General features: G+C 73.9%; 42 protein-coding genes and 1 rRNA gene (1 of these 43 running past the window's edge). 30 read left to right on the top strand and 13 right to left on the bottom strand.

Annotation, left to right across the window (positions count from 1 at the left end; genetic code table 11):
* Positions 1-96: 96 nt before the first annotated feature.
* Both rrf and AC2TEW_RS26580 read left to right on the top strand, forming a co-directional pair.
* Positions 97-213: ribosomal RNA gene (gene rrf, locus AC2TEW_RS26575) — 5S ribosomal RNA — on the top strand.
* Between the two features lie 62 nt (positions 214-275).
* A complete protein-coding gene (locus AC2TEW_RS26580; protein ID WP_484625889.1) occupies positions 276-1,130 on the top strand; it encodes a phosphatase PAP2 family protein in 855 nt (284 codons plus the stop codon).
* A gap of 67 nt (positions 1,131-1,197) precedes the next feature.
* Here the strand turns inward: AC2TEW_RS26580 and AC2TEW_RS26585 are convergent, their stop codons facing one another.
* From AC2TEW_RS26585 to AC2TEW_RS26595, 3 genes are all read right to left on the bottom strand, one after another.
* Complete coding sequence (locus AC2TEW_RS26585; protein WP_484625890.1) at positions 1,198-2,118, bottom strand: SecDF P1 head subdomain-containing protein; 921 nt, start codon at positions 2,116-2,118, stop codon at positions 1,198-1,200.
* Positions 2,119-2,293: 175 nt separating this feature from the next.
* The gene (locus AC2TEW_RS26590) at positions 2,294-2,854 is read right to left on the bottom strand and encodes an acetate uptake transporter (RefSeq protein ID WP_484625891.1); all 561 of its coding nucleotides are present in this window, start codon (positions 2,852-2,854) and stop codon (positions 2,294-2,296) included.
* A gap of 348 nt (positions 2,855-3,202) precedes the next feature.
* A complete protein-coding gene (locus tag AC2TEW_RS26595; protein ID WP_484625892.1) occupies positions 3,203-5,779 on the bottom strand; it encodes a SpoIIE family protein phosphatase in 2,577 nt (858 codons plus the stop codon).
* 612 nt (positions 5,780-6,391) lie between these two features.
* Here AC2TEW_RS26595 and AC2TEW_RS26600 point away from each other — a divergent pair.
* The 9 genes from AC2TEW_RS26600 (at position 6,392) to AC2TEW_RS26640 (ending at position 19,621) form a co-directional block, all read left to right on the top strand.
* On the top strand, positions 6,392-10,894 hold the full coding sequence (locus tag AC2TEW_RS26600; RefSeq protein WP_484625978.1) for a HAMP domain-containing protein: 4,503 nt from the start codon (positions 6,392-6,394) through the stop codon (positions 10,892-10,894).
* A gap of 260 nt (positions 10,895-11,154) precedes the next feature.
* On the top strand, positions 11,155-11,790 hold the full coding sequence (locus AC2TEW_RS26605; RefSeq protein WP_484625979.1) for a response regulator: 636 nt from the start codon (positions 11,155-11,157) through the stop codon (positions 11,788-11,790).
* A gap of 160 nt (positions 11,791-11,950) precedes the next feature.
* The gene (locus tag AC2TEW_RS26610) at positions 11,951-14,629 is read left to right on the top strand and encodes a DNA translocase FtsK (RefSeq protein WP_484625893.1); all 2,679 of its coding nucleotides are present in this window, start codon (positions 11,951-11,953) and stop codon (positions 14,627-14,629) included.
* 253 nt (positions 14,630-14,882) lie between these two features.
* On the top strand, positions 14,883-15,773 hold the full coding sequence (locus AC2TEW_RS26615; protein ID WP_484625894.1) for a helix-turn-helix domain-containing protein: 891 nt from the start codon (positions 14,883-14,885) through the stop codon (positions 15,771-15,773).
* 86 nt (positions 15,774-15,859) lie between these two features.
* Positions 15,860-17,362 (top strand): 30S ribosomal protein S12 methylthiotransferase RimO, encoded by a 1,503-nt coding sequence (gene rimO / locus AC2TEW_RS26620; protein ID WP_484625895.1) that lies wholly within the window; start codon positions 15,860-15,862, stop codon positions 17,360-17,362.
* The gene (gene pgsA, locus AC2TEW_RS26625) at positions 17,359-18,000 is read left to right on the top strand and encodes a CDP-diacylglycerol--glycerol-3-phosphate 3-phosphatidyltransferase (protein ID WP_484625896.1); all 642 of its coding nucleotides are present in this window, start codon (positions 17,359-17,361) and stop codon (positions 17,998-18,000) included. Before rimO ends, pgsA begins: the two co-directional genes overlap by 4 nt.
* The gene (locus AC2TEW_RS26630; RefSeq protein WP_484625897.1) at positions 17,997-18,482 is read left to right on the top strand and encodes a CinA family protein; all 486 of its coding nucleotides are present in this window, start codon (positions 17,997-17,999) and stop codon (positions 18,480-18,482) included. Before pgsA ends, AC2TEW_RS26630 begins: the two co-directional genes overlap by 4 nt.
* A gap of 285 nt (positions 18,483-18,767) precedes the next feature.
* Positions 18,768-19,139, top strand: coding sequence for a helix-turn-helix domain-containing protein (locus AC2TEW_RS26635; RefSeq protein ID WP_033819038.1), 372 nt, complete (start codon positions 18,768-18,770; stop codon positions 19,137-19,139).
* A 140-nt stretch (positions 19,140-19,279) separates the two neighbouring features.
* Positions 19,280-19,621: a hypothetical protein gene (locus tag AC2TEW_RS26640; RefSeq protein ID WP_484625898.1), complete on the top strand. Its 342-nt coding sequence runs from the start codon at positions 19,280-19,282 to the stop codon at positions 19,619-19,621.
* A 343-nt stretch (positions 19,622-19,964) separates the two neighbouring features.
* Here the strand turns inward: AC2TEW_RS26640 and AC2TEW_RS26645 are convergent, their stop codons facing one another.
* A complete protein-coding gene (locus AC2TEW_RS26645; RefSeq protein WP_484625899.1) occupies positions 19,965-24,668 on the bottom strand; it encodes an ATP-dependent helicase in 4,704 nt (1,567 codons plus the stop codon).
* A gap of 217 nt (positions 24,669-24,885) precedes the next feature.
* Here AC2TEW_RS26645 and AC2TEW_RS26650 point away from each other — a divergent pair, with 217 nt between their 5' ends.
* From AC2TEW_RS26650 to rny, 7 genes are all read left to right on the top strand, one after another.
* Complete coding sequence (locus AC2TEW_RS26650; protein WP_484625900.1) at positions 24,886-26,520, top strand: S8 family peptidase; 1,635 nt, start codon at positions 24,886-24,888, stop codon at positions 26,518-26,520.
* Positions 26,521-26,652: 132 nt separating this feature from the next.
* Positions 26,653-27,252 carry a GNAT family N-acetyltransferase gene (locus AC2TEW_RS26655; RefSeq protein WP_484625901.1) on the top strand — a complete coding sequence of 200 codons (600 nt, stop codon included), beginning with the start codon at positions 26,653-26,655 and terminating at the stop codon, positions 27,250-27,252.
* Between the two features lie 32 nt (positions 27,253-27,284).
* A complete protein-coding gene (locus AC2TEW_RS26660; RefSeq protein ID WP_033819035.1) occupies positions 27,285-27,479 on the top strand; it encodes a DUF3046 domain-containing protein in 195 nt (64 codons plus the stop codon).
* Positions 27,480-27,636: 157 nt separating this feature from the next.
* Positions 27,637-28,977 carry an AI-2E family transporter gene (locus AC2TEW_RS26665; protein ID WP_484625902.1) on the top strand — a complete coding sequence of 447 codons (1,341 nt, stop codon included), beginning with the start codon at positions 27,637-27,639 and terminating at the stop codon, positions 28,975-28,977.
* 148 nt (positions 28,978-29,125) lie between these two features.
* The gene (gene recA / locus AC2TEW_RS26670; protein WP_484625903.1) at positions 29,126-30,232 is read left to right on the top strand and encodes a recombinase RecA; all 1,107 of its coding nucleotides are present in this window, start codon (positions 29,126-29,128) and stop codon (positions 30,230-30,232) included.
* A gap of 4 nt (positions 30,233-30,236) precedes the next feature.
* A complete protein-coding gene (locus tag AC2TEW_RS26675; protein ID WP_484625904.1) occupies positions 30,237-31,241 on the top strand; it encodes a regulatory protein RecX in 1,005 nt (334 codons plus the stop codon).
* 227 nt (positions 31,242-31,468) lie between these two features.
* Positions 31,469-32,863, top strand: coding sequence for a ribonuclease Y (rny, locus tag AC2TEW_RS26680; protein ID WP_484625905.1), 1,395 nt, complete (start codon positions 31,469-31,471; stop codon positions 32,861-32,863).
* A gap of 22 nt (positions 32,864-32,885) precedes the next feature.
* Here the strand turns inward: rny and AC2TEW_RS26685 are convergent, their stop codons facing one another.
* The 5 genes from AC2TEW_RS26685 to AC2TEW_RS26705 all read right to left on the bottom strand — a co-directional run bounded on the left by AC2TEW_RS26685 (position 32,886) and on the right by AC2TEW_RS26705 (position 38,087).
* Positions 32,886-34,562 (bottom strand): FAD-dependent monooxygenase, encoded by a 1,677-nt coding sequence (locus tag AC2TEW_RS26685; protein ID WP_484625906.1) that lies wholly within the window; start codon positions 34,560-34,562, stop codon positions 32,886-32,888.
* A gap of 110 nt (positions 34,563-34,672) precedes the next feature.
* Positions 34,673-35,509, bottom strand: a complete 837-nt coding sequence (locus AC2TEW_RS26690) for an amino acid ABC transporter permease (RefSeq protein WP_484625907.1) — start codon at positions 35,507-35,509, stop codon at positions 34,673-34,675.
* Positions 35,506-36,156, bottom strand: coding sequence for an amino acid ABC transporter permease (locus AC2TEW_RS26695; RefSeq protein ID WP_033819030.1), 651 nt, complete (start codon positions 36,154-36,156; stop codon positions 35,506-35,508). The genes AC2TEW_RS26690 and AC2TEW_RS26695 overlap by 4 nt, the downstream gene beginning before the upstream one ends.
* Before the next feature lie 123 nt (positions 36,157-36,279).
* Positions 36,280-37,182, bottom strand: a complete 903-nt coding sequence (locus AC2TEW_RS26700; protein WP_484625908.1) for a glutamate ABC transporter substrate-binding protein — start codon at positions 37,180-37,182, stop codon at positions 36,280-36,282.
* 131 nt (positions 37,183-37,313) lie between these two features.
* Positions 37,314-38,087 (bottom strand): amino acid ABC transporter ATP-binding protein, encoded by a 774-nt coding sequence (locus AC2TEW_RS26705; protein ID WP_484625909.1) that lies wholly within the window; start codon positions 38,085-38,087, stop codon positions 37,314-37,316.
* A 618-nt stretch (positions 38,088-38,705) separates the two neighbouring features.
* Here AC2TEW_RS26705 and AC2TEW_RS26710 point away from each other — a divergent pair.
* Together AC2TEW_RS26710 and AC2TEW_RS26715 are read left to right on the top strand one after the other, a co-directional pair.
* The gene (locus AC2TEW_RS26710; RefSeq protein ID WP_484625910.1) at positions 38,706-39,500 is read left to right on the top strand and encodes a response regulator transcription factor; all 795 of its coding nucleotides are present in this window, start codon (positions 38,706-38,708) and stop codon (positions 39,498-39,500) included.
* A 7-nt stretch (positions 39,501-39,507) separates the two neighbouring features.
* Positions 39,508-40,944 (top strand): sensor histidine kinase, encoded by a 1,437-nt coding sequence (locus AC2TEW_RS26715; RefSeq protein ID WP_484625911.1) that lies wholly within the window; start codon positions 39,508-39,510, stop codon positions 40,942-40,944.
* Positions 40,945-41,135: 191 nt separating this feature from the next.
* Here AC2TEW_RS26715 and AC2TEW_RS26720 read toward each other — a convergent pair whose 3' ends face one another.
* On the bottom strand, positions 41,136-42,164 hold the full coding sequence (locus tag AC2TEW_RS26720; RefSeq protein WP_484625912.1) for a TAXI family TRAP transporter solute-binding subunit: 1,029 nt from the start codon (positions 42,162-42,164) through the stop codon (positions 41,136-41,138).
* Between the two features lie 71 nt (positions 42,165-42,235).
* On the opposite strand from AC2TEW_RS26720, the gene miaB reads away from it, so the two are divergent.
* Together miaB and AC2TEW_RS26730 are read left to right on the top strand one after the other, a co-directional pair.
* The gene (gene miaB / locus AC2TEW_RS26725) at positions 42,236-43,726 is read left to right on the top strand and encodes a tRNA (N6-isopentenyl adenosine(37)-C2)-methylthiotransferase MiaB (RefSeq protein WP_484625913.1); all 1,491 of its coding nucleotides are present in this window, start codon (positions 42,236-42,238) and stop codon (positions 43,724-43,726) included.
* 58 nt (positions 43,727-43,784) lie between these two features.
* On the top strand, positions 43,785-44,483 hold the full coding sequence (locus AC2TEW_RS26730) for a class III extradiol ring-cleavage dioxygenase family protein (RefSeq protein ID WP_484625914.1): 699 nt from the start codon (positions 43,785-43,787) through the stop codon (positions 44,481-44,483).
* Between the two features lie 8 nt (positions 44,484-44,491).
* Here the strand turns inward: AC2TEW_RS26730 and AC2TEW_RS26735 are convergent, their stop codons facing one another.
* On the bottom strand, positions 44,492-44,710 hold the full coding sequence (locus tag AC2TEW_RS26735; RefSeq protein ID WP_484625915.1) for an antitoxin: 219 nt from the start codon (positions 44,708-44,710) through the stop codon (positions 44,492-44,494).
* A 147-nt stretch (positions 44,711-44,857) separates the two neighbouring features.
* Between AC2TEW_RS26735 and miaA the strand changes: the two genes are divergently transcribed.
* The 5 genes from miaA (at position 44,858) to hflX (ending at position 51,534) form a co-directional block, all read left to right on the top strand.
* Complete coding sequence (gene miaA, locus AC2TEW_RS26740; RefSeq protein WP_484625916.1) at positions 44,858-45,802, top strand: tRNA (adenosine(37)-N6)-dimethylallyltransferase MiaA; 945 nt, start codon at positions 44,858-44,860, stop codon at positions 45,800-45,802.
* A gap of 247 nt (positions 45,803-46,049) precedes the next feature.
* Positions 46,050-46,526 (top strand): DUF1129 domain-containing protein, encoded by a 477-nt coding sequence (locus AC2TEW_RS26745; protein WP_033819022.1) that lies wholly within the window; start codon positions 46,050-46,052, stop codon positions 46,524-46,526.
* A 73-nt stretch (positions 46,527-46,599) separates the two neighbouring features.
* Positions 46,600-47,502, top strand: a complete 903-nt coding sequence (gene dapF, locus AC2TEW_RS26750) for a diaminopimelate epimerase (RefSeq protein ID WP_484625917.1) — start codon at positions 46,600-46,602, stop codon at positions 47,500-47,502.
* Between the two features lie 170 nt (positions 47,503-47,672).
* Entirely contained in the window at positions 47,673-49,937 is a 2,265-nt protein-coding gene (locus tag AC2TEW_RS26755; protein ID WP_484625918.1) for a RelA/SpoT family protein, read from the top strand.
* A gap of 97 nt (positions 49,938-50,034) precedes the next feature.
* The gene (hflX, locus tag AC2TEW_RS26760; RefSeq protein WP_484625919.1) at positions 50,035-51,534 is read left to right on the top strand and encodes a GTPase HflX; all 1,500 of its coding nucleotides are present in this window, start codon (positions 50,035-50,037) and stop codon (positions 51,532-51,534) included.
* A 65-nt stretch (positions 51,535-51,599) separates the two neighbouring features.
* Here hflX and AC2TEW_RS26765 read toward each other — a convergent pair whose 3' ends face one another.
* Together AC2TEW_RS26765 and AC2TEW_RS26770 are read right to left on the bottom strand one after the other, a co-directional pair.
* Complete coding sequence (locus AC2TEW_RS26765) at positions 51,600-52,748, bottom strand: trypsin-like serine peptidase (protein WP_484625920.1); 1,149 nt, start codon at positions 52,746-52,748, stop codon at positions 51,600-51,602.
* 42 nt (positions 52,749-52,790) lie between these two features.
* Positions 52,791-53,930, bottom strand: a complete 1,140-nt coding sequence (locus AC2TEW_RS26770; protein WP_484625921.1) for a trypsin-like serine peptidase — start codon at positions 53,928-53,930, stop codon at positions 52,791-52,793.
* 260 nt (positions 53,931-54,190) lie between these two features.
* Here AC2TEW_RS26770 and AC2TEW_RS26775 point away from each other — a divergent pair, with 260 nt between their 5' ends.
* From AC2TEW_RS26775 to AC2TEW_RS26785, 3 genes are all read left to right on the top strand, one after another.
* A complete protein-coding gene (locus AC2TEW_RS26775) occupies positions 54,191-56,002 on the top strand; it encodes an IucA/IucC family protein (protein WP_484625922.1) in 1,812 nt (603 codons plus the stop codon).
* Positions 55,894-56,658, top strand: a complete 765-nt coding sequence (locus AC2TEW_RS26780; protein ID WP_484625980.1) for a GNAT family N-acetyltransferase — start codon at positions 55,894-55,896, stop codon at positions 56,656-56,658. Before AC2TEW_RS26775 ends, AC2TEW_RS26780 begins: the two co-directional genes overlap by 109 nt.
* A gap of 87 nt (positions 56,659-56,745) precedes the next feature.
* Positions 56,746-57,671: the 5' portion of a lysine N(6)-hydroxylase/L-ornithine N(5)-oxygenase family protein gene (locus AC2TEW_RS26785; RefSeq protein WP_484625923.1), read on the top strand. The gene runs 430 nt beyond the window's last position; only the first 926 of its 1,356 coding nucleotides appear in the window; the start codon lies at positions 56,746-56,748; its stop codon lies beyond the right edge, outside the window.

Below are 57,671 nucleotides of genomic sequence, written 5' to 3' on the forward strand. Positions count from 1 at the left end.
CTTGTCCTCAGTTGCTCGCGTCCACTGTGTTGTTCTGAAACAACGACCCCACACCGCAGGTCACGTGGTGTGGTGCGGTTGACAGTTTCATAGTGTTTCGGTGGTCATAGCGTGAGGGAAACGCCCGGTTACATTCCGAACCCGGAAGCTAAGCCTCATAGCGCCGATGGTACTGCAGGGGGGACCCTGTGGGAGAGTAGGACGCCGCCGAACAAATTTTAAAAAGATAGCCCCCCTCCCTCCGGGAGGGGGGCTATCTGCGTTAATCTTCGCCAATGCAGAACCTGACCCTCACCTGGCAGACCTCGGCCGCCGTGTCCGGGGTGCTGTTCGGCGCGGCCTACGCCGTCCGGCGGGCCGGCCGTGGGCCGACGGTGACGGCGGTGTTCCGGGAGGCGGGTACGCTGCTGGCGCTCTTCACGCTGTGGCAGCTGGTGGGGCACCTCTCGCTGATGAGCACCGACCATGCCCTGGCCCGGGCGGAGTGGATCCACCGGACCGAGCTGGCCTTCGGTCTACCGGACGAGGTGGCGTGGCAACGGGCCGTGGAGCCGCATCCCTGGCTGATGCAGGCCGCCAACTACTACTACGCCACCATGCACTTCGGCGTCATGCTGGTGCTGCTGCTGTGGCTCTTCCTACGGCACCGGGACAGGTACGCGTGGGTGCGGACGACCGTGGTGCTGACGACGGCCGCGTGTCTGCTGGGCCAGTTCATCCCGGTCGCCCCGCCCCGGATGCTGCCGGACCGCGGGTTCGTCGACGTCGCGGCCCAGTACGGGCAGTCGGTGTACGGGGGCGCGGTCGCGGGGGTGGTGCCGGCCCAGCTGTCGGCGATGCCGTCGGTCCATGTGGCCTGGTGCGTGATCGTGGCGGTGGCCGTCGTGGTGGTGGGCCGCGGGCCGTGGCGGTGGCTGGCGGTGCTGCACCCGGTGCTGACGGTCGCCGTCGTGGTGGTGACCGCCAACCACTTCTGGGCGGACGGCCTGGTCGCCGTTGCCCTGCTGCTGGTGGTGTACCTGGTCCAGCACGCGTGCTCCGGCTGGCGGCAGGGCCCGAACGGGCCGGCCGGTCGGGTCTCCGCCGGGGTGGACGGCAAGGTCCCGGAGTGGACGCGTTCGGGCCGCTGACCGACCCGTTCGGAACGGTCGGCAGAGCCGCCGGCAACAACCAGTAGTGACCAACCAGCAGCCTGGCTCAGCGGTCGGTCTCCTGCGGCGTGGACGGGCTGAACGCCACCGGCAGCATCCCGGTGGCCAGCGACGCCGCGAGCGTCTCGGCCTGCTCCTGGGTGAAGGTGCCGGAGATGACGGCTTGGCCGCCGGTGATGGTGGCCGCGACGTACGGGTGGGAGAGCACCTCGCCGTCGAGCACGATGGCGAACTGGTTGGCCGGGTCCTGTTCGGCGGCGAGCTGTTCGGTGCTGCGGGCGAACGCGTCCGTTCCCGAGGCGTTGAAGGTCAGCTGGACCTGCCAGCCGGACCCGGACTGCTTGTCGAAGGAGCTGCGGGCGTCGGCGATGTCGGTTCCCGGCACCGCGACCGGTGCCAGCGCGAACCGGTAGCGGGTGCCCTGTTCCGCCTCGTGCCCGCAGGCCACGGTCGGGGTGGAGGCGGAGGCCAGCGGGCGGGGGTCGTCGGCGGAGGCGGTTCCCGGGCAGGAGAGCGCGTCGAACTGCTGCAGCAGGTCGACGGGGACGGTGCCCAGCAGCAGGGCGCCCGGGCTGCCGTCGGTGCCCGAGGTACCGACCGGGGCGACGGCCAGCACCTGGCGGAGCTCCACGGCGGCCCGCCGGCCGAGCGGGGCGAGCCGGTCCCCGACATGACCCGCGGCGGAGAGGGTGACCGCGCCAGCGGTGACCTCGGCCCGGACGTCCCGCAGCCCGGCCTTTCCGGCCCGGGCGGTGAGCAGGTCGGCGGCCTGCCGCAACTGGTCGTCGTCGAGTGGGCGGGCGGGGGTGAGGACCACGGTGGTGTGCCCGGCGGGAGCGGCCTGCGAGCCGGTCCCGGTGCAGGCGGTGAGGGCCGGCCCGGTCAGCAGCGCGGTCAGTGTGAGCGCGGTGGTCGCGCGGCGGATGCCGTACCGCCGGACCCGGACCGATGTCGGGAGAGCCGTCATGGGCCGAGTCTCGCAGCAGGTCGGCGCGCCGGTACGGGCCGTGCTCCGGTGTGATGCAACTGTGACGCCGCGTCATCTCTGCCTACCGGCCGCCGGCGGCCGGCGACCCCGGGGCGTACGCCGGCGGGCCGGGCGCTCCCCGAGGGGTTCACCCGGCCCGCCGTGCCCCGGAGGGCTACTTGAGGGGCAGCAGGGCCCTGCCCCACCCGCTGTTGGCGAGCGTGGCGGTGGCCCAGTACCAGGCGCCGAGGCCCGACACGGCGGCGACCCAGCCGGCCGCCTTGCCGAGACCGTCGCTGGAGCCGAACGTCGCGATGGCGTTGAGGACCAGCGAGACGGTCAGCAGGCCGTAGACGACCCGGCCGAACAGTCCGCCCTGCCAGGCGGCCAGGGTCAGCGTGAGCGCCAGCGCGGCCCAGAGCAGCAGGAACAGCCCCGCGCCGTCCTTGCTCGCTCCGGCGCCCTCCGACCAGGCCGCCCAGAAGGCGCCGAGGCCGGTGAACGCGGTGCCGGTGAACCGGTCGCCGCCGCGGAACTGCCAGAGGCCGGCGATGAACAGAGTCAGCCCGCCCACCAGGTGGGCGACGGAGGCTGCGTCCTTGAGGCCGGCGCCACTGAAGATGCCGGTGGACAGCAGGCCGGTTGCGAGCAGGGTCAGACCGAGGGCCAGGTAACCGAGAGGACCCGCGTCGTCTCCTGCGGATCGGGCGTTCGCCCCGGAGGCTTCATTGCTCACCGGAGGCTCCTTTCACTTCTGGGCGCCGATGATCGGCAGATGTCCGGTGAAGGTGGGGGTGGTGCTGGAGGTGGGTGCGCGAGACCGCGCCGGAAGCCGCACGGAAGTGGCGTGCGGGCGGCCGCGGCCGAGTGATGAACCAGCAGGTCAGGTGCTGGTCGAGGGCCCCTCCGGGGGGAATCCCCCGGTGCTTGCGGTGTACCCGGCCGACGCGGCTTGTACCCTTGTGAATCTCACAATTTGTGCAGTCGTCAGCTGTAGGGCGGCGACGGTTGGACGGTTGCTGATCGAGTTCGATCGATCGGCCCGGCGGTGGACGTCCCGTCAGGCTCGGCGGTGGACGTCCCGTCAGGCTTGGCGCTGGGCCGGCACCGGCACCCGCAGGGTCAGGATGGCCATGTCGTCGGAGGGTGGCTCCGGCGCGAAGCGCTCGACCGCGCGCTGCACGCGGGCCGCCACCGCGCCCGCCGTCAGCCCGGTGCAGCCGGTCAGCACCTCCGCCAGGCCGTCGTCGCCGAGCATCCGGCTGCCCTCCCGGCGCTCGGTCACGCCGTCCGTCACACAGAGCAGGACCTCGCCCGGCTCCAGGACCAACTCCTCGGCCGTCAGGTCGAGTTCGTCCATCACACCGAGCAGCGGCTGCGGGGTGGCGGCGGCGTCCACCTGGCCGTCGGTGCGCAGCCGCAGCGGGAGCGGGTGTCCGGCGCAGACCAGGGAGAGCAGGGTGCTGCCGTCGGGGCGCGGGGTGAGCTCGCCGTAGAGCAGGGTCAGGAAGCGGGAGCGCGGGCCCTCGTCGAGGATGGCCGCGTTCAGCCGGTCGAGCACCTGGGGTGCGCTGAGGCCCTCGCGGGCCAGCAGCCGCAGCGAGTTGCGGGCGAGGCCGGTGACCGAGGCGGCCTCGGGGCCGGTGCCGCAGACGTCGCCGATGGCGAAGCCGTAGGTGCCCTCGCGGATCGGGAAGATGTCGTAGAAGTCGCCGCCGACCTCGTTGCCCTCGCCGGCCGCCTGGTAGAAGACCTCCACCTCGACGCCCGGGATCTTGGGCAACTCCGGCGGCAGCAGGGCGCGTTGGAAGGCCTGGCTGGTGGCGGTGCGCTCGGAGTAGAGCCGGGCGTTGTCCATCGCGAGGGCGGCCCGGCGGGAGAGGTCCTCGCCGAGTTCCAGGATCTCCTGGCGGAACCGGGTGCCCGCGGGGACGCCGAGGACCAGCAGGCCGATCACCCGGTTGCGGGCGGCCAGCGGCAGCACCACGGTCTCGCCGATCATGCCGTGCAGCTCGGGGTCGGCCGTCGCGCCGAGGGTGCGGGCGGTCTCGGTGGGCGCGGTCCAGTAGCGGGTGCTGCCGGGGGAGGATTCGGCGGCCGGTGCGGGGGTCTTGTCGAGCAGGGCGCGCAGCGGGTCGATCCGGTCCTCGTTCTCGTGCAGGACGTAGGCGAGGTCGGCGGCGCCGTTCTGCTCGCCGGCGGTGTAGACGGCGCACCAGGTGGCGAGGGTGGGGACGGCCATCTGGGCCATCAGCGCGAGGGTCTGCTCGTGCTCCAGGGTGCCGGCCAGCAGTTCGGAGGCCTCGACCAGGAAGGACAGCGAGCCGCGGCGGCGGCGTTCGAGTTCGCCGAGCCGGGCGCTCTCCAGGGCCAGCGCGATCCGGTCGGCGGCGAACTGCAGGCGCAGCGCGTCCTCGTTGTCGTAGCGGCCGGGGGTGGTGGCGGCGACGCCGAGCGAGCCGGTGAGCCGGCCTTCGACCTTGAGCGGCACGGTGATCAGTGAGCGCATGCCGGTGCCGGTGAGCAGCGGGGCGGCGCCGGGCCGGACCGAGAGGTCCTCGTGGACGGCGGGCAGCCGGTCGGAGTCGAAGCGGGTGGTGCCGGACTCGATCGGCATCCGGACGAACCGGCGGGCGGCGGCGGCGAGTCCGGTGGCGGCGCGGACCTCGAACTCGGTCTCGTCCTCGGTGGTGAGCAGCAGGTAGGCGGCGTCGGCGTCGAGCAGGTCGCGGGCGCGGTCGACGATGCGCTGGAGGAGTCCGCCGAGGTCGTCGGGGGCGACGGCGCCGACGAGCAGGTCGAGCGGTTCGACGGCGGGCGGGGTGTCGGCGCCGCCGCCGGGGGAGCGCAGGACGGCGCGGTCCTCCTCGCGGACCAGCAGGCACAGGGCGGACGGGGTGCCGTGGGAGTCGCGCAGCCGGACCTGGAGGGCGTACACGTCGAGCAGGGTGCCGTCGGGGCGGCGGATGTCGAAGCCGCCCTCCCAGCGGGCCATCCGCAGGGTGTCGGCCAGGCGCAGGCCGGTGCCGCCGGAGGGCGGCCAGCAGGCGTAGTCGGACCAGGGCCGGCCGATGACCTGGTCGGCGGTGTGCAGGAAGAGGGCTTCGGCGTCGGCGTTCCAGGCGCGGACCACAGCGTCGTCGTCGATCCGGACCACGGCGACGCGGACCGGGCCGTCGCTGTCGGGCAGTTCGCCGCCGGGGATGCTCGGGAGGGCGTAGCGGGTGCCGCGGAAGTGTTCGGGCAGGGCGAGGCGGAACCAGACGGTCTTGCGGCCGGCGGCGTACTCGACGCCCCAGGTCTCGGAGAGGGCGGAGCACATCAGCAGTCCGCGGCCGCCTTCGCCGTCGGGGTCGGCGTAGTGGTCGGAGGCGGGGACGGCGGCGGAGACGGGGACGTTGGCGAAGGCGGGCAGGCCGCGTTCGGGGTGACGGTCGGTCACCTCGATCCGCAGGGTGTCCTCCTCGCGCAGGCAGCAGACCTCGGCGGCGGTGCCGGCGTGCACGACGGCGTTGGTGACCAGTTCGCTGACCAGGACGACGGCGTCGTCGACGACCTCCGGCAGGCCCCAGCCGAGCAGGGCCTCACGGACGAAGCCGCGGGCGGCGGCGGCCGACCGGCCGACCGGTTCGAAGGTGGCGGCTGCGCGTGCGGTGACCACTGCCACGTCTCCTCTGCTCTGGTCCGGCCGTCGGCCCGGTGTCGGTGTCGGGCCGTTCGGTTCGTCGTCGTGCCGTCCGGCCGTGCGGCGCCGGTGCGTGCGCTGTCGTGGCCTCGGTGGTGGCGGTGGCCGGCGGGTGGTCGGTGCGCGCTCCGAGGTGCGGTGCAGCGGTCCAGCCTACTTTCCGCTCGGTACCCCGTGGGGGCGGGGAGCCGAATCAGGCACCGGAGGGTGATTCTGCCCACCACATTTGCGCAAGGACGGCAACGACCCTGTGCAACCGGCCGGACACCTGCCTCCGGGGCTGACAGACTGGGGAGTCCGCGGCGTCGGTTCGGCGGAGTACGGTCGAGGCGGTGCCGGTGGCGGTGCGCAGCCCCGCTGCGGTGTCCGAGAGGCGGGCCCGGTGCCCGCGAGTGCGGTACTGAGCAGTCACGATGTGGGAGGGCCCCGTTGAGTTCGGCGACCAAGGACGTTACCGGTACGACTTCGGCTGCCGAGCGCGGTGGCCGTGCCGCCACGGCGGCGCGCGGCGTCGCCGGGCGCCGGGCCAATCCGAACCGGGGGGCCGAGCCGGCGGAGCTGCGGCGGGTGCTGGCGGCGCTGACCGCGATGCGGGACGGCAACTTCCGGCGGCGGCTGACCTTCCCCGGTGACGGTGTGCTGGCGGAGATCGCGGCGGTGTTCAACGAGGTCGCCGAGCGCAACCAGCACCTCACCGGTGAGCTGGCGCGGGTGCGGCGGGCGGTGGGCCGGGAGGGGCGGCTGTCGGAGCGGCTGGAGATGGGGGTCGGCGAGGGCGCCTGGATGGCGGCGGTCGACAACTGCAACGCACTGATCGACGATCTGGCCCGGCCGATGGCGGAGGTGGGCCGGGTGCTCACCTCGATCGCGGAGGGCGACCTGGACCAGCGGATGGAGCTGCGGTCGGTCCACACCACCGGGGCGAGCTATCCGCTGCGCGGGGAGTTCCTGAAGGTCGGCCGGACGGTGAACGGTCTGGTGGACCAGTTGTCGGAGTTCACCGACGAGGTGACCCGGGTCGCCATCGAGGTGGGTACCGAGGGCAAGCTGGGCGGTCAGGCGCGGGTGCGCAGCGTCTCGGGCAGCTGGAAGGACCTGGCCGACTCGGTCAACACGATGGCCGGCCGGCTGACGGCGCAGGTGCGCAACATCGCCGAGGTGACCACGGCGGTGGCCAAGGGCGACCTGTCGCGCAAGGTCACGGTGGACGTGGCCGGCGAGATGCTGGAGCTGAAGAACACCGTGAACACCATGGTGGACCAGCTCAACTCGTTCGCCGCGCAGGTGACCCGGGTGGCGCGGGACGTGGGTACCGAGGGGCGGCTGGGCGGTCAGGCGCAGGTGCCGGGGGTCGCCGGGGTGTGGCGTGATCTCACCGATTCGGTGAACTTCATGGCCAACAACCTGACGGCGCAGGTGCGCAACATCGCCGAGGTGACGACGGCGGTGGCCAAGGGCGATCTGTCGCGCAAGATCGAGGTCGATGCCCGGGGCGAGATCCTGGAGTTGAAGAACACCATCAACACGATGGTGGACCAGCTGTCCGGTTTCGCCGAGCAGGTGACCAGAATGGCCCGTGCGGTGGGGACGGAGGGCATTCTGGGCGGTCAGGCGCAGGTGCCCGGGGTGGCGGGGGTCTGGAAGGACCTGACCGAGAACGTCAACTCGATGGCCAACAACCTGACCAACCAGGTGCGCAACATCGCGCAGGTGACGACGGCGGTGGCCAAGGGCGATCTGTCGCAGAAGATCCAGGTGGACGCGCAGGGCGAGATCCTGGAGTTGAAGAACACCATCAACACGATGGTGGACCAGCTCGGGGCGTTCGCCGACGAGGTGACCCGGGTGGCGCGGGACGTCGGTACCGAGGGGATCCTGGGCGGTCAGGCGAGTGTGCCGGGGGTGTCGGGGACCTGGAAGGACCTGACCAACAGCGTCAACCTGATGGCGAACAACCTGACCAGTCAGGTCCGCAACATCGCCGAGGTGACGACCGCGGTGGCGCGCGGTGACGTCTCCAAGAAGATCACCGTCGACGCCAAGGGTGAGATCCGGGAGCTGGTGACGACCGTCAACACGATGGTGGACCAGCTGTCGGCGTTCGCGGACGAGGTGACCCGGGTGGCCCGTGAGGTGGGCACCGAGGGGATCCTGGGCGGTCAGGCGCGGGTGCGCGGGGTGTCGGGCATCTGGCGGGATCTGACCGACAACGTCAACTTCATGGCGTCCAACCTGACCAGCCAGGTGCGCAACATCGCGGAGGTCGCCTCGGCGGTGGCCAACGGCGACCTGTCCAAGAAGATCACCATCGAGGCGCAGGGCGAGGTGGCCGCGCTGGCGGGCACCCTGAACACGATGGTCGACCAGCTGTCGGCGTTCGCCGTCGAGGTGACCCGGGTGGCCCGCGAGGTCGGTACCGACGGCATCCTGGGCGGCCAGGCCAACGTGCCGGGCGTGGCGGGGATCTGGAAGGACCTGACCGACAACGTCAACCTGATGGCCAACAACCTCACCGGGCAGGTCCGCAACATCGCCCTGGTGATCACCGCGGTGGCCCGCGGCGACCTCTCGCAGAAGATCGACGTGGACGCCCGGGGCGAGATCCTGGAGCTGAAGACCAGCATCAACACGATGGTGGACCAGCTGGGCGCGTTCGCGGACGAGGTCACCCGGGTGGCCCGCGAGGTGGGCACCGACGGGCGCCTCGGCGGCCAGGCCCGGGTGCCCGGGGTGGCCGGCACCTGGCAGGACCTCACCGAGTCGGTGAACGAGCTGGCCAACAACCTGACCCGGCAGGTGCGCGCGATCGCGCAGGCGGCGACCGCCGTGACCAGGGGCGATCTCAGTCTGCGGATCGACGTGGACGCGTCCGGCGAGCTCGACGAGCTCAAGGACAACCTGAACCAGATGATCGCCAACCTGCGCGAGACGACCAGGACCAACAAGGAACAGGACTGGCTGAAGACCAACCTGGCCCGGATGTCCGGTCTGCTGCAGGGCCGCCGGGACCTGGAGGCCGTCGCCTCGCTGATCATGAACGAGCTGACGCCGGTGGTGTCGGCCCAGCACGGCGCGTTCTTCCTCTCCCAGCCGGCCGGCCGCACCGCGGAGCTGATCACCGAGGACGACGACGAGAACGACACCGTGCTGCGGCTGCTGGGCAGCTACGGCTACAACCGGCGCTCGATGCCGACCACCTTCCGGCCCGGTGAGGGGCTGATCGGTCAGGCCGCGGTGGAGAAGCGCTCGATCATCGTCAAGGAGACCCCGCCGGGGTACCTGAAGATCGCCTCGGGGCTCGGCGAGGCCTCGCCCTCGCACCTGGTGGTGCTGCCGGTGCTGTTCGAGGACCGGCTGCTCGGGGTGATCGAGCTGGCCACCTTCAGCTCGTTCACCGCCGTCGCGCTGGACTTCCTGAACCAGATCGCGGACCTGATCGGCGTCACCGTCAACACCATCTCGGTCAACACCAAGACCGAGGGGCTGCTCCTGGAGTCCCAGCGGCTCACCGCCGAACTCTCCATGCGGTCCGCCGAGTTGGAAGCCCGGCAGGAGGAGCTGGAGCGCACCAACGAGGAGCTGCAGGAGAAGGCCGAGCAGCTCGCCCAGCAGAACCGCGACATCGAGATCAAGAACAGCGAGATCGAGGAGGCCCGGCAGATCCTGGAGGAGCGCGCCGAGCAGCTGGCCCTCGCGTCCCGCTACAAGAGCGAGTTCCTCGCCAACATGTCGCACGAGCTGCGCACCCCGCTCAACTCGCTGCTGATCCTGGCCAAGCTGCTCTCCGACAACAACGAGGGCAACCTCTCCGCCAAGCAGGTCGAGTTCGCCGAGACCATCCACGGCGCCGGGTCCGACCTGCTCCAGCTGATCAACGACATCCTCGACCTGTCCAAGGTCGAGGCGGGCAAGATGGACGTCCGCCCGGCCAAGATCGCGCTGGTCCAGCTGGTCGACTACGTCGAGGCGGCGTTCCGGCCGCTGGCCGCCGACAAGAACCTGGACTTCGCGGTCCGGGTCTCCCCGGAGCTGCCGGCCACCCTGCACACCGACGAGCAGCGGCTCCAGCAGGTGCTGCGCAACCTGCTCTCGAACGCGGTCAAGTTCACCGACGCCGGCGCCGTCGAGCTGCTGATCCGCCCGGTCGGCGCGGAGGTCCCGCAGCACGTGCGGGAGCTGCTGCTGGAGGCCGAGGCGATCGACGACCCGGACGAGCCGCTGATCGCCTTCTCGGTCTCCGACACCGGCATCGGCATCCCCGGCAACAAGCTGCGGGAGATCTTCGAGGCGTTCAAGCAGGCCGACGGCGGCACCAGCCGCAAGTACGCCGGCACCGGCCTCGGCCTGTCGATCAGCCGCGAGATCGCCCGGCTGCTCGGCGGCGAGATCCACGTGGAGAGCGAACTGCGCACCGGCTCCACCTTCACGCTGTACCTGCCGCTGCGCAGCGAGGCCCCCGGCCTGCCCGCGCCGGACCGCCCGGCCGCGCTGCCGGTGCGCGCCTCGGTCGGGGTGACCCCGGCGGGCACGCCGGTGCCGGTCGGCGAGAACCTGGCCGACCACTGGGCGCACGAGGTCCGCGAGCTGGCCGAGGAGCGCCTGCGCGGCGCGGCCGCCGAGCGCCGCCGTACGGCGGCGGCGGAGCTGCCGGCCCCGCAGCAGCAGCCCGAGGCCGCGTCCCGCAGCGGCGGCCAGGCGCAGTTCCACGGCCGCTTCGACGGCGAGCGGGTGCTGATCGTGGACGACGACATCCGCAACGTGTTCGCGCTCACCAGCGTGCTGGAGCAGTACGGGCTGACCGTGCTGTACGCGGAGAACGGCCGCGAGGGCATCGAGGTGCTGGAGCAGCACGAGGACGTCGCGCTGGTGCTGATGGACATCATGATGCCGGAGATGGACGGCTACGCGACCACCGAGGCGATCCGGCGGATGCCGCAGTTCGCCGGTCTGCCGATCATCGCGCTGACCGCCAAGGCGATGAAGGGCGACAAGGAGAAGAGCCTGGCCGCGGGGGCGAACGCCCATGTGACCAAGCCGGTGGAGGCCGACACGCTGCTGGCGGTGATGCGCCAGTTCCTGGCGGTCGGCTGACCGCCGGGCGTCCCGGCCGGCCGGCACTGGCGGGCCCGGCCGGGAACGCTGTAGGGTCACCCATCGTTGCGAACGGTGACCGGATGGTGACACGGCGCTCAGAGCGGCCTGCCTGCGGCACGGCGCTTCCCCGGGGCGGCCACCGGCCGGATCGTGCCAAGCGATGTGGCGGGCGAGGGGGTACGGCTAGCATGACCGGGGCAGTGGTGAGCGGCACGCGGGTGCCGTCCGTGGGAAGACAACAGGCAGGAGGGCGGGTCCTGGTGCAGAAGGCGAAGATCCTCCTGGTCGACGACCGGCCGGAGAACCTGCTGGCGCTGGAGGCGATCCTCTCGGCGCTGGACCAGACGCTGGTGCGCGCGTCCTCCGGCGAGGAGGCGCTGAAGGCGCTGCTCACGGACGACTTCGCGGTCATCCTGCTGGACGTCCAGATGCCGGGCATGGACGGTTTCGAGACCGCCGCCCACATCAAGCGCCGCGAACGCACCCGGGACATCCCGATCATCTTCCTGACGGCGATCAACCACGGCCCGCACCACACCTTCCGGGGGTACGCGGCCGGTGCGGTGGACTACATCTCCAAGCCGTTCGACCCGTGGGTGCTGCGCGCCAAGGTGTCGGTCTTCGTCGACCTCTACATGAAGAACTGCCAGCTCAAGGAGCAGGCCGCGCTGCTGCGGCTGCAGTTGGAGGCGGGCGAGGCGGCCAGTCTCGGCGGCGGGCTGCTGGGTGAGCTGTCGGCCCGGCTGGCCGCGGTCGAGGAGCAGGCCGAGGCGCTGACCAAGCAGCTCGACGACGCCGCGGACCCGGGGGCCGCCGCGACCTCGGCGCACCTGGAGCGCAAACTGGCCGGCCTGCGGGCGGCGCTCGACGCCCTGCGCCCCGGCGCGAACTGAACGGCGCACCACCCCTCTGCGCCCCGGTGCGCCGGCCGGGCGGTGCGATGACGGCCGGTCCGGTGACCGCCCGTCAGGCGTTCAGGTGTTCGGCGACACGCCCCGGGCCGAGGCGGTCGGGCGTGTCCAGCCGTCCCGGCCGCCGGTAGGCTGCTGACCCATGGCCACACGTACGCCCGGCAGCGCGGCACGCAACCCGAAGCCCGGGCCGGCCAAGAAGGCACCGGCCGGCCGGACACCCGCCAAGAAGGCCGCTCCCGCCGCCAAGAAGGCGGCCCCGGCGGCGAAGAAGGCCGCGGCGCGCAAGAGCGCCGCCAAGCCCCCCGCGGCCCCGCCGCCGCCCCCGCCGCGCCCGATACTCTTCCGGGCCGTCCGGGCCGTCTGGCTCGGCCTCGCGCACGCCGTCGGCGCGGTCTTCCGCGGCTTCGGCGACGGCGCCAAGAACCTGCACCCGGCGCACCGCAAGGACGGCCTGGCGCTGCTGCTGCTGGCGCTCTCGCTGGTGACCGCCGCCGGGACGTGGTTCAGCCCGCAGGGCTGGCTCGGCGAGGTCGCCACCAACGTGGTCTCCGGCCTGTTCGGGCGGCTCGACGTGCTGGTCCCGTTCCTGCTCGGCGCGGCCGCGGTACGGCTGATGCGCCACCCCGAACTCCCCGAGGCCAACGGGCGGATCCTGATCGGCCTGTCCACCCTGGTGGTCGGCGTGCTGGGCCTGGTCCACATCGGGTGCGGCGCCCCCGGCATGGGCAGCGGTGCGACCCGGATACGGCTGGCCGGCGGCATCCTCGGCTGGGCCGCGTCCACCCCGATGATGGCGGCGGCCGGGCCGCCGCTCGCGGTGCCGCTGCTGCTGCTGCTCGCCTTCTTCGGGCTGCTGGTGCTCACCGCCACCCCGGTCAACCGGATCCCCGAGCGGATCCGGCAGGCCGGGGTGCGGCTCGGCGTGGTCGAACCCGCCCTCGCCGACGGCCCGGAGGACGAGGCGCTGTCCGGCGCCCGGGAGCTGTCCACCGAACCGCCCGAGGACGCCGACCCCGACGCCCTGCCCTTCACCATCGAGGACGCCGACGGCGACGAGCTCTCCCGCCGCCGGACCCGCCGGCGCCGCAAGGACGAACCGGCCGAGGAGCCGGTCTCGTTCGAGAAGGACCCGTACCGGACCAGGGACCTGGCCGCGGGCGTCGCGGCCGACCTGGACGGCGCGCTCACCTGGGGCGTGCCCGGCAGCCCGGCGGTGGCGAGCATGATCCACCAGGTCCGGGACAACACCGCGCCGCCCGAGGAGCCGGCCGTCCCGCCGGCCCGCAGCGCCGCCGGCGCACCCGAGGAGCACGGCCCGGCGCCGGCCCGGATGGAACAGCTCCGGCTGGCCGGCGACATCACCTACGCGCTCCCGCCGCTGGACCTGCTGGACTTCGGCGCCCCCGCCAAGTCCCGCTCCAAGCTCAACGACGAGGTGGTCGCCCAGCTCACCGGCGTCTTCGCCGAGTTCAAGGTGGACGCCAGGGTCACCGGCTTCACCCGCGGCCCGACGGTGACCCGCTACGAGGTCGAGCTCGGCCCCGCCGTCAAGGTCGAGCGGATCACCGCGCTGGCCAAGAACATCGCCTACGCGGTGGCCAGCCCGGACGTGCGGATCATCAGCCCGATCCCCGGCAAGTCCGCGGTCGGCGTGGAGATCCCCAACCGCGACCGGGAGATGGTCAACCTCGGCGACCTGCTGCGCTCGCGGGCGGCCGCCGACGACGACCACCCGATGGTGGTCGGCATGGGCAAGGACGTCGAGGGCCACACCGTGATGGCCAACCTCGCCAAGATGCCGCACATCCTGGTGGCCGGCGCGACCGGCGCGGGCAAGTCCTCCTGCATCAACTGCCTGATCACCTCGGTGCTGGCCCGGGCCACCCCGGACGAGGTCCGGATGGTGCTGGTCGACCCCAAGCGGGTCGAGCTGACCGCGTACGAGGGCATCCCGCACCTGATCACGCCGATCATCACCAACCCCAAGAAGGCCGCCGAGGCCCTGCAGTGGGTGGTGCGCGAGATGGACCTGCGCTACGACGACCTGGCGGCGTTCGGCTTCCGGCACGTGGACGACTTCAACGCGGCGGTGAAGGCCGGCACCGTCAAGCCGCCGCTCGGCAGCGAGCGCGAGCTGACGCCGTACCCGTACCTGCTGGTGATCGTCGACGAGCTGGCCGACCTGATGATGGTCGCGCCGCGGGACGTCGAGGACTCGGTGGTGCGGATCACCCAGCTGGCCCGCGCGGCCGGCATCCACCTGGTGCTGGCCACCCAGCGGCCCTCGGTGGACGTGGTGACCGGCCTGATCAAGGCCAACGTGCCGTCCCGGCTGGCCTTCGCCACCTCGGCGATGGCCGACTCCCGGGTCATCCTGGACCAGCCCGGCGCCGAGAAGCTGATCGGCAAGGGCGACGCGCTGTTCCTGCCGATGGGGGCCAGCAAGCCGGTCCGGATGCAGGGGGCGTTCGTCACCGAGGCCGAGATCGCCAAGATCGTCCAGCACTGCAAGGACCAGATGACGGCGGTCTACCGGGACGACGTCACGGTCGGCGGCGGCCCGAAGAAGGAGATCGACGAGGAGATCGGCGACGACCTGGACCTGCTGATCCAGGCCGCCGAACTGGTGGTCTCCACCCAGTTCGGTTCGACCTCGATGCTCCAGCGCAAACTCCGGGTCGGCTTCGCCAAGGCGGGGCGGCTGATGGACCTGATGGAGTCGCGTGGGATCGTGGGCCCGAGCGAGGGCTCCAAGGCCCGCGACGTCCTGGTCAAACCGGACGAGCTGGACGGGGTGCTGATCACGCTTCGGGGGTGACTTCCGGGGTAGGCGACGCACCCGGCTCACTCGTTCGGAGGAACCTCCCGGCCGCCGGCCGGGAGGCGGGGAACCGGCCGCAGGGACCGGGCGTCCATCGAGGCACGGACGCCCGGGCCGCCGCGGCGTCTGACCGGATGTCAGCGGCCGAAGGGCCCGGATGCCCGTTCGGGCCCGTCCGCTTGAGAAACGTTCCTCCCCCGCCCCTAGACTGTCTTCTCAGCAGGTGGCCAACGCTCGAAAGGCGCGCCCAGTGACCATCGGCAAGTCCCCTCGTCGCGACAGCCGCGGACCCTCCGCGCCCAGCGCCGTGCCCGGCCAGAGCGGCAGCGGCGAGTCCCCGGCGGACCCGTCCGTGGGCGAAGCCTCCGGGCAGCCGGGCATCGGCGCGCTGCTGGCCTCGGCCCGGCTCGCCGCGGGCCTGACGGTCGACCAGGTCAGCGCCGCCACCCGGGTCCGGGTCCCGATCGTGCACGGCATCGAGGAGGAAGACTTCAGCCGCTGCGGCGGCGACGTCTACGCCCGGGGCCACATCCGCGCCATCGCCCGGGCCGTCGGCGTCGACGGCGACGCGCTCGTGCTGCGCTACGACGCCGCCCACGGCGGCGCACCCGGCCCCGCACGCGCCACCCAGCTGCTGGACACCGGCCCGATCAAGGTCACCGACCACCGGCGGCCCAACTGGACCGCCGCCATGATGCTGGCCATCGCCGCCGTGGTCGCGCTGATCGGCTTCAACCTGTTCAGCGACGGCTCCACCGAGGCCGGCGCCGGCTCCGCCAGCGAGCCGCTGCCCAGCAGCGCCGCCGCCCCGGTCACCGCCCCCGCCCAGCCGCCCGCCCCGGCCACCAGCGCGCCGGCCGCGATCGCCGCCGCCCCGGTCGACAAGGTCACCGTGAAGCTGGTCGCCGAGAAGGACAAGAGCTGGGTCACCGCCAAGGACGGCAAGGGCAAGTCGCTCTTCTCCAACAACCTCGACGCCGGCCAGGACCAGACCTTCACCGACCCCGCGAAGATCACCCTGGTGATCGGCAATGCGGGCGCCGTCCACGTGTACGTCAACGGCAAGGACCTCGGTCCGGCCGGGACGGACGGGCAGGTGGTGCATCTCACCTACACCCCCGGTGACCCGCAGGCGGGCTGACCGGGAACCGGCCGACAGGCCGGACGATCAAGGCATACGGGCTCCGGGGCGAACGGCACCGGGGCCCGCGCGTTAATCTTGGCGTCATGCCTGAACCCCGCACTGTCGCCCTGGTCACGCTCGGATGCGCCCGCAACGAGGTCGACTCCGAGGAACTCGCCGGGCGACTGGAGGCCGACGGGTGGCGGCTGGTCGACGACGCCGCCGACGCCGACGTCGCCGTGGTCAACACCTGCGGGTTCGTCGAAGCCGCCAAGAAGGACTCCGTCGACGCCCTGCTGGAGGCCAACGACCTCAAGGGCCACGGCCGCACCCAGGCCGTGGTCGCGGTCGGCTGCATGGCCGAGCGCTACGGCAAGGAGCTCGCCGACGCCCTCCCGGAGGCCGACGGCGTCCTCGGCTTCGACGACTACACCGACATCTCCGACCGCCTGCAGACCATCCTGTCCGGCGGCCACCACGCCCCGCACCTGCCGCGCGACCGCCGCAAGCTGCTGCCGCTCAGCCCGGTGAAGCGCCAGGAGGCCGCCGCCGAGGTCGCGCTGCCCGGCCACGGCGCCCCCGAGGACCTCCCCGAGGGCGTCGCCCCCGCCTCCGGCCCGCGCACCCTGCGCAAGCGCCTGGACGACAACCCGGTCGCCTCGGTCAAGCTGGCCTCCGGCTGCGACCGGCGCTGTTCGTTCTGCGCCATCCCGGCCTTCCGCGGCTCCTTCATCTCGCGCCGCCCGTCCGACGTGCTGAACGAGGCCGTCTGGCTGGCCGGACAGGGCGTCCGCGAGGTCGTCCTGGTCAGCGAGAACAACACCTCGTACGGCAAGGACCTGGGCGACATCCGGCTGCTGGAGACGCTGCTCAGCGAGATCGCCGCGGTCGAGGGCGTCGAGCGGGTCCGGGTCAGCTACCTGCAGCCGGCCGAGATGCGGCCCGGGCTGATCGACGTGATGACCGGGACGCCCGGCGTGGTGCCCTACTTCGACCTGTCCTTCCAGCACTCCGCCCCGGCGGTGCTGCGCCGGATGCGCCGCTTCGGCTCCACCGACCAGTTCCTCGGGCTGCTGAAGACCATCCGCGACCGGGCGCCGCAGGCCGGGGTCCGATCCAACTTCATCGTGGGCTTCCCCGGCGAGAGCGAGGAGGACTTCGCCGAGCTGGAACGGTTCATCACCCACGCCGGCCTCGACGCGATCGGCGTCTTCGGCTACTCGGACGAGGACGGCACCGAGGCGGCGGGCTTCGACGGCAAGCTGCCCGAGGACGTGGTCGCCGACCGGCTCGCCAAGCTGTCGCGGCTGGCCGAGGAGCTCACCGCGCAGCGCGCCGAGCAGCGGATCGGCGACGAGGTCGAGGTGCTGGTCGAGTCGGTCGAGGACGGCGTGGTCGAGGGCCGGGCCGCGCACCAGGCCCCCGAGACGGACGGCCTGACCACCCTGCTCGGGGCCGAGGACGCGGTCGTCGGCCGGTTCTACCGGGCCAGGGTCACCGGCACCGAGGGCGTCGACCTGGTCGCCGAGGTGCTGGACGCGGAGCAGGCCGGCGACGGCCGGACCCAGGCGGCCGACGGGGCCGGGTCCCTGGGGGCCGGGGTATGACACGGAGCGGGCCCGGGGCCCCGACCGCGACCGGCCCCGACCGGTCGGCGGCCGCGCCGCCCCCGCCCCCGGGCATCTGGAACATCGCCAACGTGCTGACGATGGCCCGGCTGCTGCTGGTGCCGGTCTTCGTCGCGCTGCTGTTCGCCGACGGCGGCCACAACCCGAAGTGGCGCGCGGTCGCCTGGGCCGCCTTCGCGATCGCGATGATCACCGATCTGTTCGACGGCGAACTGGCCCGGCGCAAGGGCCTGATCACCGACTTCGGCAAGATCGCCGACCCGATCGCCGACAAGGCGATCATGGGCGCGGCGCTGATCGGCCTGTCTGTCCTGGGCGACCTGCCCTGGTGGGTCACCGCCGTGATCCTGGCCCGCGAGCTCGGCATCACGCTGATGCGCTTCTGGGTGATCCGCTACGCCGTCATCCCGGCCAGCCGGGGCGGCAAGCTGAAGACCCTCACCCAGGGCATCGCGGTCGGCATGTACGTGCTGCCGCTGACCGGCTGGCTGGCCACCGCACGGGCCCTGCTGATGGCCGTCGCGGTGCTGCTGACCGTCGGCACCGGCCTGGACTACGTCGGGCAGGCGCTGCGGCTGCGCCGCGAGGGCCGGGCCGCCGAACGGGCCGGCCGGTGAACGCGCGGGCGGCCGAGGCACACGCCGCGCTGCGGGAGCGCGGCGCGACCCTGGCGGTCGCCGAGTCGCTCACCGGCGGGCTGCTGGCCGCGGAGCTGGTCGCGGTGGCGGGCGCCTCGCAGACCTTCCGCGGCTCCGTCACCGCCTACGCCACCGACCTGAAGGCGTCCCTGCTCGGCGTGGACGAGGGCCTGCTGGCCGTCCACGGCGCCGTGCACCCCGTGGTGGCCCGCCAGATGGCCGACGGCGTACGCCGGCTCCTGCGGGCCGACTACGCCCTCGCCACCACCGGCGTGGCGGGCCCCGACCCGCAGGACGGACAGCCGGTCGGCACCGTGCACCTGGCCGTCTCCGGACCCTCGGGAACATTGACGTCCGCTGTGAGGTTGTCAGGTGACCGCACGGTCATCCGGCGGACCGCGGTGACGGCGGCACTGGACCTGCTGCTGGAACACCTAGCGTCCGCGGAGCCGTCCCGCTGAGGTTTGCTGAAATCGCTGAACTGGCCGCCTCGCCGGGAGGATCGTGTTAGATCGGATGGTCCGGCTGGGCAGATACCAGTCAGGGGACGCGCTGCGCGGCCCCGGCCGGATCCCCCAGGAGGGGAACCGGCGGGGTCCTACCGGGGTCCTTGCGGGGAACAGACAGGGGAGGGGGCAGCCTTGCAGCCCAGAGTGAACACGACCATGGTCCCCGCACGCGATGCGGACAAGGCGGTACGGTGGGGGCGTGACATCTCGATTCGCAGTCCGAGGAGGGAGGCACCGATGATCCTGCTCCGTCGCCTGCTGGGCGATGTGCTGCGTCGGCAGCGCCAGCGCCAGGGCCGCACACTCCGCGAGGTGTCGGCAGCTGCCAGGGTTTCGCTCGGCTACCTCTCCGAGGTGGAGCGGGGGCAGAAGGAGGCCTCGTCCGAGCTGCTCTCCGCCATCTGCGACGCGCTCGACGTCCGGATGTCCGAGGTCATGCGCGAGGTCAGCGACGAGCTGTCGCTCGCCGAACTTGCGGCGATGGCCACCCTCTCGGAGGGTGATCTGCTGAGGCCGGTCCTCGAACCGGTGTCGCTGCCGGCTCCCGGGGTCGACCGGGCCGGAACCATGTCGTCCAAGGCTGCCGCCATGGACGTGGTCGCGGCCTGACCCGGTCTCGCCCTCCCCGCGCCTTGCGCGGGGCCGAGCGAAGGAGACCGGTAGTGCGCCGTACCTGGTCGGACCGTTGGTTCTCGCAGAGTGGGTCCTCGCAGCGCGGGTCCTCGTACCGTGCGTGGCGGGCCGGGCACGTGTCCGCAGCCGGCGTGAAGGCGCTGCTCAGGTCGCTGGCCGGGCGGCCCGACGGCCTGGGTGCCGTTCTGCTGCTGGTGACCGCCGCGGCGCTGTGGCTGCTGCTGACCGGCGGTGCGGCCGGGCTCGGCGGTGCCGCGCTCGGCATGCTGGCCGGCGGCTGGGGCCTCGGCCTGGTCCCCGTGCACAGCAACCGACTGCTCACCGGCCCGCGACGGCGCCCGCCCGGCGATACCCCGGATGCTGCTCCGGCCGGTGCAGCTCCGACCGGTGCCGGTCGGGCCGATCCGGCGCCGGCCGATCCGGCCCGCTCGACGGCCGAGGACGTCTCCCTGCCCTGACCGGATCCTCGCCGGGCCCGTTCCCTCGTACGGACCTCGGGCCGGGCTCGTGCGGAGCTCGTTCCGCGCTCGTGTCGTGCCCGGAATCCTCGGCCCCTGCTCGGCCCCTGCTCGGCCCCTGCTCGGCCCGCGCTCGGGCCGTGGTCGGGCCCCGCTGGTGGCGCCCCGGAGCGGGGGCGGAGTGCGTCCGAGCGGGCCCGCCGGGGTGGTGACGCTCTCCCAGTGCTCACGCCGCGTCCGGCGGCGAGGTGACCGTGCCCGCATCCCGTCCGGCCGTGCGCCGGACTTGCGCGGGTATGTCCCCGCGAGTCCGGCGCGTGCGCCCCGGCGCCGCCCGGGCGGTTCAGCCGCGCAGGCGGTAGCCGCGCGGGGTCGGGTGGAAGCCCGCCTCCTCCAGGAGCCGGCCCAGCGGTGAGGTCAGCGCGCTCTCGCCGTTGGCCCGCTCGACCGTGACGCTGCCCAGCGCGCCCCGGCGGACGGCCTCCGCCAGCGCGGCGGTGGCGGGCCCCACCTCGCCCCAGGCGAGCAGCGACTTGCCGCCGCGCTCCACGTACAGCGACAGCTCGCCGTCGACCAGCACCACCAGGGCGCCCGCCTTGCGGCCCGGCCGGTGCGCGGGCACCGCCTTCGCCGGGCCGGGCGCCGCCGGCGGCTCGGGCCAGGGCAGCGCGGCGCCGTACGCGTTGGCCGGGTCCGCCGCCGCCAGCACCAGGATCTGCGGCGGCTCCGCCGTGGCGGCCGCCGTCCACCCCTCGGAGCCGGCCCGCTCCAGCCGCCCGTTGACCGACCGCAGCCGGTCGGCGGCGCCGTCCATCGCGAACTGGGCGCCGCCCAGGCCCTCCACGAAGTACCCCCGGCGGGCCCGGCCGCGTTCCTCGAACGCCGACAGCACCCGGTAGACCCCGGCGAAGCCGCCCGGCACCCGCTCGGCGGCCACCGCGCCCCGGGTGAGCAGGCCGTGGCGGTCCAGCAGGTTCTGGGCCTGGGCAGCGGCCCGGGCGGTCGGCTCGGCGTCGTACGCGGGCAGCAGCGACCAGCGGCCGACGACGGTCGGCGGGCCCGAACGCAGCGTGCCCGGGCGGTTCAGGGCCCGTCCGGCGCCGCCGTAGCGGCCGCGCGGGGTGGCCCTGGGCGCCCGGTGCGCCGTCGACCCGGCGGTGCGGCCGGAGCCGAGCAGGGCGCGCAGCGGGGCGAGGGTGTCGTTGGTGACGTAGCCGGCCCAGACCAGGTCCCAGAGGGCTTCGGTGAGCTCGGCCTCCGGGGTGTCCGGGGTGAGCGCCGCCAGCTGGCGGAAGAACAGGCCGTAGCCACCGGCCAGCGCCTCCAGCAGGGTGGTGTGGACGGGCGTCAGCGCCGGCTGGACGGGCTCGGGGCGGATCAGGTGGGCGTCCTCGGGCAGGTGCAGGCCGATCCAGCCGTCCTTGCCCGGCAGGGCGCCGGCGCCGGACCAGCCGATCTCGCCGGCCGCCATCAGCTCGTCGAGCATCCCGGGGGTGTAGTCGGCGAGCCGGGCCGGCAGGATCAGCTTCTCCACCGCGGAGGCGGGCAGGGCCGTGCCCTGCAGCTGCTCGACCACCCGCAGCAGGCCGTCGGGGCCGCGCAGGCGGTGGCCCGCCAGGTGCTGCCACTGCGGCAGGAACGCCGCCAGTGCCCGCGGCGGGACCGGCTCGACCTCCTGGCGCAGGGCGGCCAGTGACCGGCGGCGCAGCCGGCGCAGCACCTCGGCGTCGCACCACTCGACGGTCGCGGTGTGCCCCTCGACGGGCCGGAACTCGCCCTGGACCAGCCGGCCGGCGGCGGTCAGCCGGTGCAGGGTGCCGGTCACCACGGCGGTGCCGAGCCCGAACCGGGCGGCCGCCTCGGCGGCGGTGAACGGGCCGTGGGTGCGCGCGTAGCGGGCCAGCAGGTCGCCGAGCGGGTCCTTGACCGGCTCGGTGAACGCCTCGGGGACGCCGACCGGCAGCGGGGTGCCGAGGGCGTCCCGCAGCCGTCCGGCGTCCTCGATCGCGGCCCAGCGCTGCTCGCCGCCGACCCGGACCTGGATCACCCGGCGGGCGGCCTCCAGCTCCAGCGCCCACAGCGGTTCGGCGCCCCGGGCGGTCAGCTCGGCCTCGCTCAGCGGGCCGAGCAGCCGCAGCGCGTCGGCGACGCCCTCCGCGTCCTTGATCCGGCGTTCGGGGGTGAGCCGCTGGAGTTCGGCCTCCAGCTCGGCCAGGACGGCCGGGTCCAGCAGCTCCCGCAGCTCGGCCTGGCCGAGCAGTTCGGACAGCAGCCGGGAGTCCAGCGACAGGGCGGCGGCGCGGCGCTCGGCGAGCGGGGAGTCGCCCTCGTACAGGAACTGGGCGACGTAGCCGAACAGCAGGGAGCGGGCGAAGGGTGACGGCTCCGGTGTGGTGACCTCGACCAGGCGTACCGCGCGGGACTCCAGATCGCCCATCAGCTCGACCAGGCCCGGCACGTCGAAGACGTCCTGGAGGCACTCGCGGACGGCCTCCAGCACGATCGGGAAGGAGCCGTACTCGCCGGCCACCTCCAGCAGCTGGGAGGCGCGCTGGCGCTGCTGCCACAGCGGGGTGCGGCGGCCGGGACTGCGGCGCGGGAGCAGCAGGGCGCGGCCGGCGCACTCGCGGAAGCGGGAGGCGAACAGGGCCGAGCCGCCGACCTGGTCGGTGACGATCTGCTCGATCTCGGTGCGGTCGAAGAGCGCGGCGTCGGCGCCGACCGGGGCGTCGTCGGCGGGCGGCCGGTCCGTGGCGGGCCGGTCGACGGGGAAGTCGAGCAGGTCGGCGTCGGGCAGGCGCAGGACGATGCCGTCGTCGGCGTGCATCACCTGCGGGTCGAGGCCGTGCTTCTCGCGCAGCCGGGCGCCGATCGCCAGCGCCCACGGGGCGTGCACCTGGGCGCCGAAGGGGGAGTGGATGACGATCCGCCAGTCGCCGAGCTCGTCCCGGAAGCGCTCGACCACGATGGTGCGGTCGTCGGGCAGGTGGCCGCAGGCGGCGCGCTGCTCGGCGAGGTAGGTGAGCAGGTTGCCCGCCGCCCAGTCGTCGAGGCCGGCGGACCTGAGCCGCGCGGTGGCGGCGGCCGGCTCCAGACCGCCGAGTTCGCGGACGAACGCGCCGAGGGCGCGGCCGAGCTCCAGCGGGCGGCCGAGGGTGTCGCCCTTCCAGAACGGCAGCCGCCCCGGGATCCCCGGTGCGGGGGAGACCAGCACCTTGTCGTGGGTGATCTCCTCGATCCGCCAGGAGGTGGTGCCCAGGGTGAACACGTCGCCCACCCGGGACTCGTAGACCATCTCCTCGTCGAGCTCCCCGACCCGGCCGCCGCCCTTCTTGGGGTCGGTGCCGACGATGAAGACGCCGAACAGGCCGCGGTCGGGGATGGTGCCGCCGGAGGTGACGGCGAGCCGCTGGGCGCCGGGCCGGCCGGTGACCGTGCCGGCCACCCGGTCCCAGACCAGGCGGGGCCGCAGCTCGGCGAAGGCGTCGGACGGGTAGCGGCCGGCGAGCATGTCCAGGACGGCGTCGAAGGCGGACTGCGGGAGGGTGGCGAACGGGGCGGCCCGGCGGACCACGGTCAGCAGCTCGTCGACGTCCCAGGTGTCCAGGGCGGTGATCGCGACCAGCTGCTGGGCCAGGACGTCGAGCGGGTTGCGGGGGATCCGCAGCGCCTCGATCCGGCCGTCCCGCATCCGCTCGGTGACCACGGCGGACTGGACCAGGTCACCGCGGTACTTCGGGAAGAACACGCCGGTGGAGACGGCGCCGACCTGGTGGCCGGCCCGGCCGACCCGCTGCAGGCCGGAGGCGACCGAGGGCGGCGACTCGACCTGGACCACCAGCTCGACCGCGCCCATGTCGATGCCCAGCTCCAGGCTGGAGGTGGCGACCACGGCGGGCAGCCGGCCGGCCTTCAGCTCCTCCTCGACCAGGGCGCGCTGCTCCTTGGAGACCGAGCCGTGGTGCGCCCGGGCGAGCACCGGTGGTGCGCCGGCGGCCGCGCCGGAGCCGCCCATGAGCTGGGCGGGGGCGTGCGCGGGGGGCAGGGCGGTGCCGGTGGCGCGCTCGACGGCGATCTCGTTCAGACGGTTGCACAGGCGTTCGGCGAGGCGGCGGGAGTTGGCGAAGACGATGGTGGAGCGGTGGGCCTGGACCAGGTCGACGATCCGCTCCTCGACGTGCGGCCAGATCGAGGCGCCGCCCTGGCCGGGCAGGGCGCCGGCGCGGGCCGGGTCCTCGGCGGGGGCGGGCAGTTCGTCCAGGTCGGCGACCGGGACCACCACGGAGAGGTCGAACACCTTGGCGGAGGGCGGCTGGACGACCACCGCGCCGCGCTGCGGGCTGAGGAAGCGGGCCACCTCCTCGACCGGGCGGACGGTGGCCGACAGGCCGATCCGGCGGGCCGGGTGGTCCAGCAGTTCGTCCAGCCGCTCCAGGGTGAGGGCCAGATGGGCGCCGCGCTTGGTGCCGGCGACGGCGTGCACCTCGTCCAGGATCACCGTGTCGATGCCGCGCAGCGCGTCCCGGGCGGCGCTGGTGAGCAGCAGGAACAGCGACTCCGGGGTGGTGATGAGGATGTCCGGCGGGTGGGTGGCGAAGCGGCGACGGTCCGCAGCAGGGGTGTCGCCGGAGCGGATCGCCACCTCGACCTCCGGCTCGGGCAGGCCGAGCCGGACCGCGGCCTGGCGCAGTCCGGCCAGCGGGCCGCGCAGATTGCGCTCGACGTCGACCGCGAGGGCCTTGAGCGGCGAGATGTAGAGCACCCGGCAGCGTCGTCTGGGATCGGCCGGGGGCGGGGTGCTGCTGAGCCGGTCGAGGGCGGACAGGAACGCCGCCAGCGTCTTGCCGGAGCCGGTCGGCGCGACCACCAGGACGTCGGTCTGCTGCTGGATGGCGGCCCAGGCGCGGGTCTGGGCCTCGGTGGGCGCGTCGAAGGCACCGGTGAACCAGGCGCGGGTGGGCGCGGCGAAGCCGGCCAGCGGGTCGGGCGGTCCGCCCGGGCCCGGCGGTCCGTCCTGCGGGGCCTCGGTGTCGTCGTGGGGCGCCATGCCCCCATGGTGCCTGCCCCCACTGACAGCCGGCGCCCGGCCGGGCGGTGCGCGGCGGGTCCTGGACGGGCGCGGGGTCGCGGGCGGGTGCCGGGCGCGCCGGGCGGCGCAGTCCAGGAGGGCGAGTCGGACATTCTGCTCATATGGTGATGATCCAGACGTCCCGCCCGGCCGTCCGATCACCGCCCGGGCCGGCCCGACGAGCGGAGGCCGCACGATGGAGCAGGTCAGCCCGGCCGGCGGGGACCACGCCCGGCACCGTCGCGGCCCGGCCCGGATCCTGCTGGCCATGCTGCTGACCGCCCTGCTGCTCGGCGGCGCCGTGCCGTACGTCTCGGGCTCGGGCCACGGCTACCTCAGCTACCTGGTGCTCGCCGACCGGCAGGACGCCGAGGGCGCCGAACTCGCCGCCGAACAGGCCGCGGCGGCCGGCGGCCAGGTGGTCCAGGACTACCCGCAGATCGGCGCGGTGCTCGCCTACGCCACCGGCCAGTTCGCCGAACGCCTGCGCGGCCGGCCGGGCATAGCCGCCGTCGGCGCCACCCGGACGGCGGCTGTGCCGGGCCCGCCCCGGCCGCTCGACGGCACCGGCGACTTCCGGCCCGCCTCGGACAGCGTCCACCCGCCCGCCCCAGCGCCCGCCCTTGCCCCGGCCGCCGCCGTCGGACCGGCCCGGGGGACGGCCCAGCACCCGGCCGGTGACTCGAGCGACGACTCGACCGACGACTCGACGGCGACCGTTCCGGACCCGGCCGAACAGAGCGACTGGAACCTCGGCATGATCGGCGCCACCGAGGCCCCGGCCCGCTTCGCCACCCTGCTGCGCTCACCCGGGCTGGCCCCGGTGGCCGCCCGGACCGCCGGTGCGGCGCCGCTGCCCTCGCCGCAGACCCTGCACGGCGTCCTGGTCGCGGTGCTCGACTCCGGCGTCGACGACACCCACCCCGACCTGCGCGCCGCGGTCGACCCGGAGGCCTCCGCCTCCTGCGCCGACGGCCGGCCCGACGCCCGGTTCGGCGCCTGGCGGCCCGACCCCGGGGTGACCGAGAGCGGGCACGGCACCCACGTGGCCGGCATCGTCGGCGCGGCCCGCGACGGGCACGGTGTGACCGGCGTCGCCCCCGGCGTGCGGATCGCCGCGGTGCGGCTGCTCGGGCCGCTCGGCCAGTACTACGCGGAGAACATCGTCTGCGGCATGCTGTGGTCCGCAGACCATGGCGCGAAGGCCGTCAACGACAGTTACTTCGCCGACCCGTGGAAGTACAACTGCCCCGAGGACGCCGACCAGGCGGCGCTGATCGCCGCCGTCGGACGGGCGGTGGCCTACGCCCAGAAGCAGGGCGCCGTGGTGGTCGCCTCGGCCGGCAACGACGGCCAGGACCTCGGCTCGTCCCGCCCCGACCGGCGCAGCCCCAACGACCGGCTGTCCGGCCCCGGCCAGGACCGGCTGCTCGGCACCGAGTGCATCCGGCTGCCCGGTGAACTCCCCGGCGTCCTGACGGTGAGCGCCGTCGACCGCCGCGGCCTGCCGGCCGGCTACTCCAACTACGGGCGCGGCCGGATCTCGATCGCGGCCCCCGGCGGCGACCCGGACGGCAGCGCGCAGAGCGCGGTTGTCTCCGACTGGCCCGGCGGGCAGTACGCGGCCCTGGCCGGGACCTCGATGTCGGCCGCCCACGTCACCGGCGCGGTCGCCGTCACCGCCGCCGTCCACCCCGAGTGGGGCCCGACCGAGGTCGCCGACCAGCTGATGGCCGCGGCGGCGGCCGGGTGCGAGCGGGCGGCCGCCGTCTGCGCGGACCCGGCGTACCGGGAGTACTACGGCGCCGGGGTGCTGGTGCTGCCGGACTGACCGGCGAGGACCGGCGAGGACCGGTACGGACGGACCGGTACGGACGGGCCGGTACGGACCGGCGCGGGACCGGCCTCGGGCCGGGCGGAAAACGGGGGGCGGGGGCCGGGCCCGGTGGGGCAGGATCGGGCGGTGTCCACGTACCTGATGACCGATCGGCTGCTGCTGCGCCCTTTCACCGGTGCCGCGGCCGACGTCGACCTGCTGACGGAGCTGAACTCCGACCCCGCCGTGATGCGGTACCTCACCGGCGGCCGGCCCGTTCCGCGCGAGGTGGTGGAGCGGGAGGTGCTGCCGGGCTACCTCGACACGTACCGGCGCAACCCCGCCTTCGGGCACTGGGCCGCGACCGCTCGCGCCGACGGGGAGTTCCTCGGCTGGTTCGAGTTCCGGCTGGACCCGGCTCCGGGCCCGGACGGGAGCCAGGACGGGCACCGGGGCCGGGGCCGGGGCTGGGACGTCGAACTCGGGTACCGCCTGCGGCGGGCGGCGTGGGGGCGGGGGTACGCGACCGAGGGTGCGCGGGCGCTGGTCCGGCAGGGATTCACCGCACTCGGCGTGGCGCGTGTCCACGCCGTCACCATGGCCGTCAACCAGGGCTCGCGCCGGGTCATGGAGAAGGCCGGTCTGCGGCTGGTGCGGACCTTCCACGAGGACTGGGACGAGCCCGTCGAGGGGGCCGAACACGGTGAGGTCGAGTACGCGCTGGAGCGCGCCGACTGGCGGCCCTGACCGGGCGGTGGCCGGTTTGGGATACTGGGGCCATGAGGCTGACGGAGTTCTGGCGACGGATGTACGAGCACTTCGGTGAGGCCTACGCCGAGTCGTTCGCACAGGACCACCTGATGAGCGAGCTCGGCGGGCGGACCGTCCGGCAGGCGCTGGCGGACGGCTGGGAGGCCAAGGACGTCTGGAAGGTCGTCTGCCGGACCCAGGGGGTGTCGGCGCTGCTGCGCTGACGGCCGCTCGGCCGCTCGGCCGCTCGGCCGCTCCGCGGCTCGGCCGCTCGGCCGCTCCGCGGCTCGGCCGCTCGGCCGCTCCGCGGCTCCGCCGGGCGACGCACCCGGGGTGAGCGATCCGTCCGGTTTCTCCCGGTTGATGGGTGAGACTGGCCCGGTGGTGAGCAGCTCGGAGACCCAGCAGACCCAGCAGACCCAGCAGACCCAGCAGAGCCAACAGGACCCGGATCCCGCCCCCGCGCGCCGGTCCGCGGTGCCCCGGACGTCCGACGGCCGCACCAGGCTGACCGGCGGGGCGATGCCCAGGTGGCTGCCGCGGGCGATGGTGCTGGCGCTGGTGCTGACCGGGCTGTTCAAACTGGCCGACTGGGCCTTTCACCAGCTGATCGACCTGTTCGTGATGCTGCTGGTGTCGTTCTTCCTGTCGCTCGCGATGGAACCCGCCGTGGACCGGATGGCGGCCCGCGGGGTGCGGCGGGGGCTCGGGACCTTCCTGGTCTTCATCGGCCTGGCGGTCGCCGTGGCGGGCTTCCTGGCCGCACTCGGCACCCTGCTGGTGGACCAGGTCACCCAGGTCGCGGGCCGGCTGCCGCACCTGCTCGACAACCTGATCGAGTGGATCAACCGGACCTTCCACCAGAACCTGTCGCTGGACCAGCTCCAGCACCAGGTGCTGCAGGACTCCGGCACCATCGAGAAGTACGCCCAGCAGGCCGCCGACAACGCCTGGGGCGTCTCCAGCACCGTGATCGGCGGGCTGTTCCAGGCCTTCACGGTCGGGCTGTTCACCTTCTACTTCACCGCCGACGGCCCCCGGGTGCGCCGGACGGTCTGTTCGCTGCTGCCGCCCGACAAGCAGGGCGAGGTGCTGCGGGCCTGGGAGATCGCGCTCGCGAAGACCGGCGGCTACCTGTACTCGCGGGCGCTGCTGGCGCTGGTGTCGACGGTCGCGCACTGGATCATGTTCGAGGTCCTGGGTCTGCCGTACGCGGTGGCGCTGGGAGTCTGGGTCGGTGTGATGTCGCAGTTCGTGCCGACCATCGGCACCTACATCGCGGGTGCGCTGCCGGTGCTGGTGGCGCTGACCGTGCAGCCGTCGGACGCGCTCTGGGTGCTGGCCTTCGTGATCGTCTACCAGCAGGTCGAGAACTACCTGCTGCACCCCAGGATCACCGCGCGGACGGTGGACGTGCACCCCGCCGTCGCGTTCGGCTCGGTGATCGCGGGTGCGGCGCTGCTGGGCGCGGTCGGCGCACTGATCGCCATCCCGGCCGCCGCGACCCTGCAGGGCTTCGTCGGCACCTACGTGCGCAGGTACGAGGTGACCACCGATCCGCGGATCGACCGCGGCACGGCGTGGCGCGAGCGCCGCCGGCTGGCCGCCCGGCGGCTGCGGCGGATGGTCGGGGCCCCGGAGGCGGAGGGGCCGGCGGGCGGGGACGGTCCCGGGTTGCCGGGTGAATCCGCAGGTCGGGGGGTGCGTGGCGGGGAGGGGTAGGGCGGGACGCGGCAATCGAACAGGTGTTCCCTATACTCGGGCGTGACGAGTTTTCCACAGGCGGAGCCCGATCGGGGCCGATTGTCGGTGGGACGCGCTAGCGTCGAGGACGATGAAGCGCACAGCACAGAACCCGAGGGTGGAAGCCATGGCAGCAACGGACCGCGAGAAGGCTCTTGAGACCGCGCTCGCCCAGATCGAGCGGCAGTTCGGCAAGGGCTCGGTGATGCGCCTCGGCGACCAGGCCCGCACGCCGATCGATGTGATCCCGACCGGATCCACCGCGCTGGACGTCGCGCTCGGCGTCGGCGGCATCCCGCGCGGCCGGGTGGTCGAGATCTACGGCCCGGAGTCCTCCGGCAAGACCACCCTGACCCTGCACCTGGCCGCCAACGCCCAGCGGCTCGGCGGCACCGTGGCGTTCGTCGACGCCGAGCACGCGCTCGACCCGGAGTACGCGCGCAAGCTGGGCGTGGACACCGACGCCCTGCTGGTCAGCCAGCCGGACACCGGTGAGCAGGCGCTGGAGATCACCGACATGCTGATCCGCTCCGGCGCGATCGACCTGGTGATCATCGACTCGGTCGCGGCGCTCGTGCCGCGGGCCGAGATCGAGGGCGAGATGGGCGACTCGCACGTCGGTCTGCAGGCCCGGCTGATGAGCCAGGCGCTGCGCAAGATCGCCGGTGCGCTCAACCAGTCGAACACCACCGCCGTCTTCATCAACCAGCTGCGCGAGAAGATCGGCGTGATGTTCGGTTCGCCGGAGACCACGACCGGTGGCCGCGCGCTGAAGTTCTACGCCTCGGTCCGGCTGGACATCCGCCGGATCGAGACGCTGAAGGACGGCACCGAGGCGGTCGGTAACCGCACCCGCGTCAAGGTGGTCAAGAACAAGGTCGCCTCGCCGTTCAAGCAGGCCGAGTTCGACATCCTCTACGGCGTCGGCATCAGCCGCGAGGGCGGCCTGATCGACATGGGCGTGGAGCACGGCTTCATCCGCAAGTCCGGAGCCTGGTACACCTACGAGGGCGACCAGCTGGGCCAGGGCAAGGAGAACGCCCGCAACTTCCTGCGGGACAACCCGCAGCTCGCCGACGAGATCGAGGCCAAGATCAAGGGCAAGCTGGGCATCGGTCCGAAGACCGAGACCCCCGCAGACGCCGAGGGTGGTGCGCCGGCCGCTGCCGAGGCCGCCCCCGCCGCCGCGCCGGCCAAGGCCGCGGCGAAGAAGACGGCGGCGGCCAAGGCCTGAGCCGTTGACGTACCACCCCGAGGACCAGTCACCGGGCCGCTCCGAGGAGCCCGGTGACTGGGGACCGCCCGACTGGTTCGCGGCCGTCGCGGAGCCCGCGCCCCCGGCGAAGCCCCGATCCGCCGCCCGGTCGGGGGAGCGGCCGGTGGCGGGCGGCGAGGCCGCGCCGGAGCTGGATCTTTCGGAGCTGGTGCCCGCCTCGCAGCTGCCGGGCGGGCGTCGGCGTCGGCGCAGCGCTCTGCAGGAGGAGTCGGCCGACGGGGCGCCGGACGGGCCGGCCGGCGTGCGGCCCCGGACGTCCGCGGACGCGGACGGGCCCGACGCCGGCGGCGGCCCGGCGAGGCGCCGTGGCCGGTCGGGGCGTCCGGGAGGCAGGTCCGGCCGGCGCGAGCGGGACCAGGACGACGAGCGTGACGAGCACGACGGGCACGGTGGCCGGCGCGAGCGGGGGCGGTCGGCGGGGACGTCCGAGGCCGAGTCGGTCGACCCGGAGACCCGGGCGCGGGACATCTGCCTGCGGCTGCTGACCGGGGCGGCGAAGACCCGCAAGCAGCTCGGGGACGCGCTGCGCCGCAAGGAGATCCCCGAGGAGATCGCCGAGCAGGTGCTCGACCGTTTCGAGGAGGTCGGGCTGATCGACGACGGCGCGTTCGCGAACGCCTGGGTCGAGTCCCGGCAGGACCGCCGCGGCCGGCGAGCGCTTGCCCAGGAACTCCGTACCAAGGGGGTGGCCGGGGAACTGGTCGAGCAGGCGGTTGCGCAGGTGGAGGCCGAGGACGAGACCGACTCCGCCCGGGCGCTGGTCGACCGCAAGCTGCGGGCCACCCGGGGGCTGGACCGGCAGGCCAGGATCCGTCGCCTGGTCGCGATGCTCGCTCGGCGGGGTTACCCGGAGGGGCTGGCGTTCCGGGTGGTGCTGGCGGCGCTGGCCGACGAGGGCGGGGCCGGTGGTGCAGGTCGGGCCGGTGAGGACGACGACGACAGTGGTGATCACCCCGGGGCGTGGTGACGTCACCTCAGATCACCGAAGTCAACTCTCGATCGCATCTTGACCGTTTCGTAACCTGCGCCTAGCCTCGCAAGCAGTGAGGGATCACTCCGACCATCCCGTCGGTGCGCCGGGCCGTGCCATCGGCCGGAGTCGGTTCCGTGCAGTCGTCCGCCCCGGGCGGTCCCCGGTCGGCTCCCTCACCGCCGCCACGGCAGAGTGTGCGCAGGGACGGGGGAGTAACTCGGATGACGATCGCGACTGATGCCGGTTCGGGGCCCGTCATGCTGGTGACCGGCCTGGTGCTCGCGGCGGCGCTCTGCCTGGTCCTGACGGCCGGCTGGCTGATGCTGCGCCAGCGCCGTGCGGAGCTGGACCGGCGGGAGGAGCGGCTGGCCGCCGAGTTGCGGCGCCTGCACCAGCAGGAGGACGAGCTCGCCGCGCGCTCGGCCGAACTGGTCGTCGCCCAGGCCGAGCTGCGGGAACTCGACACCGGCCACCGGCAGGCGCTCGAGCGGATAGCCGGGCTGACGGCGCGCCAGGCCAGGGCGGAACTGGTCCACGAGATCGAGGACGAGGCCCGGCACGAGGCCGCGGTGACCGTCCGGGAGCTGGAGCGGCAGGCCCGGGCGGAAGGCGAGCTGCGGGCCCGGGAGATCATCGCGACCTCCGTCCAGCGGATGGCCGTGGAGCAGACCGCCGAGTCGGTGACCACGGTCTTCCGGCTGCCGAACGAGGACATGAAGGGCCGGATCATCGGCCGCGAAGGGCGCAACATCCGCGCCTTCGAGACGGTCACCGGCGTCAACCTGCTCGTCGACGACACCCCGGGCGTGGTGCAGCTCTCCTGCTTCGACCCGGTCCGGCGGGAGGCCGCGCGGCTGACCCTGGAGACCCTGGTCGGGGACGGCCGGATCCAGCCGGCCCGGATCGAGGAGGTCCACGAGCGCAGCCGGACCGAGATCGAGCGGCTGTGCGTGCGGGCCGGTGAGGACGCGCTGCTGGCCGTCCGGATCGGCGACATGGCCCCGGAGCTGGTCCGGGCGCTCGGCACGCTGCACTACCGGACCTCCTACGGGCAGAACGTCCTCGGGCACCTGGTCGAGTCCGCCCACCTGGCCGGGCTGATGGCCGCCGAACTGGGCGTGCACGAGGGCCTGGTACGGCGCGCGGCGCTGCTGCACGACATCGGGAAGGCACTCAGCCACGAGGTGGCGGGCAGCCACGCGGCGGTCGGCGCGGAGTTCGCGCGACGGCACGGGGAGCCGCCGGAGGTGGTGCACGCCATCGAGGCGCACCACGGCGAGGTCGACCCCGGAACGGTCGAGGCGGTGCTGGTGCAGGCGGCCGACGCCTGCTCGGGCGGGCGGCCGGGGGCGCGGCGGGAGTCGGTGGAGACCTACGTGCGGCGGCTGGAGCGGCTGGAGGAGATCGCCCGCGGCCACGACGGGGTGTCCAAGGTGTTCGCGATGCAGGCGGGGCGCGAGGTGCGGGTGATGGTCCAGCCGGAGGTGGTGGACGACCTGCGCGCGCAGGTGATCGCCCGGGAGGTGGCCCGGCAGGTCCGGGAGGAGCTGACGTACCCGGGGCAGATCAGGATCACGGTGGTGCGGGAGAGCCGGGCGACGGAGTTCGCCCGGTGAACCGGCCTGCCCCGGACAGGCCTTAGCTCCCCGCGCCCGCCAGTGCCCCCGGGCCGCCCCGCGCGTCGTCCGCCAGGGCCAGCAGCGCCTCGGCCCGGCAGCCCTGGGTGGTGCCGACCAGGTGCCCGTCGGGCCGGATCAGCAGCACGGTGTGCGGGTCGGCCCCCGGGTACTGCTCGGTGACCAGCACCTCGGCCGGTACCGGCAGCGCCGTCGCGACCTCCGCCAGCCGCGGCATCAGCCCCGCGCCCAGCCAGTGCCGGGACGCCCAGACCGCCGTCCCGGGCGCCACCAGCAGCAGCAGGAAGCCGCCGCCGAGCCGCGCGCGGAGCTGGTCGGGGGCGCCTTCCATGGTCACCACCGGCAGGTCCGGCACCAGCACCCCGGGCGCGGTGGCGGGCAGGCTCTCGGTGAGCGCGGTGCCCCGCCCGGGCCCCCGCTGCACCGGTACCCGCCCGGGTACGCCGGAGGGCGCCGCCGGGTACGCGGGCGCGCCGCCGAACCGCCCGGTGCCGAGCTGACCGTCCGCCAGCAGCGGTGCGTGCTTGCGGAAGGACCCGGTCAGCAGCGAGCGGCGGGTCTGCTGCCAGCCGCGCAGCGGCCGCAGCAGCGGCATCGTCTGGTCGACCGCGCGCAGCCGTGCGCCGACCGCGCCGCGGCGCTCGGTCTCGTACCCGTCCAGCAGGGAGCCGCCGGGCTGCGGGCCGCCGGAGTGCAGGTGCCAGGCCAGGGCGAGCCGCCAGGCGAGGTTGTCGGCGTCGCGCAGCCCGTCGGCCAGGTTCTGCATGCCGAGGGCGCCGTGCAGGTGGGCGGCGTCGCCGGCCAGGAAGCAGCGGCCGGAGCGGAACCGGGCGGCCAGCCGCTGCTGTGCGGTGTGGTCGGCGGCGGCGAGCAGCTCGTAGCGGGGCAGTTCGCCGCACCAGCCGGTGAGGGTGGCCTTGACCCGGGCGAGCAGGGTGTCGCCGGTGACGATGCCGGGCCAGGTGGCGTGCGGGTCTACGGGTTCGCTGGGCTGCGGGCGGCCCGGGGGCAGCCGCCAGTCCAGCCGCCACAGGCCGTCCGGCAGCGGGCGGGCGCAGGCCTCGCGGTCGCCGCGCCACGGGGGTTCGCGGTGCAGCCGGGCCTCGCCGGCGAACGGCAGGTCGACCCGGACGGTCGCCACCGCGTGCCGGTCGACGGCCGGCCGGCCCGGAAAGCGGATCTTGAGCAGCCGGCGGACGGTGGAGCGTGCGCCGTCGCACCCGACCAGGTGGCTGCCGCGCCACCAGGTGCGGGTGCCGTCCTGGGTGTGTTCGGTGCGGACGCTGACGCCGTCCCGGTCCTGCTCCAGCTCGGCCACCCGGCTGTGCGGTACCAGCTGGATCAGCGGGGTCGCGGTGACCGCGTCCCGCAGGCCGCGCTGCAGGCGGTGCTGGGCCAGGTGCAGCACCGGGGAGTCGTCCAAGGGCAGCCGGAGCACCTCGGAGCGGCGGCGCCAGATGGTGAACGCCTCCCAGCGGGCGGCGTCCGACTCGGCCCGGGAGTAGCCGATCCGGCCGAGGAAGGCGGTGGTCTCGCCGCCGAGCACCACGGTGCGCGGGCTCTCCGGGCACAGCCCGGCGCCCTCGTCCAGCACGATCGAGGGCACCTCGTTGCGGGCCAGGGCGAGGGCCAGGGCCAGGCCGACCGGCCCGGCCCCGACCACGATCACCGGGTCCACGTCGAAACCTCCGCGCGGCGGGCGCGACGGTGCCCGGCTTCGGTGCTCAGGGCTGGGGAGGCTCCGGGTGGTGTCACGAAGAGCAATGCAACAGATCACCTGGGTGTGCGTCAAGCAGCGGCAGGTGTGCGCCGGTTCGTGCCGCGACGGCCGCGCGCCTCGATCCACTTGGCCAGCGCGGTCAGCGCCAGGCACATCGCGATGTAGATCGGTCCGATCACCAGGACCACCGGGATGTACGGGTAGCCGTCCGGGGTGGAGGTGTTGCTGGCGATCAGCTTGCCGGCGTAGAGCAGCTCGCTGTAGGTGATCACGTAGCCGAGCGAGGTGTCCTTGAGGGTGACCACCAGCTGGCCGATGATGGCCGGCAGCATCGAGCGGACGGCCTGCGGCACCAGGATGGTCATCATGACCGAGGTCTTGCGCAGGCCCAGCGCGTAGGCGGCCTCGGCCTGCCCGCGCGGGACGGCGTTCACGCCGGAGCGGATGATCTCCGCCTGGACGGCCCCGTTGTAGAGGCTGAGGCCGACCACCAGGGCCCAGAACGGATCGGCGCTGAAGACCGCCCGGTACAGCGCGAAGATCATGATGAGCAGCGGCATCGCCCGGAAGAACTGGACGACCGCGGTGGCCACGGCCCGCACCGGCCGGTGGTCGGAGAGCCGCCCGGCCGCCAGCAGCGCGCCGAGGACCAGCGAGAACAGCGCGGACAGACCGAAGACCTTCAGGGTCTCCAGCATGCCGTCGACGATCCGCTGCTGGACCCTGGCGTACTCGAACGGCGACCACATCGCGGCCGAGAACTGGCCGGCGTCGGCCAGGCTGGAGTAGGCGAACCAGAGCAGTGCGGCGATCCCGGCGACCGAGAGCACCCCGAAGACGCGGTAGCGCAGCCGGGCCCGCGGGCCGGGGGCGTCGTACAGGACGGAGGCGGAGCCGGCGCTCATCGGGCCACCGCCATCCGCTTCTCGGCGAAGCTGAACAGCTGCTGGACGGAGAAGCTGATGCACAGGTACGCCAGCGCCACCCAGAAGAAGATCCCGAAGATGGCGTACCCCTTGTCGGTCATCGTCTGTTGCCAGTTGTAGAGCTCGGCGACGCTGAACGCGCCGGCCACCGCGGAGTTCCTCGGCAGGGCGATGAAGATCGAGCTCATCGGGGACATCACCGAGCGGACCGCCTGCGGCAGGATCACCAGGCCGAGCGTCTGGCCGAAGCCCATGCCCAGGCTGCGGGCGGCCTCGGCCTGGCCGAGCGGCACGGTGTTGATGCCGGCCCGCAGCACCTCGCAGACGAAGCTGCCGGTGTACGCGCTGAGCGCGATCACCGCGAAGGTGAAGGAGTCGAGGTGCACGTCCAGCCGCGGGAGCCCGAAGGTGACCGCGAAGAACAGCAGGGTCAGCGGGGTGTTGCGGAAGATGTTGACCCAGACGGTGCCGAACACCCGCAGGGCCGGCACCGGGGACACCCGGAAGGCCGCCAGGACTATGCCGAGCAGCAGGGCGAGCACCGCGCTGACCGCGCTGAGCTCGACCGTGCGCAGGAAGCCGTCGCGGAACAGCGCGAGGTTCCCGTCCTCGAACAGAACACCCATACCGGCGGCCCTCCTCTCATTGGTGGTTACGTGGTGGCGCGTGGCCGGTGGGGCCCGGCCCGTGAAAGACCCGGCTCCCCGACCCGGCGCCGGCCGGCACCGGGTCGGGGAGCCGGGGCGGGATCAGTACCGCTCGAGCGCGGGGACGGCCGGGGCGGCCGAGCCGGAGAGGCCGAGGGTGGCGTCGTAGGCCTTCTTCCAGTCGCCGTTGTCCTCGTGGGCCTTCAGCGCGTCGCTGATCGCGTCGCGCAGCGCCTTGTCGTCCTTGCCGAGGCCGACGCCGTAGTTCTCGGTGGAGAAGGTCTTGCCGACCACCTTGAGCTTGCCGGCGTTCTTCGCGGCGTAGCCCTTGAGGATCGAGTCGTCGGTGGTGACCGCGTCGACCTCGTCGGTGAGGAGCTTGTCCACGCACTGCGAGTACGAGTCGTACTGGGTGACCTTGGCGCCGTACTTCTTGATCTGGTCGACCGAGGTGGAGCCGGTCACCGTGCAGACGTTCTTGTCCTTGGTGCTCTCCGGGCCGGTGATGGACGTGTTGTCCTTCTGCACCAGCAGGTCCTGGCCGGCGATGTAGTACGGACCGGCGAAGGAGACGCTCGCCTTGCGCTTGTCGTTGATGCTGTAGGTGCCGACGTAGAAGTCGACCTGGCCGCCGGAGATCGAGGCCTCGCGGTTGGCGGAGGCCACCGTCTGCCAGGTGATCTGGTTCTCGGCGAAGCCCAGGTCGGCGGCGATCATCTTGGCGATCTCGATGTCGAAACCGCTGCGGGTGCCGGTCTGGACGTCCTCGAAGCCGAGGAACGGCTGGTCGGACTTGGCGCCGATGGTGATCTTGCCGGCCTTCTTGGCCTTGGTCCACGCGGGCGAGGCGTCCAGCTTGACGTCCGACTTCACGGTGTACGTCGGCAGCTGCGGCTTGGCGCTGCCGGCCGCGTCGTCGTTCGGCGAGCCCTCCTTGCCGCAGGCGGCGACGGCCGTCAGGGTCAGCACGGACAGGGCGACGGCGATGGTGCGACGGGTCCTCATGAGGGTTCGTACTCCTGGGATCTGGCCACGGGTCAACCGGGCGCTGGGGTCGGGAGAGTTCCGTTGGGCACGGCGATCCCCCTTCGGTCCGCCGTGCCGGGTCGGCACTGACGCTAGATCACGTGGCCCACTCAGTGGTGCAGGATCTTGGACAGGAAGTCCTTGGCCCGGTCGGTGCGGGGGGCGGTGAAGAACGCCTCCGGGGTGTTCTCCTCCACGATGCGGCCGTCGGCCATGAACAGCACCCGGTTGGCGGCGGAGCGGGCGAAGCCCATCTCGTGGGTCACCACGACCATCGTCATGCCCTCGGCGGCGAGCGAACGCATCACCTCCAGCACCTCGTTGACCATCTCCGGGTCGAGGGCCGAGGTGGGCTCGTCGAAGAGCATCACCTTGGGCTTCATGGCCAGTGCGCGGGCGATCGCCACCCGCTGCTGCTGTCCGCCGGACAGCTGCGCGGGGTACTTGTCCGCCTGCGCGCCGACGCCGACCCGCTGCAGCAGCTCACGGGCGGTCGCCTCGGCCTCGGGGCGCTTGACCTTGCGGACCTTGACCTGGCCGAGGACGACGTTCTCCAGCACGGTCTTGTGCGCGAACAGGTTGAAGCTCTGGAACACCATGCCGACCTCGGCCCGGAGTTCGGCGAGCGCCTTGCCCTCGGCGGGCAGCGGACGGCCGTCGATCAGCACGGTGCCCGCGTCGATGGTCTCCAGCCGGTTGATGGTCCGGCAGAGCGTCGACTTGCCGGAGCCGGAAGGGCCGATCAGCACCACGACCTCGCCGCGGGCGATCTCCAGGTTGATGTCCTGGAGCACGTGCAGCGCGCCGAAGTGCTTGTCGACGCCGCTCAGCACCACCAGGGGAGCCGGCCCGGTGACGGAGTCGGTGGCAGTCTTCTCGGTCATCGCGCCTTGCTCCCTCGTGTCCGGTCCCAGGGGTGAACTCCCTTGGGCTGCGCCGCCGGTGCCGGGACGGTGGTCCCGGTGCGGCCGGTCGGCGTCTGGTACCGGGGGCCGGAGCCGGCGGAGCCCGCGGCCCCCGGTGGGGCGACCATAGGAAAGCCGACGATGCCATGTCAGCTGATCTGAGCGGAACTTGAGCATCACGATCCGGCCACACCCGCCGTACCGGCGGATCCGCGGCCGGTCGGCGGGGAACGGGACGGACGGCTCGGCCGCGTGAGCGGGTGTGGGGGTGCGCGGGTGCGCGGGTGCCCGGGCGAGCGGACGAGCGGGCGAGCGGGACGGCGGCCCGCCGGGACGGTCGCGGGAACGCTCCCACCCCCGGTGGATCACCGCCGGAACGGGAGCGTGGCCGAGACCACCGTGACAATGGCGGACCGGGGCCGGAGAATACTGCGATCAGGTCGGCGAAGGCCGGGCCGCGGTCCCGCGGCAGCCACCCGCGGGCGACCGGCCGGACACCTGCGGTACACCGGTCGGACACCGAGGCACAGAGCAGCCCCCTCGGAGACGGGCGGGACACGAGCGGGACACGAGCGAGAAACGAGTGAGAGGAGTGCGATGCGCCTGCTTCTGGTCGAGGACGACGACCGGGTCGCCGCCGCGCTGAGCGCCGTCCTGGGCCGGCACGGCTTCCAGGTCCGGCACGCCCGCAGCGGGCACGAGGCGCTGGACGCCCTCGTCCCCGACGGCCAGGACCCCTACCGGGTGGTCCTGCTCGACCTCGGCCTGCCCGACCGGGACGGCTTCGAGGTGTGCAGCCGGATCCGGGCCGCCAGCAGCGTCCCGGTGATCATGGTGACCGCCCGGGCCGACATCCGCTCCCGCATCCACGGCCTCAACCTGGGCGCCGACGACTACGTCACCAAGCCCTACGACATGGGCGAGCTGCTGGCCCGGATCCACGCCGTGGCCCGCCGCGGGGTGGCCGCCGCGTCCGCACCGGCGGACGGGACGGAGGAGGCGGCCCCGCGCGGGCCGCTGGAGGCCCGCGGGGTGGTGATCGACCGCGAGCGCCGCCGGGTCAGCGTGCAGGGCCGGGACGTGCCGCTCACCCGCAAGGAGTTCGACCTGCTCGCGCTGCTCGCCCAGAGCCCGGGCGTGGTCTACCGGCGCGAGCAGATCTTCAGCGAGGTCTGGCGCAGCGGCTGGGAGGGCAACGGCCGCACCCTGGAGGTGCACATCGGTTCGCTGCGCACCAAGCTCGGCCTGCCCGGCCTGGTGGAGGCCGTCCGCGGGGTCGGCTACCGGCTGATCCCCGAGCAGCCGGCCGACGGCCCCGCCCCGGCCGGACCCACCGACACCGACACCGACACCGACGCCGGGACCGCCGGGCGCGGCGAAGCGGAGCGCTGACCTCCCCGTGCGCACCCGACTGCTCGGCATCCTGCTCACCCTGATGGCGGCCGTCCTGGCCGCCCTCGGGGTGCCGCTGGGCTACCTGTCGGCGGCCTCCGAGCAGAGCGAGGTGGTGGTCGACCGGATCGACGACGCGGCCCGCTTCGCCCAGGACCTCCCCACCCCGGGCCGGTCCAGCGGCATCAACACCGCGATCAAGGGCGACTACCAGCCGGTGGCGGGCGACACCGGCCGGCTCAGCGCGCTGAACGGCGAGGTCACCCGGTACCACGAGCTGTACGGCATCAGGATCGGCATCTTCTACCGCGACGGCGACGCCGTCGCGGTCGCCCCGCACGGCTGGCAGGCCACCACCGGTCCCGGTGCCGAGGCCTTCCAGGAGGCGCTGGACGGGCGGCGCAGCCACAACCCGCGCCAGGTCTGGCCGTGGAACTCGGACGACACCCTCACCGTGGCGCTGCCGGTGGTCCGCGACGGCGACGTGGTCGCCGTGGTGATCACCGAATCGCCCACCGGGCCGCTGCGCGCCCGGGTGCTGCAGAAGTGGATGGTGATCGCCGGCGGGGAGGTGCTCGCCATGATCGTGGCGATCCTGTTCGCGGTACTGCTCACCGGCTGGGTGCTGCGCCCGGTCCGCACCCTCGACCGGGCCACCCACGACATCGCGACCGGCCGGATGAACGCCCGGGTCGCGCCGAGCGGAGGCCCGCCGGAGCTGCGCCGGCTGGCCCGCTCCTTCAACGAGATGGCCGACCACGTGGTGCTGGCCATGGACCAGCAGCGGGCCTTCGTCGCGGACGCCTCGCACCAGCTGCGCAACCCGCTGGCCGCGCTGCTGCTGCGGGTCGAGCTGCTCGGCCTGGAGCTGCCGGAGGGACACGACGAGGAGCTCGGCGCGGTCCGCGAGGAGGGCACCCGGCTGGCCCGGGTGCTGGACGACCTGCTGGGCCTGGCCACCGCCGAGCACGCCAGGCCCGAACCCGAGCCGGTCGACCTGACCCGGCTGGTGATGGCCCGGGTCGACGCCTGGCGCCCGACCGCCGAGCAGCGCGGTCTGAGCCTGGAGCGGCGCTCCCCGGCGCTCGCCCACGGCCTGGCCGATCCGATCGGCTTCGGCAGCGCGCTCGACGCCGTGCTGGACAACGCGCTCAAGTTCGCGCCCGCCGGCTCGGCGGTCACGGTCGCCGTCGAACTGCGCAAGCGCGAGGTGGTGGTGAGCGTCACCGACCACGGCCCCGGCCTCACCGAGGAGGAGCTGGCCAGGATCGGCGACCGCTTCTGGCGCAGTTCCCGGCACCAGAACGTGGACGGCTCCGGCCTCGGCCTGTCCATCGCCCGCACCCTGCTGCTGGCCGGCGGCGGTTCGCTGGACTTCGCGCCGGCCGAGCCGACCGGGCTGACGGTCGCCCTCACCGTCCCGAGGCAGCGTCCGGGCCGCTGAGACGCCCGCCGAGGGCTCTCCCGAGGGCTCTGCCGAGGCCTTCGTCCGGGCCTCTTCGTCCATGCCTTCGTCGAGGCGTCTGCCGGGGCTCTCGGGTGGCGCGTCGGGTGTCATGCTGTGGCCGAGACCATCAGGGTCCGGCCGCGATGCATCAGGGTCCGGCCGCGATCGTCAGGGTCCGGCCGCGATCGTCAGGGTTTGACCGAGGTGTAGTAGCGGCGGGCGCCCTCGTGCAGCGGCAGCGGGTCGGTGTAGACCGCGGTCCGCAGGTCGACCAACTGCGCCGCGTGCACCTGGGCGCCGATGGTGTCGCGGCTGTCGATCACCGCCCTGGTCACCCCCTGGACCAGGGCCGGGTCCACGTCGTCCCTGGTCACCAGCAGGTTGGGCACGGCGACCGTGGGCACCGGGGTGTCGGCGGGCCGGATGCCCGGGTAGGTGTTGGCGGGGATGGTGGCCGCCCGGTAGGCGGCGGCCCCGCCGCCCTCCTGGCGCTGCAGCGGTTCGGCCAGCTCGGCCAGTGGCACGATCCGGATCGGGAAGCGGCCGGCCAGGTCGGTCAGTGCCGCGGTGGGCAGCCCGCCGGACCAGAAGAACGCGTCCAGCTGGCCGTCCCTGAGCTGGTCGGCGGCGTCGCCCACGCCGAGGCCGAGCGGCACGATGTCGTGGTCCGGGTCCAGCCCGGCCGCGCCCAGCAGCCGCCGGGTGACCAGGTTCACCCCGGACTTGCCCTGGCCGACCCCGACCCGCAGGCCGCGCAGGTCGGCGACGTGCTCCACCTTGGACCCGGCCGGGACCACCAGCTGGAGGTAGTCGTCGTACAGCCGGGCGATGGCCCGCAGTCTGGGCTTGCCGGGTTTGTCGAAGGAGGTCACCGCGTCCGCGGTGGCGATGGCGAAGTCGTCCCGGCCGGCCACCACCCGCTCCAGGTTGTCGACCGAGCCCTGCGAGTTGTCCAGCCGCAGGTGCAGGCCGGGGACGCTCTCCCCGACGTACCGGCGCAGCAGCTGCCCGTACAGGTCGTAGACCCCGCGCGGGACCCCGGTGGCGAAGCCCGCCTCCCGCTGCGGCCGGCCGGCCGAGCCGGCGTCGGAGACCCGCCAGCCGGTCAGCACCGCGGCCACCACCAGCAGCAACGCCACCACCACCGGCACCGGGCGGCTGCGGAGGGCGGCGCGCACGGCGGCGCCCGGTCGGGCGGGGAGCGGAGTGTCGGCCATGCAGGGATACTGCCAGGCCCGGCGGCCGGACGGGAGGCCCGGCCGGTGCCCTTACCCTTGCAGTTGTGGGTATGGAGGAGAGCTTGCGAACTTACAAGGTCGTCACGTACGGCTGCCAGATGAACGTCCACGACTCCGAGCGGCTGTCCGGGCTGCTGGAGGAGGCGGGGTACGCCAAGGCCGACCAGGACGGCGATCCCGACCTGGTGGTCTTCAACACCTGCGCCGTCCGCGAGAACGCCGACAACAAGCTGTACGGCAACCTCGGCCGGCTCGCTCCCGCCAAGCAGAGCCACCGGGGCATGCAGATCGCCGTCGGCGGCTGCCTGGCCCAGAAGGACCGCGACACCATCGTGCGCAAGGCGCCGTGGGTCGACGTGGTCTTCGGTACCCACAACATCGGCCACCTGCCGGCCCTGCTGGAGCGGGCCAGGATCGAGCAGCAGGCCCAGGTGGAGATCCTGGAGTCGCTGGAGACCTTCCCCTCCACGCTGCCCACCCGCCGCGAGTCCGCGTACGCGGCCTGGGTGGCGATCTCGGTCGGCTGCAACAACACCTGCACCTTCTGCATCGTCCCCGCGCTGCGCGGCAAGGAGGAGGACCGCCGGCCCGGCGACATCCTCGCCGAGGTCGAGGCGCTGGTCGCCGAGGGCGTGGTCGAGGTCACCCTGCTCGGCCAGAACGTCAACTCCTACGGCTCCGACCTGGGCGACCGCGAGGCGTTCTCCAAGCTGCTGCGCGCCTGCGGGCAGATCGAGGGCCTGGAGCGGGTCCGGTTCACCTCCCCGCACCCGCGCGACTTCACCGACGACGTGATCGCGGCGATGGCGCAGACCCCGAACGTGATGCACCAGCTGCACATGCCGCTGCAGTCCGGTTCGGACACCGTGCTCAAGGCGATGCGCCGCTCGTACCGGCAGGAGCGTTTCCTCGGGATCATCGAGAAGGTGCGCGCCGCGATGCCGGACGCCGCGATCTCGACCGACATCATCGTGGGCTTCCCCGGCGAGACCGACGAGGACTTCGAGCAGACCCTGCACGTGGTCCGCGAGGCCCGGTTCGCCAACGCCTTCACCTTCCAGTACTCCAAGCGGCCCGGCACGCCCGCGGCCGAGATGGACGGGCAGATCCCGAAGGCCGTGGTGCAGGAGCGCTACGAGCGCCTCGTCGCCCTCCAGGAGGAGATCTCCTGGGAGGAGAACAAGAAGCAGGTCGGCCGCCGGCTGGAGATCCTGGTCGCCGAGGGCGAGGGCAAGAAGGACGACCGGACCGACCGGCTCTCCGGCCGGGCCCCGGACAACCGGCTGGTGCACTTCACCCGGCCCGCCGAGCCGGTCCGCCCGGGCGACATGGTCACCGTGGAGATCACCTACGCGGCCCCGCACCACCTGCTCGCCGAGGGCCCGGCGCTGGCCGTGCGCCGTACCCGGGCGGGCGACGCCTGGGAGAAGCGGCAGGCCGCCCCGGCGGCCAAGCCGGCCGGGGTGATGCTCGGGCTGCCGACCATCGGCGTCCCCGCGCCCTCGCCCGCCCCGGCGGGCAGCGGCTGCGGCTGCGACTGAGCGCAACCGCTCCGGCGGTGCCCGGCCGGTGCGGCCGGGCACCGCTAGAGTGATCGACATGCTGGTCGCCGCCGCCGTCTGCCCCTGTCCGCCGCTGCTCGTCCCGGCGGTCGCCGCCGGGGCCGCCCCCGAGCTCGAACCGCTCCGCGAGGCCTGCCGGGCGGCGGTCGGCGAGCTGCTGGCGTCCGGTGCCGAGCTGATCGTGGTGGTCGGGACCGGCCCGCGGGCGGAAGTCTGGACCGAGGGCGGGATCGGCACCTTCCAGCGGTACGGCGTGGAGCTGGCCGCGCGGCTGCCGCTCGGCGGGCCCGGCGAGGGCGAGCTGACGCCCGCGCTGACCGTCGGTGCCTGGCTGCTGGAGCAGTCCGGCGCCACCGTGCCGACGCACGCCTGCGCGGTGCCCTCCGACACCGCCCCCGACCGGCTGCTGGGCCTCGGCAAGGGCCTGGCGGACCTCGCCGACCGGGTCGGCCTGCTGGTGATGGGCGACGGCAGTGCCTGCCGCTCGGTCAAGGCGCCCGGCTACCTGGACGAGCGGGCCGAGGGCTGGGACGCCGCGGTGGCCGCGGCCCTCGGGTCGGCCGACACCGAGGCGCTGGCCGCGCTCGACGCCGCCCTCGCCGCCGAACTGCTGGCCGAGGGCCGGGCCCCCTGGCAGGTCCTGGCGGGTGCCGCCGAGGGCGCGGGCCTGCGCGGCCGGCTGGGCTACGACCAGGCGCCCTACGGCGTCGGCTACTTCGTCGCCTCCTGGAGCTGACGGGCGGCTCAGTCCTTCGGCTTGGCGGCGAAGTCGTCCACGGCGTGCTTGGCCTTGGCCGCGGTGTTCTCGATCTTGTCGCTGTACTTGTGCTTGGTGGCCTTGTCCACCGCCGAGCCGGTCTTGTCGACCATCTCGTCGATCTTCTGGTTGTGCTTGCCCGCGAGCTCGCCGGCCTTCTCCTTGAGCTCCTCGGCCTTGCCCTTGAAGCTGTCCATCAGGCCCATGTCGCTCTCCCTGTCCGAGGCCGTCGTACCTGGTCCGTCGCCGGGACCTGCCCGGACGTCCGCCGTTGCAAACCTCACATACCTCTCCATATGTATCTGAAACACCCGAACCGGTGGCCGGCCCGGCCCTTTGCGAGACTTGGAACCGTGACCAGCACCCACCCGCTCCCGCCCCGCCTCGTCTCGGTGGTCGGCGCGACCGCCGCCGGCAAGTCCGACCTGGCGGTCGCCATCGCCCGCAGCCTCGGCGGCGAGGTGATCAACACCGACTCGATGCAGCTCTACCGCGGCATGGACATCGGCACGGCGAAGCTGACCGTCGAGGAGCGCGGCGGCATCCCGCACCACCTGCTGGACATCTGGGACGTCACCGAGGCCGCCAGCGTGGCCGAGTACCAGCGGCTGGCCCGGGCCGAGATCGACCGGCTGCTGGCGGCCGGCCGCACCCCCGTCCTGGTGGGCGGCTCGGGGCTGTACGTCCGGGCGGCCATCGACGAGATGGAGTTCCCCGGCACCGACCCCGCCGTCCGGGCCCGGCTGGAGGCCGAGCTGGAGGCGGACGGGCCCGGCCTGCTGCACCGGCGGCTGGCCGAGCTGGACCCGCCCGCCGCGGCGGCGATCCTGCCGAGCAACGGGCGCCGGATCGTCCGCGCGCTGGAGGTCATCGAGATCACCGGGCTGCCCTTCACCGCCAACCTGCCCGGCCACACCGCGGTCTACGACGCCGTGCAGATCGGCGTCCAGGTGCCGCGTCCGGAACTGGACGAGCGGATCGGGCTGCGGGTCGACCGGATGTGGCAGGCCGGGCTGCTCGACGAGGTGCGCGCCCTGGAGTCGGCCGGTCTGCGCGAGGGCCGTACGGCCGCCCGCGCGCTCGGCTACCAGCAGGTGCTGGCGCACTTCGCGGGGGAGTGCACCGAGGACGAGGCGAAGGCCGAGACGGTCCGCGCGACCAGGCGGTTCGCCCGCCGGCAGGAGTCCTGGTTCCGCCGGGACGACCGGATCCACTGGCTCTCCCGGCCGGCCGGGACCGACCCGGTGGCGCTGCTGGAGCGCTCGCTGGAGCTGATCGGGGATCATCCGGCGGCCTGACCCGGCCGCCCCGGGGACGGTTTTCGGCCATCGGCCCGTGCAGCTGCACCGGCAGCCGCAGAATCGTCGCGAACCGGGGGTTACAGGCCGATCACGTCCTGGCCACGGATCACCCGACGACCCCCGCGAGGTCCTGTCGGCGACCCTGGACATGCCATCATCGGTAGCACCTGGGGTCGGACGCATCCGCCCGGCCCCACCGTCCGCGAGTCCGTCGGCTCGTGTCGAAGCGTCAGGGGGAGGCCGCGTGTCGACCGGTACCGGCCCCGAGACCGAGCAGCTGCCCGGCGACGCCCAGCGCGTCGACGACCAGCTGCCGGAGCTCGTGGCGCCGACCACCTCGTACGCGGTGGCCCTGCCCGTCCTGGACCAGCTCACCGGGGTGGTCCACGAGCGGGAGATCCGCCCGCGCCGCCGGCTGCGCTGGTGGCAGCTGCTGCCGATCGTGGTGATGGCCACCCTCGGCTCGCTGATGTTCGCCTTCCCGCTCGCCTTCGGCCCCGACAGCGCCTCCCCGATGATCGGGATGCTCGGCCTGCTGCTGACCGCGGCCTCCACCGGCTGGGGCGCGATGGCCGCCCGCCGGGTCGGCTACAAGTGGCCGGGCGTGCCGCGCCGCGGCAGCGGCCGGCGGGCCGGGTGGCGGGCGATCCTGGTCTACACCCTGGTGGCCTGCGTCGCGGTGGCCCTCGCGGTCTGGCGCGTGGTCCAGCTCCGCGGCTGACCCGGCCCCGCCCCGGCCGTCCGCGGGCCGAACCGACCGCCCGCGCGGGTGGCCGGATCAGTACGATCGTGGCGTGAGCGACTCCACCCCGGCGGGCCTGCCCTTCCTCAAGGGCCACGGCACGCAGAACGACTTCGTCATCATTCCCGACTTCGACGGCCGGCTCGACCTCGGCCCGGCCCAGGTCGCGCTGGTCTGCGACCGGCGGGCCGGGATCGGCGGCGACGGGATGCTGCGGGTGGTGCGCTCCGCCGCCGACCCGGCCGCGGCGCACCTGGCCGACCGGGCCGAGTGGTTCATGGACTACCGCAACTCGGACGGCTCGATCGCCGAGATGTGCGGCAACGGCGTGCGGGTGTTCGCCCGCTACCTGGTCGAGGCCGGCCTCGCGGAGCCGGGCCCGCTGGCGGTCGCCACCCGGGCCGGGGTGCGGCAGGTCACGGTGGCCGGGGACGCGCCGGACGGCACCCCGGGCGAGGTCACCGTGGACATGGGCCGGGCCGCGCTGCCCGGGCCGGACGGGATCGAGGTCGCGGTCGGCGCCCGCCGCTGGCCGGCCCTCAACGTCAACATGGGCAACCCGCACGCGGTCGCCTTCGTGGCGGCCCTCGACGACGCGGGTGAGCTCTACACCGCGCCGCTGACCAGCCCGGAGGGGGTCTACCCCGAGGGCGTCAACGTCGAGTTCGTGGTCGACCGCGGCCCGCGGCACGTCGCGATGCGGGTGCACGAGCGGGGCTCCGGCGAGACCAGGTCCTGCGGCACCGGCGCGTGCGCCGTCGCGGTGGCCACCGCCCGGCGGGACGGCGCCGACCCCGCCGCCACCGGCGAGCCGGTCGCGTACACCGTGGACGTGCCGGGCGGCCGGCTGGTGATCGAGGAGTTCCCGGACGGCCGGGTCGAGATGACCGGTCCCGCGGTGATCGTCGCGTCCGGCACCCTGGACCGGGCCTGGCTGGGCCTGCCGACCGGCTGAGGACGCGCCCCCGGACCGCGGGCGCTTTGCCCCGTTCTGTTGTCCGTGAATCCCCCTGATCGGGTGATTCGGCTGACGGAGTGGGAGCAGGCGGTCGCGGAACGTGCTGTGCTCGGTAGCATGGACCACCGGGTCGGACCTCGCTCCGGTGATCGCTGCCGGAGGTGCAGATGACCATCGAAGCCGGCCAGCACGGGGCCGTCCCGTACACCGTGCCCAAGCGCCCGCTGCCCCGGCTCAGCCGGGCCGCACTCGGCCGGGCCGGCCGCGCCGCCCTGCTGGCGACCGGCCGGGGCCCGGTCCCGGACGCGATCGAGCCCATCGTGCAGGCCCACCGGGTGCACCATCCGCAGGCCGACCTCGCCCTGCTCGGGCGCGCCTACCGGACCGCCGAGGAGAGCCACCGCGGGCAGACCCGCAAGAGCGGCGAACCGTTCATCACCCACCCGCTCGCCGTCACCATGATCCTGGCCCAACTCGGCGCCGGGACCACCACCCTGGTCGCCTCGCTGCTGCACGACACCGTCGAGGACACCGAGGTGACGCTGGATCAGGTCAGCGCCGACTTCGGCCCCGAGGTGGCCTACCTGGTCGACGGCGTCACCAAGCTGGAGAAGGTGGACTTCGGCGCCGCCGCCGAGGCCGAGACCTTCCGCAAGATGCTGGTGGCCACCGGCGACGACGTCCGGGTGATGGTGATCAAGCTCGCCGACCGGCTGCACAACATGCGGACGATCCGTCACATGAAGCCCGCCAGCCAGGTCCGGATCGCCAAGGTCACCCGGGACGTGCTGATCCCGCTCGCCGACCGGCTCGGCATCCAGGTGGTCAAGGCCGAGCTCGAGGACATCGTCTTCGCCACCCTCCACCCGGAGGAGTACGCGCGCACCGGCGCCCTGCTGGACGCCCACGGCGCCCGCCCGGACGGCGTCCTGGAGCCCTTCGCCCGGGCCCTCGCCCGGCAGCTGACCGAGACCGGGGTGCCGGCCTCGGTCACCGTCCGGCCCCGCCACCACGTCTCGGCGCACCGGGTCCTGCTCGGCCGCAGCGCGGTGGCGGGATCGGACGGCCGCCCGCAGGGACTGCGCCCCTCCGACCTCGGCCGGCTGCTGGTGGTGGTCGAGGAGAAGGCCGACTGCTACGCCGTCCTCGGCGAGCTGCATACCTGCTGGACCCCGCTGCCCGGCGAGTTCAAGGACTTCATCGCCGCCCCCCGGTTCAACCTCTACCAGGCGCTGCACACGGCGGTCTCGCTGCCCGGCGGCGAAGTGGTCGAGGTGCTGGTGCGCACCCGCCGGATGCAGCGGGTGGCCGAGTTCGGGGTGGTCGCGCTCGGCGACCCGGACCAGGCGGATCCGGCGCCGGGCGGCCCGGACGACCCGGAGTCCGACCGCACCGACCCGGCCCGCCCGGGCTGGCTCAGCCGGCTGCTCGACTGGCAGCAGGAGGCGCCGGACCCGGACGCGTTCTGGTCGGCGCTGACCGCCGACCTCTCCGACGACCGGGAGATCACCGTCGTCACCGAGACCGGCCTGACCCTGCAGCTGCCCGCCGGGGCGAGCTGCGTGGACGCCGCGTACCTGATCGGCGAGGAGAACGGGCACCGGTGCATCGGCGCCCGGGTCAACGGCCGGCTCACCGCGCTGTCCACACCGCTGCGCGACGGCGACGTGCTCGCCGTGCTGACCGGCGGCGGTGACGCCTCCGGCCCGGACGCCGGGTGGCTGGAGTACACCCGCACCCCGGGGGCGCGGCTCGCCATCGAACGCTGGCTGGCCGACCACCCGGCCGGCGCGCCGGTGGTGGAGGCCGGCCGGCCGGCCGGGCAGCCCGTCTCGCCGGACCGGCCCGCCGCCGGGCCGGCGGGCCCGCCCGCCACGGTCGCGGGCCGCCCGGGCGTCCCGGTCCGCCTCGCCCGCTGCTGCACCCCGGTACCGCCGGACCGGGTCACCGGCTTCGCGATCCGCGGCGGCGCGGTGGCGGTGCACCGGGCCGACTGCCCGGTCGGCGGCCAGATGCGCGAGGCCGGCCGGGCAGGGCTGGAGACGGTCTGGATCCCCGGCGCCGAGCCCGCCGGCGGGTACCGCGCCACCCTGCACGCCGAGGCGCTGAACCATCCCCGGCTGCTCGCCGACCTGACCGCGGTGATCTCCGCCGAGGGGGTCGACATCGTCTCCGCCGAGGTCGGGCCCCCGACCGAGCTGCGGGTCCGGCACAGCTACACCGTCGTCCTGCCCGCGGCCGGTGTGCTGCCGGCGGTGATGCGGGCGATGCTGCGGGTGTCCGGCGTGTACGACGTGTACCGGCCGGGCGGGGGTAATCCGGATGACCCCGGCGGGCCCGGCGTGCGACCATCGTGGGGAATTCACGGCCGGTCCGCGGCGTTGACGCAAGGCAGCAGTAGTGCCGGTGCGGCCCGCGGTCCGCAGGGGTAGCCCGTCCTCGGTGGTTTTCCGAGCGGTCAAGGGGCAGACTCCTGGTGTGTCCGCCATCGGGCGGACCCAACCGGCCTCCGACCAGCAAAAGGATGAGATGACCTCCACGTTCGACAGCCGCACCCCGGCGGGCAGCTCCCGCCGAATCACCGACATCAAGGCCGACGCCCTGATGGACGAGGACCTCGCGGCGATCGACGAGGACCTCGGTTCCTACGACGGCGACCAGTACGACCGATCCGAGCGCGCCGCCCTGCGGCGTGTGGTGGGCCTGTCCACCGAACTCCAGGACGTCACCGAGGTCGAGTACCGCCAGCTGCGGCTGGAGCGCGTGGTGCTCGTCGGTGTCTGGACCAGCGGGACGGTCGAGGAGGCCGAGAACTCGCTGGCCGAGCTCGCGGCCCTGGCCGAGACGGCCGGTTCCGAGGTGCTCGACGGTGTGATCCAGCGCCGCGACAAGCCCGACCCCGCCACCTACATCGGCTCCGGCAAGGCCCGGGAGCTCGCCGACATCGTCGCCGCCACCGGCGCCGACACCGTGGTCTGCGACGGTGAGCTCACCCCCGGCCAGCTGATCCAGCTGGAGGACGTGGTCAAGGTCAAGGTGGTCGACCGGACCGCGCTGATCCTGGACATCTTCGCCCAGCACGCCAAGTCCCGGGAGGGCAAGGCGCAGGTCTCGCTGGCGCAGATGCAGTACATGCTGCCGCGGCTGCGCGGCTGGGGTCAGTCGCTGTCCCGGCAGATGGGTGGCGGTGGCTCCGGCTCCTCGGGCGGCGGCATGGCCACCCGTGGTCCCGGTGAGACCAAGATCGAGACCGACCGGCGCCGGATCCGCGAGAAGATGGCGAAGCTCCGCAAGGAGATCGCCGAGATGAAGAAGGGCCGCGACACCAAGCGCCAGGAGCGCCGTCGCAACCACGTCCCCTCCGTCGCCATCGCGGGTTACACCAACGCCGGGAAGTCCTCCCTGCTCAACCGGCTCACCGGTGCGGGCGTCCTGGTGGAGAACGCGCTGTTCGCCACCCTGGACCCGACCGTGCGCCGGGCCCAGACGCCGAGCGGCCGGGTCTACACCCTGGCCGACACCGTCGGTTTCGTCCGGCACCTGCCGCACCACCTGGTCGAGGCCTTCCGCTCCACCATGGAGGAGGTCGCCGACGCCGACCTCATCCTGCACGTGGTGGACGGCTCGCACCCCGAGCCGGAGACCCAGCTGGCCGCGGTGCGCGAGGTGATCGTCTCGGTCGAGGCGCAGAACGTGCCGGAGATCGTGGTGATCAACAAGGCGGACGCCGCCGACCCGCTGGTGCTCCAGCGGCTGCTGCGCCGCGAGCCGCACGCCCTGGTGGTGTCGGCCCGCACCGGGCAGGGCATGGACGAGCTGCTCAAGCTGATCGACGACGAGCTGCCGCGCCCGGCCGTCGAGGTCCAGGTGCTGGTCCCGTACACCCGGGGCGACCTGGTCTCACGGGTGCACGCGGAGGGCGAGCTGCTCTCCACCGAGCACACCGGCGACGGCACCCTGGTGCACGCCAAGGTGGCGGCCGAGCTGGCCGCCGAGCTGGAGCGCTACGCGGTGGCCGTCCAGCGCTGAGCCGCTGCCGTCCACACGGCGCGCGCGGGCCCGGACCCCCTCGGGGGCTCCGGGCCCGCGGCGTGTCACTGGTTCTTGCTGACGTAGCTGAAGACCTTCTCCGCCTCGCTGCCGAGGGTGGGGCCGGCCAGGAAGGTGCCGGCGTCGTTGCCGACCGAGGTGTTGCTGATCAGGGCCGGCCGGCCGCCGCGCTGGGCGAACCAGCCGCCGCCGCTGGCTCCGCCGGTCATGGTGCAGCCCATCGCGTTCATCGGCGGGTGCGCCGCGTCGTAGACGTACGGGGTCAGCTTGACCCGGGAGTCGCAGTGCTCCAGCTCCAGGCCGTCGAAGGGCGCGTCGGCCGGGTAGCCGTAGGCGGAGGCGGCGGTGACCTGATCGGCCGGGGCGTTGAACCAGACCGGGACCGAGCCGCCGATGGTCTCCTCCAGCGAGCGGCCGTCGCCGTCCTCGTTGCGCACCCGGACCACGGCGAAGTCGTACTGGCTGGCTGGGCCACCCCGTTCGTCGCCCTCCTCGCTCCAGCCCGGGCCGGTCAGCCCGCTCTCGACGGTCCACACGCCGTACGGCGCGAGCTGGTTGAGGGTGGCCTTGCGGCCGCCGCTGGCGGCGCCGGCGCGGTTGTACGAGGGGACGAAGCTGATCTTCTTGAACCAGCTGCCGCCCTTGCCCTCGTGCACGCAGTGCGCGGCCGTCCAGACCAGGTTGCTCCGGCCGGGGTGGGCCGGGTCGGCGACCACCGTGCCGGAGCACTCGGCGTCCGCGGTGGGGCTGACGCTCATGAAGATCTTGCCGACCACGGCGGTGCCCGGGCTGTACGGGTGCTTCTCCGCGGCGGCCGGGATGGCGGGCGGCAGCTGGACCTCGGAGCGGCTCGGGGACTTGGCGGCGGCGATGTTGGCATCCTTGGGCTTCACGCCCTTGGCGGCCTCCATCCGGACCTGGTCCCAGTAGCCCTTCAGCACCTCGGGCTTGAAGCCGTGCTCCTTGGCCCAGTTGGCGAGGTCGTCCGCGCTCCAGTTCTTCAGGTCCTTCAGCGAGTCCGGCAGCTTGAGGCTCGGCTTGGCGCTGCCGGACGCGACGGCCGAGGCCGGCGCGGCGGCGGCCGGCGGCGCGGCCGTGGGGGCGGCGTCGTCCTCGCAGGCGGTGGCGGTCAGCGCGAGGACGGTGAGCAGGGCGGCCGAGGCGGCGGCGGAGCGCCGGTGGGTGGATGACATGTCGGTGGTCCCCGTAGCGTCGATGGGAGTCGGGTGGTCGGGCTACTTCCTGGAGAGGTAGTCGAGTGCCTGGCGGGCCACGCTCTCCAGGTAGGGGCCGTTCAGCGAGGTGTGGTCGAGGGTGCCGATCGAGGTGTTGGAGACCAGCGCCTGCCGTCCGTCCGGCCCGGTGGCGAACCAGCCGCCGCCGCTGGCACCGGAGGTCATGGTGCAGCCGATGGTCAGCATCGCGGGCCGCGCCGGGTCGAAGGACAGCTGCCCAGGCGGGCCGGCGTCGCAGCGGTCCAGCTCCTGGCCGTCGAAGGGCCGGCCGACCGGGTAGCCCCAGGCGGAGACCGAGAGCTTCTCGCGCGGAGCGTCGAACCAGACCGGGACGGCGGTGCCGACCACCTCCTCCAGGGACTTCCCGGAGCCGTCCGGGTTGTGCACCTTGAGCACCGCGAAGTCGTACTGGTTGGCCGAGTTGCCGGAGTGCCCGCCCTCGGCCGTCCACTGCGGCGAGGTGATCACCCGGTCCGCCCACCACTGGCCGAGCGGAGCGACCTCCGGCAGGGTCGCCTTCCGTCCGCCGCTGGCGGCGCCCGAACTGTTGTAGGCGGGCACGAAGATGATGTTCCTGAACCAGTCGCCGTCCTTGCCCTCGTGCACGCAGTGCGCGGCCGTCCAGACCAGGTTGCTCCGGCCGGGGTGGGCCGGGTCGGCGACCAGGGTCGCGGAGCACTGGCCGGTTCCGCCGCCCGGCGCCGTCATGAAGACCTTCCCGGAGGCGGCGTACTGGGTGTACGGGCGGGGCACCGGGACGGCCTCGACGACGGCCGGTGCGGGTCCGGCGGCCGGCCCGGCGGAGGCGGTGGCGGGTCCGGCGGGGTCAGCGGTGGCGGCTGCGGTGGCGGGGCCGCCGGCCGGTGCGGACGGCGGTGCGGCCGAGGCCGGGGAGGGCTGCTGCGCCGGGGCGCCGCCCATGGTTTCGGGGTCCCAGACGCCGCCGGCCTCCGGGTTGCGGAAGACGTGCCGGGAGGCCCAGCGGTCCCAGTCCTCGAAGCGCCAGTGCTTCAGCTCGTCCCAGCTGCGGGGCAGGCCCGAGGCGCGGGCGCCGTCGCCGTCCGGGCCGCAGGCCGGGACCGTTACCAGGACCGCGAGGGCCAGCACGGCGGCGCCCGCCCCGCGGCGTATCGATGCCATCGTCTCGTTGCCCCCGGATCCTCGGCCGACGTTCCCCCCGGGGCAGTCTCCCATCCGGCCGGGGCGGCCGGGCGGGCCGTGTCGGGCTGTTGACGAGTGGTCACCGATTCGTGACCGCCTACCGCCATCAGGGTGACGACGGTCACCCGCAGGGCTGAGTGATGGGCCGTCATTCACCGGAAGGAGTGACCCGATCTTGTGCTCGCGCAGCCGGGATAGGTAGCCCTTACCTGTAGTCCAGCCCGTCCGAAGGAGCAGCCTTGAGCACCGCCCTCACCGGAGCCCCGCCGGCCGTACCGCTCCACCCGGCCGTAGCGGCCGTCCCGGGGGAGCCGGTGCTCGACCCCGACCCGCTGCTCCACCCCGACCCGCTGCTCCACCCCGACCCGTCCGTCGCCGCCGAACAGGCCGCCACCGAGAGCCTGCTGCGGTGCTGGGCCCGGGAGACCGGTGCCCGCCCCGACGGCGACGGACGGCTGCGGATCGCCGTCCTCGGCGGCGCCGCCGAACTGACCGCGCCCGTCCGGCACTGGTCGCGCTGCGGCTGGCACCGGTTCGGCCGGGTCACCGTCACCGCCGGCAGCGGGACGCGCAGCCCGGTGGACGCCGTCACGGTCGCCGCCCTGCTGGCGGGCGCCGCCGCCCGGCGGCCCGAAGCCGGGCAGATCGCCGACCTCGCCGCCCGGGTGGCCGACTCGGCCGGGCGCACCGCCGAGTTCCTGGCCCACCGCAGGGCCGTCCCCGCCGCCGCCCCGACCCCGTTCCTGCGGACCGAGCAGTCCCTGCTGCTGGGCCACCCGCTGCACCCCACCCCCAAGAGCCGCGACGGCCTCGCCCCCGCCCAGAGCGCCGCGTACTCGCCCGAGCTCGGCGGCAGCTTCCGGCTGCACTGGTACGCCGTCGACCGGGACCTGCTGGCCGCCGACTCCGCCGGGCCGCCCGCCGAAACGCTCACCGCCCGGCTGCTCGGCCGCCCGGACCTGCTGCCGCCCGGCACCGCCGCACTCCCGCTGCACCCCTGGCAGGCCGGGGAGCTGGCCCGGCGCCCGGCCGTCGCCGGGCTCTTCGAGGCCGGGCTGCTGCACGACCTCGGCCAGCACGGCGAACCCTGGCACCCCACCTCCTCGGTCCGTACGGTCTGCCGCCCCAGTACCCCGTGGATGCTCAAGCTCTCGCTCGCGCTGCGGATCACCAACTCCCGCCGGGAGAACCTCCGCAAGGAACTGCACCGCGGCCTGGAGGTGCACCGGCTGCTGGAGGCCGGCCTCGGCGCCGAGTGGCGGGCCGCCCACCCCGGCTTCGACATCGTCCGCGACCCCGCCTGGATCGGCGTCGACCACCCCGCGCTCGGCGACCCGGGCGGCCTGGACACCGTGCTGCGCCGGCAGCCCTTCGGCCCCGCCGACCGCGCCCTGTGCGTGGCCGGCCTGATCGCCGAACAGCCGCTGGAGCGGCTGCACTCCCAGCTCTCCGACATCCTGCACGAGCTGGCCGCCCGCACCGGAGACGCGCTGCCCGCCGTCACCGCCGAGTGGCTGCGGCGCTACCTGTACGCCGTCGTACTGCCCGTGCTGTGGCTCGACGGCCGGGCCGGCATCGCCCTGGAGGCCCACCAGCAGAACAGCCTGGTGCTGCTCGACCCGGCCGGCTGGCCGGCCGGCGGCCGCTACCGGGACAACCAGGGCTACTACTACCGCGCCTCGCACGAGCGGCGGCTCACCGCCCGGCTGCCCGGCCTCGGCGCGCACAGCGACACCTTCGTGGCCGACCAGGTCGCGGACGAGCGCTTCGCCTACTACCTGGGCATCAACCACCTCCTCGGGCTGGTCGGCGGACTCGGCTCGCAGGGCCTCGCCGACGAGGGCGCCCTGCTCGCGGTCGTGCGCACCTTCCTGGCCGGACCCGCCGCGGCCGCCACCGGCTCCTCGCTCCCCGCCCACCTGCTGGACTCGCCGACCCTGTGCTGCAAGGCCAACCTGCTCACCCGGCTGCACGGCCTCGACGAACTGGTCGGCCCGGTCGAGACCCAGTCCGTCTACGTGACCATCGCCAACCCGGTGGCGGTGGCGTGACACCCACCGGCCCGGCCTCCGGCCCGCCGCCCGTCCGCCCGGCCTCCGGACAGCGGTCCGTCCGCCCGCCGTCCGATCCGCCGTCCGACCTGCCGTCCGACCGGCTGGACGGCGTGGCCGGCTGGGGCCCGATGCCCACCGCCGCCGGCGAGTTCCGGCTGCGCCCGGTCCGACCGGCCACCGACCTCGCCCTGCTCACCCGGTGGATGAACGACCCCGCCGTGGACGCCTACTGGGAGCTGGCCGGGCCACCCGCCACCACCGCCCGGCACCTGCGCGCCCAACTCGACGGCGACGGCCGCAGCGTCCCCTGCCTCGGCCTGCTGGACGGCGTCCCGGTCGGCTACTGGGAGGTCTACCGGGCCGATCTCGACCCGCTCGCCCTGCACTACCCGGCCCGCCCGCACGACACCGGCGTGCACCTGCTGCTCGGCCCCGCCGAGGCGCGCGGCCGCGGACTCGGCAGCCTGCTGCTGGCCGCGCTGGCCGGCCGGATCCTGGCCCGCCGCCCGGCCTGCGAGCAGGTGGTCGCCGAGCCGGACCTGCGCAACACCGCCTCGCTGCGGGCCTTCCACCGGGCCGGCTTCGACCGGGCCGCCGACCTGCGGCTGCCCGGCAAACGGGCCGCCCTGATGGTCCGCCGCCGCGCCGGCTGACCGCCCGCCCGGCCGCACCCGGCCGACCCGCGCCCCGGCCCCGACCCTGTCTCCCCGGCCCCGACCCCTCTCCCCGAACTGGATGGCATGGACGACCCGCAGCCCGATCCGTACGACCTCCTGGGTGTCGGCATCGGCCCCTTCAACCTGTCCCTCGCCGCACTCGCCGACCGCGCCGACGGCCTGCGCACACTGTTCTGCGAGGCCCGGCCGGAGTTCCGCTGGCACCCCGGCATGCTGGTCGACGGCGCGCGGATGCAGGTGCCGTTCCTGGCCGACCTGGTCACGCTGGTCGACCCGACCAACCCGTGGTCCTTCCTCAACTACCTGCGCGACCAGCAGCGGCTGTTCCCGTTCTACTTCGCCGAACGCTTCCAGCTGCCCCGCCGCGAGTACGACCACTACTGCCGCTGGGCCGCCGAACGCCTGCCCAACTGCCGCTTCGCCACCGAGGTCACCGCCCTGCACTGGGACGCCGCCGACCGGCTCTACCGGGCCGAGACCGCTGCCGGGCCGCTGCACGCCCGCGCCGTCGTGCTCGGCGTCGGCACCGGGCCGGTCAGCCCCGAGGCCTTCGCCGCGCTGGCCGGCCACCCCATGGTCCGGCACAGCGCCGACTACCTGCAGCAGCGGCCGGCCCTGGCCGCCGCCCGCGACATCACGGTGATCGGCTCCGGCCAGTCGGGCGCCGAGGTCTTCCTCGACCTGCTGCGCACCCGCGGCGGCGACGGCACCCGGCTGCGCTGGCTCACCCGCAGCCGGGCCATCGCCCCGATGGAGTACTCCAAACTCGGCCTGGAACACTTCACCCCCGACTACACCCGCTACTTCCACGGCCTGCCCGCCGACACCCGGGACCGCCTGGTACCCGCCCAGTGGCAGCTCCACAAGGCCGCCAGCGCCGAGACCCTGGCCGCCGTCCACGACCACCTCTACGAACGCACCGTCGGACGCCCGCTGGACGCCGACCCGGTGGAGATCGTCCCCGGCACCGCCGTCACCGACGCCCAGGC

The organism is Kitasatospora sp. NEAU-CNBT7 (genome assembly GCF_057220535.1).

What these genes read in the sequence shown, in the direction of transcription:
- AC2TEW_RS26580 (WP_484625889.1), top strand. Translation starts at nt 276, where the DNA reads ATGCAGAACCTGACCCTCACCTGGCAGACCTCGGCCGCCGTGTCCGGG.
- AC2TEW_RS26585 (WP_484625890.1), bottom strand. Translation starts at nt 2,118, where the DNA reads ATGACGGCTCTCCCGACATCGGTCCGGGTCCGGCGGTACGGCATCCGC.
- AC2TEW_RS26600 (WP_484625978.1), top strand. Translation starts at nt 6,392, where the DNA reads ATGCGGGACGGCAACTTCCGGCGGCGGCTGACCTTCCCCGGTGACGGT.
- AC2TEW_RS26610 (WP_484625893.1), top strand. Translation starts at nt 11,951, where the DNA reads ATGGCCACACGTACGCCCGGCAGCGCGGCACGCAACCCGAAGCCCGGG.
- rimO (WP_484625895.1), top strand. Translation starts at nt 15,860, where the DNA reads ATGCCTGAACCCCGCACTGTCGCCCTGGTCACGCTCGGATGCGCCCGC.
- pgsA (WP_484625896.1), top strand. Translation starts at nt 17,359, where the DNA reads ATGACACGGAGCGGGCCCGGGGCCCCGACCGCGACCGGCCCCGACCGG.
- AC2TEW_RS26635 (WP_033819038.1), top strand. Translation starts at nt 18,768, where the DNA reads ATGATCCTGCTCCGTCGCCTGCTGGGCGATGTGCTGCGTCGGCAGCGC.
- AC2TEW_RS26645 (WP_484625899.1), bottom strand. Translation starts at nt 24,668, where the DNA reads ATGGCGCCCCACGACGACACCGAGGCCCCGCAGGACGGACCGCCGGGC.
- AC2TEW_RS26650 (WP_484625900.1), top strand. Translation starts at nt 24,886, where the DNA reads ATGGAGCAGGTCAGCCCGGCCGGCGGGGACCACGCCCGGCACCGTCGC.
- AC2TEW_RS26660 (WP_033819035.1), top strand. Translation starts at nt 27,285, where the DNA reads ATGAGGCTGACGGAGTTCTGGCGACGGATGTACGAGCACTTCGGTGAG.
- recA (WP_484625903.1), top strand. Translation starts at nt 29,126, where the DNA reads ATGGCAGCAACGGACCGCGAGAAGGCTCTTGAGACCGCGCTCGCCCAG.
- rny (WP_484625905.1), top strand. Translation starts at nt 31,469, where the DNA reads ATGACGATCGCGACTGATGCCGGTTCGGGGCCCGTCATGCTGGTGACC.
- AC2TEW_RS26690 (WP_484625907.1), bottom strand. Translation starts at nt 35,509, where the DNA reads ATGAGCGCCGGCTCCGCCTCCGTCCTGTACGACGCCCCCGGCCCGCGG.
- AC2TEW_RS26695 (WP_033819030.1), bottom strand. Translation starts at nt 36,156, where the DNA reads ATGGGTGTTCTGTTCGAGGACGGGAACCTCGCGCTGTTCCGCGACGGC.
- AC2TEW_RS26700 (WP_484625908.1), bottom strand. Translation starts at nt 37,182, where the DNA reads ATGAGGACCCGTCGCACCATCGCCGTCGCCCTGTCCGTGCTGACCCTG.
- AC2TEW_RS26705 (WP_484625909.1), bottom strand. Translation starts at nt 38,087, where the DNA reads ATGACCGAGAAGACTGCCACCGACTCCGTCACCGGGCCGGCTCCCCTG.
- AC2TEW_RS26710 (WP_484625910.1), top strand. Translation starts at nt 38,706, where the DNA reads ATGCGCCTGCTTCTGGTCGAGGACGACGACCGGGTCGCCGCCGCGCTG.
- AC2TEW_RS26720 (WP_484625912.1), bottom strand. Translation starts at nt 42,164, where the DNA reads ATGGCCGACACTCCGCTCCCCGCCCGACCGGGCGCCGCCGTGCGCGCC.
- miaB (WP_484625913.1), top strand. Translation starts at nt 42,236, where the DNA reads ATGGAGGAGAGCTTGCGAACTTACAAGGTCGTCACGTACGGCTGCCAG.
- AC2TEW_RS26730 (WP_484625914.1), top strand. Translation starts at nt 43,785, where the DNA reads ATGCTGGTCGCCGCCGCCGTCTGCCCCTGTCCGCCGCTGCTCGTCCCG.
- AC2TEW_RS26735 (WP_484625915.1), bottom strand. Translation starts at nt 44,710, where the DNA reads ATGGGCCTGATGGACAGCTTCAAGGGCAAGGCCGAGGAGCTCAAGGAG.
- AC2TEW_RS26755 (WP_484625918.1), top strand. Translation starts at nt 47,673, where the DNA reads ATGACCATCGAAGCCGGCCAGCACGGGGCCGTCCCGTACACCGTGCCC.
- hflX (WP_484625919.1), top strand. Translation starts at nt 50,035, where the DNA reads ATGACCTCCACGTTCGACAGCCGCACCCCGGCGGGCAGCTCCCGCCGA.
- AC2TEW_RS26765 (WP_484625920.1), bottom strand. Translation starts at nt 52,748, where the DNA reads ATGTCATCCACCCACCGGCGCTCCGCCGCCGCCTCGGCCGCCCTGCTC.
- AC2TEW_RS26770 (WP_484625921.1), bottom strand. Translation starts at nt 53,930, where the DNA reads ATGGCATCGATACGCCGCGGGGCGGGCGCCGCCGTGCTGGCCCTCGCG.